At 61.8% G+C, this 54,315-nt stretch carries 55 protein-coding genes and 9 pseudogenes (2 of these 64 only partly in view); 27 read left to right on the top strand and 37 right to left on the bottom strand.

The window, feature by feature from the left end:
- From OKW38_RS02610 to OKW38_RS02595, 4 genes are all read left to right on the top strand, one after another.
- A protein-coding gene (locus OKW38_RS02610) for a polyhydroxyalkanoate depolymerase (RefSeq protein ID WP_429360671.1) crosses the window boundary here: on the top strand, nt 1-1,079 show its 3' portion. It extends 196 nt beyond the left edge of the window; the window shows 1,079 of its 1,275 coding nt (coding positions 197-1,275); the start codon falls outside the window, past its left edge; the stop codon is at nt 1,077-1,079.
- Nucleotides 1,080-1,135: 56 nt separating this feature from the next.
- Nucleotides 1,136-1,375 carry a hypothetical protein gene (locus OKW38_RS02605; RefSeq protein WP_090812650.1) on the top strand — a complete coding sequence of 80 codons (240 nt, stop codon included), beginning with the start codon at nt 1,136-1,138 and terminating at the stop codon, nt 1,373-1,375.
- Between the two features lie 920 nt (nt 1,376-2,295).
- Nucleotides 2,296-2,745: a hypothetical protein gene (locus OKW38_RS02600; RefSeq protein WP_429332151.1), complete on the top strand. Its 450-nt coding sequence runs from the start codon at nt 2,296-2,298 to the stop codon at nt 2,743-2,745.
- Between the two features lie 796 nt (nt 2,746-3,541).
- Nucleotides 3,542-4,564: an IS30 family transposase gene (locus tag OKW38_RS02595; protein WP_429359862.1), complete on the top strand. Its 1,023-nt coding sequence runs from the start codon at nt 3,542-3,544 to the stop codon at nt 4,562-4,564.
- Between the two features lie 317 nt (nt 4,565-4,881).
- Here OKW38_RS02595 and OKW38_RS02590 read toward each other — a convergent pair.
- From OKW38_RS02590 to phaP, 6 genes are all read right to left on the bottom strand, one after another.
- Nucleotides 4,882-5,588 (bottom strand): IS6 family transposase gene (locus tag OKW38_RS02590; protein WP_429359861.1). Its coding sequence is split into 2 segments (ribosomal slippage): nt 4,882-5,316 and nt 5,319-5,588, totalling 705 coding nucleotides; the frame shifts between segments, so codons are not numbered across the junction.
- 47 nt (nt 5,589-5,635) lie between these two features.
- Nucleotides 5,636-5,836, bottom strand: a complete 201-nt coding sequence (locus tag OKW38_RS02585) for a hypothetical protein (protein ID WP_090812531.1) — start codon at nt 5,834-5,836, stop codon at nt 5,636-5,638.
- 365 nt (nt 5,837-6,201) lie between these two features.
- Entirely contained in the window at nt 6,202-6,450 is a 249-nt protein-coding gene (locus OKW38_RS02580) for a hypothetical protein (protein WP_429332153.1), read from the bottom strand.
- Nucleotides 6,451-6,621: 171 nt separating this feature from the next.
- Nucleotides 6,622-6,894, bottom strand: a complete 273-nt coding sequence (locus OKW38_RS02575) for a DUF1488 family protein (protein ID WP_429332154.1) — start codon at nt 6,892-6,894, stop codon at nt 6,622-6,624.
- A gap of 334 nt (nt 6,895-7,228) precedes the next feature.
- Entirely contained in the window at nt 7,229-7,498 is a 270-nt protein-coding gene (locus tag OKW38_RS02570) for a hypothetical protein (protein WP_429359859.1), read from the bottom strand.
- Between the two features lie 700 nt (nt 7,499-8,198).
- Nucleotides 8,199-8,774: a TIGR01841 family phasin gene (gene phaP / locus OKW38_RS02565; protein WP_429359857.1), complete on the bottom strand. Its 576-nt coding sequence runs from the start codon at nt 8,772-8,774 to the stop codon at nt 8,199-8,201.
- A 1,813-nt stretch (nt 8,775-10,587) separates the two neighbouring features.
- Here phaP and OKW38_RS02560 point away from each other — a divergent pair.
- Together OKW38_RS02560 and OKW38_RS02555 are read left to right on the top strand one after the other, a co-directional pair.
- Nucleotides 10,588-11,328: a 3-ketoacyl-ACP reductase gene (locus OKW38_RS02560; RefSeq protein ID WP_429359855.1), complete on the top strand. Its 741-nt coding sequence runs from the start codon at nt 10,588-10,590 to the stop codon at nt 11,326-11,328.
- Between the two features lie 250 nt (nt 11,329-11,578).
- Nucleotides 11,579-11,782 carry a cold-shock protein gene (locus OKW38_RS02555; RefSeq protein ID WP_137333051.1) on the top strand — a complete coding sequence of 68 codons (204 nt, stop codon included), beginning with the start codon at nt 11,579-11,581 and terminating at the stop codon, nt 11,780-11,782.
- Between the two features lie 409 nt (nt 11,783-12,191).
- On the opposite strand, the pseudogene OKW38_RS02550 reads toward OKW38_RS02555, so the two are convergent.
- The 3 genes and pseudogenes from OKW38_RS02550 to OKW38_RS02540 all read right to left on the bottom strand — a co-directional run bounded on the left by OKW38_RS02550 (nt 12,192) and on the right by OKW38_RS02540 (nt 14,639).
- A pseudogene (locus OKW38_RS02550) lies at nt 12,192-13,323 on the bottom strand (IS110 family transposase).
- 766 nt (nt 13,324-14,089) lie between these two features.
- The gene (gene hfq, locus OKW38_RS02545) at nt 14,090-14,353 is read right to left on the bottom strand and encodes an RNA chaperone Hfq (RefSeq protein WP_429332158.1); all 264 of its coding nucleotides are present in this window, start codon (nt 14,351-14,353) and stop codon (nt 14,090-14,092) included.
- Nucleotides 14,354-14,429: 76 nt separating this feature from the next.
- Entirely contained in the window at nt 14,430-14,639 is a 210-nt protein-coding gene (locus OKW38_RS02540; protein ID WP_429332159.1) for a hypothetical protein, read from the bottom strand.
- Nucleotides 14,640-15,182: 543 nt separating this feature from the next.
- On the opposite strand from OKW38_RS02540, the gene OKW38_RS02535 reads away from it, so the two are divergent.
- Nucleotides 15,183-15,815 carry a Uma2 family endonuclease gene (locus tag OKW38_RS02535; protein ID WP_429332160.1) on the top strand — a complete coding sequence of 211 codons (633 nt, stop codon included), beginning with the start codon at nt 15,183-15,185 and terminating at the stop codon, nt 15,813-15,815.
- Nucleotides 15,816-15,897: 82 nt separating this feature from the next.
- Here OKW38_RS02535 and OKW38_RS02530 read toward each other — a convergent pair whose 3' ends face one another.
- The 3 genes from OKW38_RS02530 to OKW38_RS02520 all read right to left on the bottom strand — a co-directional run bounded on the left by OKW38_RS02530 (nt 15,898) and on the right by OKW38_RS02520 (nt 19,125).
- On the bottom strand, nt 15,898-16,647 hold the full coding sequence (locus OKW38_RS02530) for an IS6 family transposase (RefSeq protein WP_429359854.1): 750 nt from the start codon (nt 16,645-16,647) through the stop codon (nt 15,898-15,900).
- Nucleotides 16,644-17,882 carry an FAD-dependent oxidoreductase gene (locus tag OKW38_RS02525; RefSeq protein ID WP_429359853.1) on the bottom strand — a complete coding sequence of 413 codons (1,239 nt, stop codon included), beginning with the start codon at nt 17,880-17,882 and terminating at the stop codon, nt 16,644-16,646. Before OKW38_RS02525 ends, OKW38_RS02530 begins: the two co-directional genes overlap by 4 nt.
- Nucleotides 17,883-18,474: 592 nt before the next feature.
- The gene (locus OKW38_RS02520) at nt 18,475-19,125 is read right to left on the bottom strand and encodes a BON domain-containing protein (RefSeq protein WP_429360670.1); all 651 of its coding nucleotides are present in this window, start codon (nt 19,123-19,125) and stop codon (nt 18,475-18,477) included.
- 624 nt (nt 19,126-19,749) lie between these two features.
- Between OKW38_RS02520 and OKW38_RS02515 the strand changes: the two are divergent.
- A pseudogene (locus tag OKW38_RS02515) lies at nt 19,750-19,997 on the top strand (VOC family protein); the annotation flags it as partial.
- Here OKW38_RS02515 and OKW38_RS02510 read toward each other — a convergent pair.
- The 14 genes and pseudogenes from OKW38_RS02510 to OKW38_RS02445 all read right to left on the bottom strand — a co-directional run.
- Nucleotides 19,975-20,303 (bottom strand): annotated as a pseudogene (locus tag OKW38_RS02510) (DDE-type integrase/transposase/recombinase); the annotation flags it as partial. The pseudogenes OKW38_RS02515 and OKW38_RS02510 sit on opposite strands and share 23 nt — an antisense overlap.
- A gap of 72 nt (nt 20,304-20,375) precedes the next feature.
- Nucleotides 20,376-20,729 carry a BON domain-containing protein gene (locus OKW38_RS02505; RefSeq protein WP_429332166.1) on the bottom strand — a complete coding sequence of 118 codons (354 nt, stop codon included), beginning with the start codon at nt 20,727-20,729 and terminating at the stop codon, nt 20,376-20,378.
- A 57-nt stretch (nt 20,730-20,786) separates the two neighbouring features.
- Entirely contained in the window at nt 20,787-21,920 is a 1,134-nt protein-coding gene (locus OKW38_RS02500) for a porin (protein WP_429359851.1), read from the bottom strand.
- 202 nt (nt 21,921-22,122) lie between these two features.
- Nucleotides 22,123-22,617: a YbhB/YbcL family Raf kinase inhibitor-like protein gene (locus OKW38_RS02495; RefSeq protein ID WP_429332168.1), complete on the bottom strand. Its 495-nt coding sequence runs from the start codon at nt 22,615-22,617 to the stop codon at nt 22,123-22,125.
- Between the two features lie 294 nt (nt 22,618-22,911).
- The gene (locus OKW38_RS02490; protein WP_429359850.1) at nt 22,912-24,072 is read right to left on the bottom strand and encodes an acyl-CoA dehydrogenase family protein; all 1,161 of its coding nucleotides are present in this window, start codon (nt 24,070-24,072) and stop codon (nt 22,912-22,914) included.
- Nucleotides 24,069-25,877 carry an acyclic terpene utilization AtuA family protein gene (locus tag OKW38_RS02485; RefSeq protein ID WP_429359849.1) on the bottom strand — a complete coding sequence of 603 codons (1,809 nt, stop codon included), beginning with the start codon at nt 25,875-25,877 and terminating at the stop codon, nt 24,069-24,071. The genes OKW38_RS02490 and OKW38_RS02485 overlap by 4 nt, the downstream gene beginning before the upstream one ends.
- On the bottom strand, nt 25,862-26,626 hold the full coding sequence (locus OKW38_RS02480) for an enoyl-CoA hydratase-related protein (RefSeq protein WP_429359847.1): 765 nt from the start codon (nt 26,624-26,626) through the stop codon (nt 25,862-25,864). The genes OKW38_RS02485 and OKW38_RS02480 overlap by 16 nt, the downstream gene beginning before the upstream one ends.
- Nucleotides 26,623-27,870, bottom strand: coding sequence for a CaiB/BaiF CoA transferase family protein (locus OKW38_RS02475; protein WP_429332172.1), 1,248 nt, complete (start codon nt 27,868-27,870; stop codon nt 26,623-26,625). Before OKW38_RS02475 ends, OKW38_RS02480 begins: the two co-directional genes overlap by 4 nt.
- Nucleotides 27,871-27,893: 23 nt before the next feature.
- Entirely contained in the window at nt 27,894-28,442 is a 549-nt protein-coding gene (locus OKW38_RS02470) for a 2,4'-dihydroxyacetophenone dioxygenase family protein (RefSeq protein WP_429359845.1), read from the bottom strand.
- Nucleotides 28,439-29,209 (bottom strand): cupin domain-containing protein, encoded by a 771-nt coding sequence (locus OKW38_RS02465; RefSeq protein ID WP_429359843.1) that lies wholly within the window; start codon nt 29,207-29,209, stop codon nt 28,439-28,441. The genes OKW38_RS02470 and OKW38_RS02465 overlap by 4 nt, the downstream gene beginning before the upstream one ends.
- Nucleotides 29,206-29,472, bottom strand: a complete 267-nt coding sequence (locus tag OKW38_RS02460; protein WP_429359841.1) for a hypothetical protein — start codon at nt 29,470-29,472, stop codon at nt 29,206-29,208. The genes OKW38_RS02465 and OKW38_RS02460 overlap by 4 nt, the downstream gene beginning before the upstream one ends.
- 96 nt (nt 29,473-29,568) lie before the next feature.
- Complete coding sequence (locus OKW38_RS02455) at nt 29,569-30,360, bottom strand: GntR family transcriptional regulator (protein ID WP_429359840.1); 792 nt, start codon at nt 30,358-30,360, stop codon at nt 29,569-29,571.
- 312 nt (nt 30,361-30,672) lie between these two features.
- A complete protein-coding gene (locus tag OKW38_RS02450) occupies nt 30,673-30,969 on the bottom strand; it encodes a hypothetical protein (protein WP_429359839.1) in 297 nt (98 codons plus the stop codon).
- A gap of 13 nt (nt 30,970-30,982) precedes the next feature.
- On the bottom strand, nt 30,983-32,359 hold the full coding sequence (locus OKW38_RS02445) for an FAD-binding oxidoreductase (protein ID WP_429359837.1): 1,377 nt from the start codon (nt 32,357-32,359) through the stop codon (nt 30,983-30,985).
- A gap of 104 nt (nt 32,360-32,463) precedes the next feature.
- On the opposite strand from OKW38_RS02445, the gene OKW38_RS02440 reads away from it, so the two are divergent.
- Nucleotides 32,464-33,372 carry a LysR substrate-binding domain-containing protein gene (locus OKW38_RS02440; RefSeq protein ID WP_429359835.1) on the top strand — a complete coding sequence of 303 codons (909 nt, stop codon included), beginning with the start codon at nt 32,464-32,466 and terminating at the stop codon, nt 33,370-33,372.
- A gap of 298 nt (nt 33,373-33,670) precedes the next feature.
- On the opposite strand, the gene OKW38_RS02435 is transcribed toward OKW38_RS02440, so the two are convergent.
- A complete protein-coding gene (locus OKW38_RS02435) occupies nt 33,671-33,937 on the bottom strand; it encodes a hypothetical protein (RefSeq protein WP_429332180.1) in 267 nt (88 codons plus the stop codon).
- Nucleotides 33,938-34,239: 302 nt separating this feature from the next.
- On the opposite strand from OKW38_RS02435, the pseudogene OKW38_RS02430 reads away from it, so the two are divergent.
- A pseudogene (locus tag OKW38_RS02430) lies at nt 34,240-34,385 on the top strand (XdhC family protein); the annotation flags it as partial.
- 35 nt (nt 34,386-34,420) lie between these two features.
- On the opposite strand, the gene OKW38_RS02425 reads toward OKW38_RS02430, so the two are convergent.
- Nucleotides 34,421-34,774, bottom strand: a complete 354-nt coding sequence (locus OKW38_RS02425) for a BON domain-containing protein (protein WP_184070392.1) — start codon at nt 34,772-34,774, stop codon at nt 34,421-34,423.
- Between the two features lie 125 nt (nt 34,775-34,899).
- On the bottom strand, nt 34,900-35,250 hold the full coding sequence (locus OKW38_RS02420; RefSeq protein ID WP_429332181.1) for a hypothetical protein: 351 nt from the start codon (nt 35,248-35,250) through the stop codon (nt 34,900-34,902).
- Between the two features lie 114 nt (nt 35,251-35,364).
- Here OKW38_RS02420 and OKW38_RS02415 point away from each other — a divergent pair, with 114 nt between their 5' ends.
- Nucleotides 35,365-35,802, top strand: coding sequence for a GH25 family lysozyme (locus OKW38_RS02415; protein ID WP_429332182.1), 438 nt, complete (start codon nt 35,365-35,367; stop codon nt 35,800-35,802).
- A 79-nt stretch (nt 35,803-35,881) separates the two neighbouring features.
- Here OKW38_RS02415 and OKW38_RS02410 read toward each other — a convergent pair whose 3' ends face one another.
- From OKW38_RS02410 to OKW38_RS02395, 4 genes are all read right to left on the bottom strand, one after another.
- A complete protein-coding gene (locus OKW38_RS02410; protein ID WP_429332183.1) occupies nt 35,882-36,958 on the bottom strand; it encodes an AI-2E family transporter in 1,077 nt (358 codons plus the stop codon).
- A 168-nt stretch (nt 36,959-37,126) separates the two neighbouring features.
- Nucleotides 37,127-37,996, bottom strand: coding sequence for a protease HtpX (gene htpX / locus OKW38_RS02405; protein WP_429359833.1), 870 nt, complete (start codon nt 37,994-37,996; stop codon nt 37,127-37,129).
- A 157-nt stretch (nt 37,997-38,153) separates the two neighbouring features.
- A complete protein-coding gene (locus OKW38_RS02400; protein WP_429332185.1) occupies nt 38,154-38,495 on the bottom strand; it encodes an HPF/RaiA family ribosome-associated protein in 342 nt (113 codons plus the stop codon).
- 122 nt (nt 38,496-38,617) lie between these two features.
- On the bottom strand, nt 38,618-39,502 hold the full coding sequence (locus OKW38_RS02395) for a LysR family transcriptional regulator (protein ID WP_429332186.1): 885 nt from the start codon (nt 39,500-39,502) through the stop codon (nt 38,618-38,620).
- A gap of 143 nt (nt 39,503-39,645) precedes the next feature.
- Between OKW38_RS02395 and OKW38_RS02390 the strand changes: the two genes are divergently transcribed.
- From OKW38_RS02390 to OKW38_RS02380, 3 genes and pseudogenes are all read left to right on the top strand, one after another.
- On the top strand, nt 39,646-40,476 hold the full coding sequence (locus tag OKW38_RS02390) for a TerC family protein (protein ID WP_429359831.1): 831 nt from the start codon (nt 39,646-39,648) through the stop codon (nt 40,474-40,476).
- Nucleotides 40,477-40,574: 98 nt separating this feature from the next.
- Nucleotides 40,575-40,892: a zf-TFIIB domain-containing protein gene (locus OKW38_RS02385; protein ID WP_429332188.1), complete on the top strand. Its 318-nt coding sequence runs from the start codon at nt 40,575-40,577 to the stop codon at nt 40,890-40,892.
- A gap of 17 nt (nt 40,893-40,909) precedes the next feature.
- Nucleotides 40,910-41,254: pseudogene (locus OKW38_RS02380) on the top strand (transposase); the annotation flags it as partial.
- 674 nt (nt 41,255-41,928) lie between these two features.
- Here OKW38_RS02380 and nhaR read toward each other — a convergent pair.
- Entirely contained in the window at nt 41,929-42,825 is an 897-nt protein-coding gene (nhaR, locus tag OKW38_RS02375; protein ID WP_429332189.1) for a transcriptional activator NhaR, read from the bottom strand.
- Between the two features lie 147 nt (nt 42,826-42,972).
- On the opposite strand from nhaR, the gene OKW38_RS02370 reads away from it, so the two are divergent.
- The 7 genes from OKW38_RS02370 to OKW38_RS02340 all read left to right on the top strand — a co-directional run bounded on the left by OKW38_RS02370 (nt 42,973) and on the right by OKW38_RS02340 (nt 48,629).
- Complete coding sequence (locus tag OKW38_RS02370; protein WP_429332190.1) at nt 42,973-43,464, top strand: CBS domain-containing protein; 492 nt, start codon at nt 42,973-42,975, stop codon at nt 43,462-43,464.
- An 82-nt stretch (nt 43,465-43,546) separates the two neighbouring features.
- On the top strand, nt 43,547-44,512 hold the full coding sequence (locus OKW38_RS02365) for a Tim44 domain-containing protein (RefSeq protein ID WP_429359829.1): 966 nt from the start codon (nt 43,547-43,549) through the stop codon (nt 44,510-44,512).
- Nucleotides 44,513-44,813: 301 nt separating this feature from the next.
- Nucleotides 44,814-45,245, top strand: coding sequence for a hypothetical protein (locus OKW38_RS02360; protein ID WP_429359827.1), 432 nt, complete (start codon nt 44,814-44,816; stop codon nt 45,243-45,245).
- A gap of 318 nt (nt 45,246-45,563) precedes the next feature.
- Nucleotides 45,564-46,010 carry a GreA/GreB family elongation factor gene (locus tag OKW38_RS02355; protein ID WP_262414930.1) on the top strand — a complete coding sequence of 149 codons (447 nt, stop codon included), beginning with the start codon at nt 45,564-45,566 and terminating at the stop codon, nt 46,008-46,010.
- 635 nt (nt 46,011-46,645) lie between these two features.
- Entirely contained in the window at nt 46,646-46,927 is a 282-nt protein-coding gene (locus OKW38_RS02350; RefSeq protein WP_429359825.1) for a nucleotidyltransferase family protein, read from the top strand.
- Nucleotides 46,928-46,930: 3 nt separating this feature from the next.
- A complete protein-coding gene (locus OKW38_RS02345; RefSeq protein ID WP_429359823.1) occupies nt 46,931-47,428 on the top strand; it encodes a hypothetical protein in 498 nt (165 codons plus the stop codon).
- A gap of 331 nt (nt 47,429-47,759) precedes the next feature.
- Complete coding sequence (locus tag OKW38_RS02340; protein WP_429359821.1) at nt 47,760-48,629, top strand: tyrosine-type recombinase/integrase; 870 nt, start codon at nt 47,760-47,762, stop codon at nt 48,627-48,629.
- Between the two features lie 39 nt (nt 48,630-48,668).
- Here OKW38_RS02340 and OKW38_RS02335 read toward each other — a convergent pair.
- Nucleotides 48,669-49,118 (bottom strand): annotated as a pseudogene (locus tag OKW38_RS02335) (tyrosine-type recombinase/integrase); the annotation flags it as partial.
- A 169-nt stretch (nt 49,119-49,287) separates the two neighbouring features.
- Between OKW38_RS02335 and OKW38_RS02330 the strand changes: the two are divergent.
- From OKW38_RS02330 to OKW38_RS02310, 5 genes are all read left to right on the top strand, one after another.
- Entirely contained in the window at nt 49,288-50,349 is a 1,062-nt protein-coding gene (locus tag OKW38_RS02330) for a DNA-binding protein (RefSeq protein WP_429359819.1), read from the top strand.
- 5 nt (nt 50,350-50,354) lie between these two features.
- Nucleotides 50,355-50,567: a hypothetical protein gene (locus OKW38_RS02325; RefSeq protein ID WP_429359817.1), complete on the top strand. Its 213-nt coding sequence runs from the start codon at nt 50,355-50,357 to the stop codon at nt 50,565-50,567.
- Between the two features lie 17 nt (nt 50,568-50,584).
- Nucleotides 50,585-51,487: a hypothetical protein gene (locus tag OKW38_RS02320; protein ID WP_429359815.1), complete on the top strand. Its 903-nt coding sequence runs from the start codon at nt 50,585-50,587 to the stop codon at nt 51,485-51,487.
- Nucleotides 51,488-51,563: 76 nt separating this feature from the next.
- Complete coding sequence (locus OKW38_RS02315; protein ID WP_429359813.1) at nt 51,564-51,953, top strand: hypothetical protein; 390 nt, start codon at nt 51,564-51,566, stop codon at nt 51,951-51,953.
- A 282-nt stretch (nt 51,954-52,235) separates the two neighbouring features.
- Nucleotides 52,236-52,430, top strand: coding sequence for a hypothetical protein (locus OKW38_RS02310; protein WP_187639048.1), 195 nt, complete (start codon nt 52,236-52,238; stop codon nt 52,428-52,430).
- A 367-nt stretch (nt 52,431-52,797) separates the two neighbouring features.
- On the opposite strand, the pseudogene OKW38_RS02305 reads toward OKW38_RS02310, so the two are convergent.
- Both OKW38_RS02305 and OKW38_RS02300 read right to left on the bottom strand, forming a co-directional pair.
- Nucleotides 52,798-53,397, bottom strand: a pseudogene (locus OKW38_RS02305) (DUF2242 domain-containing protein); the annotation flags it as partial.
- A gap of 282 nt (nt 53,398-53,679) precedes the next feature.
- Nucleotides 53,680-53,838 (bottom strand): annotated as a pseudogene (locus OKW38_RS02300) (IS6 family transposase); the annotation flags it as partial.
- Nucleotides 53,839-54,252: 414 nt separating this feature from the next.
- Between OKW38_RS02300 and OKW38_RS02295 the strand changes: the two are divergent.
- Nucleotides 54,253-54,315 (top strand): annotated as a pseudogene (locus OKW38_RS02295) (SET domain-containing protein) (its annotated part continues 325 nt past the right edge of the window); the annotation flags it as partial.

Here is a 54,315-nt window from a genome sequence, read left to right as displayed (position 1 = left end):
CCGTCGTCGAGGGTCAGCAGGTCGCGGTGACTGAAACTGTCGTGCTGGACCAGCCGTTCTGCCGGCTGCTGCATTTCGAGCGCGCCACGCCCCACAGGCATCCCGTCGCGCTGGTCGTCGCGCCCCTGTCGGGCCATCACGCGACGCTGCTGCGTGACACCGTGGCGGCGATGCTGCAGGATTTCGACGTCTACATCACCGACTGGTGCGATGCCCGCACGGTTCCGCTCGCCGAGGGCGCCTTTCACCTGGACGACTACGTCGCGTATCTGCGCGAATTTCTGCGTTTCCTGGGACCGGACGTTCATGTTGTATCGGTCTGCCAGTCGACCGTGCCGGTGCTCGCCGCTATTTCGCTGATGGCGGCCCATGGCGAGACGACGCCCAGAAGCATGACGCTGATCGGCGGCCCGATCGACGCGCGTCGCGGCCCGACGACCGTCAACGAATTCGCCGTCAGCAAACCGCTCGACTGGTTCGCACACGAACTGATCGAGACCGTGCCGGGTAACTATCCCGGTGCCGGCCGCCAGGTGTATCCCGGCTTCCTGCAGCACGCGGCCTTCGTGGCGATGAATCCCGAGCGCCACCTGGATTCGCACGTGCGCTACTACTGCGACGTGGCAGCCGGCAACAGCGAAGCCGCCGACGCGCATCGCCGCTTCTACGACGAGTACAACGCCGTGCTCGACATGGCGGCCGAATACTATCTGGAAACGGTTCGGGTGGTCTTTCAGGAGTTCTGCCTGGCGCGCGGCACCTGGCAGGTGCGCGGCGAACACGTCCGCCCGGGCGCCATCAAGGCCACTGCACTGATCACCGTCGAAGGTGAGCGGGACGACATCTGCGGGCGGGGCCAGACCCACGCGGCTCACGATCTGTGCACGGGACTCGACGCGTTGCTCAAACACCGGGTGACGGCCCGCGGCTGCGGCCACTACGGGATTTTCTCGGGCCATGCCTGGCGCACCGCGATCTATCCGCAACTTCGTGACCTGATCTATCAGCACGAATCGCACGTCAGCAACGAATCAGCGGCCGACTTGCACACCGGTTTCCTCGAGGACGTGGCGGCCTGACGGCGCACGGCAAGGGGCGCGCCCGATCAACGGCCATGGGGTTGAAGGAGCAGCAGATGAACACCGATCAGAAGTCCTTGCGATGGTTGATCGACAAATGGCTGGCGCCCACGCCGGCCATGCCGGTCCGCCTGACCCGATACGGTCGTGCAAACTCGAGCCACAGACGCTGCGTGCGCGTGGAGTCGTTGCGAACGACCGGCTCGCTGGCCATTTTCTTCTTCCGGCACGATGACGGATCGTGGCGCGTGTTCCCGCCCGCGTCCAGGCGGCCAGTGATGCATGCCTACCCATGAACTGGATAGACAGACCTGGCACGTCAGCACGGGAAGTCTGGCCGGCCTGGTCGGCCGTGTGATAACGCGGCGGGCTCGCATTTTTAGTACAAGCCGCGGTTTCGCGTTACGGACGTCTGGAATCGCCCGGTCTTAAATGCTGCCTGGTGCTCGCCATATTTGCGGATGGCGAGCGCCAAGGAGATACCTGCCTCGGAGGGGACTGCGATGAAACGGCGTGCGGGAGGTGTTGGAGTAGTGGGGGGCGGTGGCCGTTGTGAGGGTCCTGGCAGTACGACGAACCTGGGACCTGTCCAATGAGCAGGTATTCGAAGCGCACTGCGCTTATCACGCGTGGAACTGCATGTCTATCGTCCCGTTCCCGGCTGGGCACTTTCCTATGTTCCCAGGAGTTCATCGAGACTAGTAGAGATCGTGGGCCGGATCCTGCTGGCAAGGCAATGCCGGCATCAGGTCGGACCGATTTCTGTTTGAGGAACCCGGTCTTGCTGGATGCTGGGAGGTCCGCGATGCGTGCTTACCGGCTTGCGGCGTGAGCGACGGGTCGATAGTCGAGCGATCTGAGGAGAACGGAATGAACATCCTGGAACTGGCGGGGAATGCCGGAATGCTAGTCGTACTTGATGGCAGGATCGGTTGCACCGACTACCGAAGCGTCCATGGAACCCTGGATGCGTTTCAGCGTTTTGTTCATGCGTTGGAGTCCGCATTGATGAATGGTGAGGAATCCGATTGGTCTCGGTGTCGGGGAGGCCTGTGCGCGGAATCTTCGTCATCCTGAAAACATGATGCCGGAGCGCCACCAGGGAGGCCCTCACGCTGACCTGGAATGCGCATATGAGCGCTGGCCATGAAACCGGAGCGGGTGCAGGACATGCTAATTCCGGATCGTGAGCAAGCTCGATTGAGTGGAGCGACTGATGAAGGTTTCCGCAATCTACGCATGGGTAACGGTGCTTACTGCTATCGCCGCGGGGCTCGCTTCGGGCTCGTCCTACGCCTACGCGCTCGATCCGCAACTCGACTGTAGATCGAACGCACACGCGTTCATCGCCCCGCTGCTAAAGAGCCAGTATATCGATCCGAATCCGATGCGCGTCGAAGCAAACTCGGTCAACGCATTTCGACCGGCGCACGGCAGCAAGTTGACGGCATTTGGCTTTCCCGTCTACGCCGTCCTAGGGTATGAACACGACGATGCACTGTTCAAACGCGGAGATGGCCGGCCCGTCCCGGACTCAGCCTATGGGGTGGTAGTAATCGGCCCCACCGAGTCAGTAGAAGCGCACGCGCGCAAGACCGGCAGCGGCGCTGTCATTCATCAGGTTGTCCCCCTCTTGCTAACGGCCATTTTCTGCAGCGGACCGTGACGCGCCCAGCGATGCCGTCATGCATGCAGTGGGATGGCGTTGTTACATGAGTGTTTGCGTCGCCGTAGTGCAATCAATGGGCCTTCCGGCGTGGTCGACTTGACGTGGGCCGCATGAGTTCTGCAGATAACGTATGGCATCCTAATTAATGTTCACGGTTGGCGGCTTCGACAATTGTCCGCCGCTGCCAGGCGGTGAGTCGCGCCTCAAGTTCGTTTCGATGGCACGATGCGTTCATCCGGTGTCTGGGTAATGCGAAGTGCTGACGGAACGGTCCGACCGCAACGCCTGCGTGCGCTGCGATGCGGAATCCTTTCATGCGTGTGATACAGGGATTCTGCTTTCTTCATCCAGACATCTTACCCGAGCGCCTTCTCAACCTGACAGCGCCGTCTCGGCCGCGCGCAACCGGGCCGCTGACGCAGAAGCCGGTGACTGCTTCGCTTGTCGAAAATTCGAGGAATGCCGCGAAAGTGGCAGGGACGTACGGCCTGTCATCGAGCTAAAGCCAACACTCGCGTAATCGCAACGTGCAAGTAATATGGATTACCAATTACATGGCAGTCAAATGCCGCAGCCCCGCGCAGGAATGACTCAACACTGCCGACGAGGCCGCGGCCACGCTAACCGGCAAGAATTGCATCGGCTAAGTTTTGCAACGAGATACGGCTAAATAGCCTGGTTTCGCGATGCTTTTTTTCACTCGTCCCCATCGTTCACGCAACTAATCTTGTAGCTAAATTTCAAGGCGCGATCAAATTTGAAGTGCAACACCTTGCTCGTGTAAGGTGTGCCAATGCAAAAAAGAAGTTACCAACAACTGCAGCCTGAAGAACGCATGGCGATTGCAAGCATGAAGCAGCAGGGTTCGAGTGTTCGGGCCATGGCCCGAACACTCGGCCGCGCAGCATCAACCGTGAGCCGCGAGCTGACCAGAAACGCGTGTTCTGCCGTGGGCTATGCGTCTGCACCGGCGCAGGCGCTCAGCACGAGCCGACGTGAGGCTGCGCGCCCGTGTCCCAAGCTGCGCCCTCAAAGCGTGTCGTGGCGCGTGGTACTCACCCTGCTGGAATGGAAGTGGTCGCCCCAGCAGATCTCAGGTACCCTCAAGCGCATGTGGCCCAACGATCCGACCCAGCACGTCTCCCACGAGACCATCTACACAGCCATCTATGCCCAGCCACGCGGTGAGCTGCGCCGCCAGCTTATCGCCTGTCTGCGCCACGGCCACAGCACGCGTATGTCACGCAAGCGGGGCACTGACCGGCGCGGCCAGATCCCCGACATGGTGAGCATCCATGTGCGCCCGCCTGAGGTCGACGACCGGGTGATGCCAGGCCATTGGGAAGGCGACTTCATCAAGGGCGCTGGCAACCAGTCTTCCGTCGGCGTGCTGGTTGAGCGCACCAGTCGCCTGGTGCTGTTGGCGAAGATGGAAGACGCCACCGCCGCCTCGGCACTGGCGGGCTTCACTGCCAAGCTGAATTCGATCGCCGCCCCTCTGCGCCAGAGCTTCACTTACGACCAGGGCAAGGAAATGACCCGCCATCAGGAACTCAGCGCCGCCACCGGCGTGCGCGTGTACTTCTGCGATCCGCACAGCCCCTGGCAACGCGGCACCTGTGAGAACACCAACGGGCTGCTGCGTCAGTACTTGCCAAAAGGCACCGACCTCTCGATCTACAGCCAGGACGACCTCGATGCCGTCGCCGACAGCCTCAACAGCCGACCGCGTGCTACGCATGCATTTCATTCGCCATTCGAGGTGTTCGAACGTATGCTCGCAACCGCTTCGATAACTTCAGCTTCCGTTCATTAACCCGCTGTTGCGCTTCACCTTTGAAACCGCCCAACTAAAGTTGTAACGCCCCGCGTGTCTTGCTACCACGTGTGCGCTTTTTCCTGCGTATGCGCCTGAGCAGGTCACTCGGCTTCCGTGCCATGACCGCTTTGGGCGCCCGGGCCGGCCATTGCGTTGCAACTTTGGTTGGAATCGCACATGGCATTACAACTTTAGTTGACGGCGTCGTCCCGGGACCGGGAACGGAGAGCACCGATGCCACAGGGGACCGGGGATAAAGGGCTTTGTCGCGGTAAGGTTCAAAGAGCGAGCGGAATCGATATGCGAAGTACTGCTTATGTTGCGATCTCGTAGAATTGGTCAGCGGCGGACGGATGGGCTCCGCGAGCACATTTCATCTGTCCTTTGGCGATCATGTGCATAATCTCAATGCCGGCCAGAAGGATCCGGGCACAGCGAAAGGTCTTGAACCCCAGCATGGGCCGCGTTCGTCGCTTGATCGCCCGATGATCCTGCTCGACCAGGTTATTGAGATATTTGGACTGGCGGATCCTGATGGGCGCTTCACGACCAGCATTGATCGCTTCGAGCGCGGCGAGATTGGCGCCGCTTTTGTCGATGGTTACCGTCTCGGGTATATCGTTCTGGGCGATCGATTTCTCAAAGTAACGCCGGGCCGCAGTCTTGTCCCGATGCGTGCGTAGCAGAAAGTCAATGGTGTTGCCGTCCTTGTCGACGGCCCGGTAAAGGGCGGATTCAACCGGTCCCCCTTGACGCGGATGTACGTTTCGTCCATCCGCCAGCTCTTACCCACGGGGCGCTTGCGGCGGCGAAACGCTTTCTCCAGCACCGGCAACACCTTGATGGCCCAGCGGTGCACAGTCGAATGATCGACCGAAACGCCGCGCTCAGCCGTCATGTCTTCAAGGTGCCGTAGGCTCAGCGGATAAGCCACGTACCAGCGCACGCAAGTCAGCATCACGTCGAGCGGATAGTGCAGGCGTTTGAGCACTCGGGCCATCGCCGGATTCATCGTCTTCATCGAGCTTTCAGTCGTCCGTGTCGTTCCGCCCATCATAGCGGACCGCCTTACTGCAACAGAACCGCCTTGGCGTACGCGATGGCGAATTTGAGCGCGGCCTTCTCCGAGGCAAAATAGGCGAGTATGCCGAATGCGCTGCGCTTTCCGGTCGGGCTGGTGACAAACGCGCTTGCCGCATACCCTGGCACCGACATCGAGGGGAGAGGCACGATGACGTGTTCTTTGTGATGGATTGGCTTGGACTCCATGCCGTGCCTCGGGTATATGCGATGTGTCAGTCTGAAACGTCGCAGCGCTTCGTTATGTTCGGAATGTTACGTTCGCGGGCAATCCCGACCGTCAATGAATTGGATTTCTGTTGCTCGGAAACGCCCAGGCCGGACCACAATAATTTCCGCGCCCTCTCGACAGCGGCATCGTGTCCGAATGGGCACAGGCGAGCCATCTTGTCTCTGGACAACATCTGAAGAAACCCGTCTTGCACAGAGGGTGGAAGGGCCATCAGGAACTCCAGCTTAATGGGTGTGAACAGTCGATGGTAATGCGGCTGCGGCATTCCATCAGGGCGAGTGCGGGAAAAAGCTAATGTCTAGCGACTGCCGCCTCACAAAGCTCACTCGTGAGATTGCCGTCTGGGTGAGGTCAGGTCTGTTTTCTCGAGCAGCGCATCGAAGGCTTCCCGCGCGTCCTTCAGTTCCTGCATGGCCGCCGCGAATCTGGCCAATGCCAAGGTCGTTGGTTGCTTACGTGGGTCTCCTGCGTAGTGCGCTTCCAGCCGTAGTGACGCGGCTTGTACTTCTCGCGCGGCGGTCACCACGCGCTCGAGGGCGCGTGCCTCCGCCGAGACCTTTTTCGCTTTCATCGTCGTTGTTTCCTGGGGACCGGGCGCGACCACCGTCCGGACGCTTCGGTTGGCGTTTGGCGTTGCTTCCCTGAGGCTGCCTGCATTGGAAGCACGCAATGCGCCGACTCTAAAAGATGCGTCGGATTTAATCGGTGCGAGACGTCACAGACGGTCGCCGCTGGAGCCGCGTCATCGGTCCGCAAAGTCTGCTGCCGACAATACTATCGGGGCGCCGGTCTTCTTGAGCAGTCTTCTTTCAACGGCTGCCGTTATGCGCTGGTGTCCGTCGGCAAATGCTTTCAATGTGCGCGCCTCGTTAGCACCGGCCGGCAACCAGAAATGCCGTTCGAGCGCGTCGCACGTGATTGAGCAGTGCACCGACTGGTTGCGAAAAGATGCAGCGAAAGCAACCACTTTTCCGTCTGAAGAAACGCAGGGTTCCGCGGTGAGGGTGTCGTCCATAGATGTATAGATTCCTTATTGACTCGAACGCGGGGTAGCCGCCGAGAGCACCCGCTGGCATACCCGGTCAATAATAAATCAGACGGCCCCCGGGGTTGACCGCTGTCGAGTCCTTTCGTTATGCGGAAGCGTCACCGCAGCCCATAGGGTAGCGGGCGCAGTGCAGTCAGGATGGTTCGCAGCGGCGCCTGTCCCGAACGATAGCCCGAGACTTTTTTCCCTTGTAGTTGCATCTGCAACCAACTCGCGACTTCGATGGCGTGCAATAGAAACTCCGAAGTGGCTATCGATGAGGCGAGTTCCGCCTGGATGTGCGAGCCCTCCGCGGGTTTGCCTAACTCATCGCCTGTTCCGGACTGGAGACGGATATTTCAGGCGGGAATGCATCGATGCTTTCCAGCAGTCTCTGCAGTCGTTGTTGCTGGTCCGGTGAAAGTCCCTGCGTCGCAAGTGCCTGAAGCACGCGCCCGCGCCAGTAAGTTCTGGTGAATAGAGACTCCGCTCCTTCCGCGCCCAGCACCTGCTCGAGATGGGCAATCGCGGGGTCGATATTACGGAATGTGTAGGGACTCACGCCCGTCGGGTTTCTGTCAGTGAAGGTCATTGCGTGCGCTCTGATTTACCTGCTTCTGCTTTGCGCCATATGTCCGGAAAAACGGTCGCGCCCAACTTTACTGATATGAAAAATATGAAAAATAGGTCGGGATTTTGAAATCAAGCAATGCGACAAACAGACTGCTGCGATGACCCAATCACACGGCGCTAGCGCCAGCACATACTCCTGGCCCGTGGGTCCCGGGCGGGAACACCTGCCATGTGCCGTCATCGTGCCGGAAGAAAAAAAGCCCAACCGAACCTTCCGGTCGCTGTGCCTCAACGCGCACGTAACGCCTGCGGCTAGAGCCTGTGCGACTGAATCGGGTTACCCGAATCGGCGTCGCCGCAGCTGGTGTCAGCCATTTTTCAACCAGCGAACGCAGGGACCTTTCTGCCGTGTTCATCCGCTCCTCCTTCAGTCTCGTTACCGTCGGCTCGGCGTTGCCCGGTTGCACAAGCCTCGATGTACCTGCGGCCTCGAAGAATGTGGTTGCTTCGCGTGATGGATGCCGGACGAAATCAAACGAAGCTACGGCAGGCGACCTGCGCAACGGCGCTTGAAAATTTCTGGCGCAGGAGACGAGTTCCGCGACCGCGTGCGAGGCGCACCGGGCGCCTCGCACCGCCACAGGCGGCCACCCCGCAAGCAACGCGGGCGGGGTGCTCGCCTGAACGATTTGATAGTAGTGAGCTACGACAAAACGTGACTACTTCTCACTGGTTTCGACCGGTGCTGCAAGCTGTCGAGTCCGCTTGGCCGAGGTCAACGCCGCCGCGCTGATATTGCTCTCCGCAGTCTCTACCGCCTGCTTTGCGGCCTTGCTCGCAGCTTCATACGTCGTGTTCGCCGTCTCGCTTGCCGTGGTGATGAAGGTCTTCCACGCAGCCACGGCGTTTTCGCTTCCCGCCGGCGCGTTCTTCGCGACGCTGTCGACAAATGCCCGTGCATCGTGCTGGAACTGCTTGATTTTTGCTTCGGCGACGGCGGCGAATTCGGCTTGAGTGCTGGAGATAATTTCGTAAACGTGGCGCCAGTATGACTGTGCTTTTTCTATGGCGGGTTGAGCCCGGCCTGCCTGTTGTGCGAAAAACTCCTGCGGCGCTCCGGCCGAAAACGCCTTGACCAGGATTCCCTGATTTTCGGCGAGGCTTGATTTGACTGCTAGCATGTTCAACCCGACCAGCTTTTCGATGGCGTCAAATGATTTGGTCAGGATGCCAAATGTTGTGTCAACACCAGCTTTCTGCGCAGCGACGATTTGTTCCGGGGGAATACTGCTCATCTTTAACTCCATAGAGGATGCGGGACCAGCGTCCCAAGGTTCCGATGCACGGAATCGCGAGCTATCAGCCACCAAAAGCCACAACGTCGAGCAATTGATGCGATGCAGCAAAATCATTCTAGAGCGGCTGGGGCGAATGTCAATGACCTTTCGGCACGCATCAGGCGCGACCTAGGAGGTCGACGCCGAAAGCCTTACTGGCATTGGCGAAGATGAATTTTAAGTAGAAACCCCAGCAGTCAACCGGTACAGGCTTCCCACATATTGGTGTTTACGATGACTTGTGCAGCGCCGCAGAAAATTTGTACAGTCATGCTCGTTCCGACGTTGTGCGGAGTTGTTTCCGCTCGCGCGTTCAGTTGCTGGTCGCGACGCGGTACCTACCCGGTTCGCCAGAAGGCTGGTGCACGGCGTCGTGCTTCAATGGTGGAGGCATCGAGGAAGCTAGAGGGCGAGACCGCAGCGTCCGCACCCGGCGTGAAAGCGTCATCGGCCCCATCGCCTTAACGGCGCCCTGTTTGGGCAAGGGGGACAGTGCTGGCATCGAGCTTCAACGGACGGGTGATTGCCATCGTGAGGGCGGTTCGCCACGTTTCGTAAGCGGAAAAGTCCGGCTCACCGCTTGATGTTGTGTTCGGATTTTCCAGGAACTGCTTTTCGCTTGACGCCGATGTTTGTTGCGGTAAATCGTTGTGCTACCAGACGGGACAGAATTTCGGAGTACTGACAAGGCGATGTAGGGGCGCCACATTGAGTCACGAGGTTGTCATGACGAACCAGTAACGTCACTCGACGCCGCGGACAAACCGGCGCTGAAATCTATAAAGAATAAAGCTGAGAGACCTGAGCGATGAATCGGCATCTACAAAATATTGGCCACCTCGAGCGTAGCGTCGAGGACGACCGCCTCAGGCGCGCGTTGGCCGCACAGCTTGACAGGGCATTCAAACGGGCCCGAATCAGCTCAGCCCACGCAGCGAAGAGGTTAGGCGTGAGTGAAGACGACGTGCAGTATTGGCGCAGCGGTATCACAGTGCCTCCGCTGAACGCCTGTACGCGTCTCGCCGCTGCTCTTGATCTGGATATTCACTGGCTCTGCACCGGGCAGACTCACCTCGTCTAGCGAGCATACTCGCGCGCAGCAAGTCAGGCAGTCCTCCCGTCGGTCGGGATGCCTCTTGCTGCTCCCTTCCTGCTCGGCGTCCCGTCTGCACGAACGCCGCCTGCGGGTAGTCCAGTCCACCAGGATTTACCGTTGAGTCGGGTTGCGCTTTGAAAGCTGGCAAACACAACCTCGCATCCGCTAAGGCGCGGTGCCTCGGGCATTACCAGAGGGAGCTGGCGCGAACTGCCTCGCTAATTTCGAGCACGCTGTGCGCGGAAAGCATGGCGGCAGCGATAAGGGAAACCGTTCTCCTGTTTGAGGCATCTCGCGGACGCGACGACCTGGAGCCGTTCGCGCGCGCACTTCTTGATAGGTTGGGAAAGCGTGGGAAGCCTGAAGCAGTGAAGGTGCTTCTCGACTTCATCGAGCGTGGCCGCTTGCCAGAGGCGCCACCCACTGCGCCCTCCCGCCCCATCTCTGCTCGCAGGCCCCGAAAACGTCCAGAGCTTGCACTCGCGGAACGCCAGGACGCAGAGGGCGGACTGAGCAGAAGAGTGAAAATCTCTGGCCGCGATGCCGCTGGACACGGGAGCGTCGCTCTTCGCACGGGAAAAGCAGTCATACCGAAGCCGCCACGTCGGTGTCCCGAGTGACTTAACGAGGAAAACTATTCTATTCCCTAACCGTAACAGCAACTGAGGGCAGAGCATGTCAAAGCGAATCGCTTACGTAACCGGGGGTATGGGTGGAATTGGTACTGCGATATGTCAGCGGCTTCACAAGGACGGGCTAACTGTCGTGGCCGGATGTGGACCGAACTCGCCGCGACGGGAACGGTGGTTGGCCGAGCAGGCTGAGCTTGGGTTCTCCTTCACGGCTTCAGAGGGCAATGTCAGCGACTGGGAGTCGACAGAGGCCGCTTTCGCGAAAGTGAAGAAAGCGGTCGGTGAGATTGACGTGCTGGTGAATAACGCCGGCATTACGCGGGACGGGACGTTTCGCAAGATGTCCAGGGAGAACTGGAACGATGTCATTGACACGAACCTGACGAGCCTCTTCAACGTGACCAAGCAGGTCATCGAGGGGATGGTCAGCAGGGAGTGGGGGCGAATCATCAATATCTCATCCGTGAATGGTCAGAAAGGACAGTTCGGCCAAACCAACTACGCCACAGCGAAGGCTGGCATTCACGGCTTTACGATGTCGCTCGCGCAGGAGGTAGCGACAAAGGGCATCACGGTGAATACGATCTCACCAGGCTATATCGGAACCGACATGGTTCGGGCGGTGCGCCCCGAAGTGCTGGACGCAATCATTCAGGGCATTCCGGTGCGCCGTCTTGGGGAGGCGTCGGAAATTGCGTCAATTGTCTCGTGGCTTGCCGGCGATGAATCCGGCTTTGCGACCGGTGCTGATTTTTCGCTCAACGGTGGGCTTCATATGGGTTGAGGCCTCTTTGGACGCGTGGTCCGCGCAGGTCGCTAGAGGTCCCGGCCTGCGTTTTTGACAAGGTGACGACGAGATTCAAGCCGCTTTGCGGCACGCACATTGATGGCTCAATACAGGACCAGTCGCGTCACATTAACGACCGATGTGACGCGCAGAAACGGTGTCAGCGTGGTAAGACTCTTCCTCCTGATTCGCTGCGCTGTGAAATACAGCAAACGAAAATGCGGCATTAAACTTTCGTGGAATGAATATGGCAACCGGAACAGTAAAATGGTTTAACGACGCCAAGGGCTTCGGCTTTATCACGCCGGACGACGGCGGAGAAGACCTGTTCGCCCACTTCTCTGAGGTTCAGGGCAGCGGCTTCAAATCATTGCAGGAGAATCAGAAGGTCAGCTTCGAAGTGAAGCAGGGGCCGAAGGGCAAGCAGGCTGCCAACATCAAGCCGCTGTAACAAGCCCGACACTCGTCGCGATGAATGGGCCGTAATGCGGCCGATTTCGCAAAACGTACGGACAACCAACCGGAGACCGGCATGTGCGATGTGCCGCATATCGAACCCTCGTCCTACCAGGGTGATATGACTTCTCGTGTCAATATGATCGGTTCTGTGTTTTCGATGTTTGAATTTCCTGAGGGCGACGTAGCAGTAAATCTCGACGGTGGATCAAGCTGATATCCGCGGATTGGCTACCGCATTACAGATGTCCGCCCAATGAGCCTTCCGCTACCTACCACCGCAATTCGGATGAGATCCGTTGCCTACCCTGGTCGCGGGTTACTCGTGTGCCGGGCTACGCCGCCTTCAGGAAACTCCTGCACGTGTCGTTACGGTGGATGCAGACGCAGGGCATTGCTGTACATCATGGCATCTGTGTCTCGCGCGGTATGGCCAGCGACAAGGAGAGCCGGCAGATGTCCCAGATGAATCCGCTGAGTTCACGGGCAACTGCGACTACGGCCGATATTCTTCTGCTTGCCGCGCGCGACGAGTTTGCGATAGCGTCGGCACAAGCGCACCTGTGCGTCCCAGGCTCGATCTACAATCGGTTTAGGCAGACCTTCGTGACGACGCTGAATATCGGGGCTCACACGCGCAGGGTGGCGATAGCTCCATGCAGCTTCAACTAGCAGCTTTCTTGCATAACTGTTGCCGCTTTTAGTGATGCTGCCCTGACGACGCTTGCCGCCCGATGAGTGCTCGGACGGCGTCACCCCGAGCCACGCCATCAACTGGCGTGGGTGCACGAAGCGTGAGAGATCGCCCAGCTCGGCGAGCATGCCCACTGCCGTGGTGAACTGGACACCGCGCATTGCCTGCAGGCCCAGGACGGCGGGATAGAAGCGCCAGTTGACGACTGCCTCACGCAGCGCGGACTCCAGCCGGTCACATTGGGCGAGCCGGTCTTCGATCGCGCGACGTAGCTCTTCAAACGCAAACTGCTGCCACGCACTGTCGAAGCTGTATGCGCTCAGCCAGCGTCGGTGCGCCGGCCCCCAGTCGGCAGAGCCGGTGTAGCGCACGCCGTGCGACAGCAGAAAGGCTTTTACCCGTTGCCGTGCACGCTTGAGGTCGTCCTTGGCAATCACCCATGCGCGGGCCAGATCCCGGAATGCTTCATCGTCGATGCTGGGGACGTATACGGCCGACAGGTCGCCGGCACGCAGCGATCGGACGAGCTTGACGGCATCACGTCTGTCAGTCTTGATGTGCTCACCTGGCTTGCGGGGAATCAGCGAGGGCGCGCAGACCATGCACTGGAATTCTTTCTGGACAAGCTGCCGGTAAAGCCCATATCCGCACGGACCGGCTTCGTAGACGATGCTGACGCATCGCGCTTTAGATTGCAGTCTCTTGCACAACCGTTCCACGTCGGCCTGTGTAGTACCGATCTTGCCGAGCAGTTCAACCTCGCCCGAACCAATGGCATAGGCGACCGTGATCGAATCCTTATGAACATCAAGACCCACGTAAAGAGTGCTATCGTGCTCCATGCTGGCCTCCGCGTCGGAAATCGCCGGGTGCGGCACGTCCGCACCGTGCGGCTCTGACAGCAATGCTAACCCGCGTTTGATTCCGTTGCGGCAGGCCAGCCTCTGTCCCGCAGGAAGTCATACTGCCTACCCGCAAGACGTTGCGCTTTCTTGCACGCGACGCCCGAAATCCTGGCGCAGCCCTGGTTTACTGGCTGGGGGTGACGGAGCCCTCTGCGGAACCCAGCTTTTTCAACGCCATGCAAACATACGGACCGTTGATGCAGCTGGTTCTACCCGACGAACGTCCAGGCGTCTTCGTGAAACGGGACGCCGTTCAAAAAGTCCAGGATTGTGGAGTTGTAAAGCGACTCGTTTTCATGGACGAGTCATCGCTCGACGTTCGATATGGCGCCCCGTGCCGCGACCTCTTCAACGAGTGAGTGACGCTGGCGTGCCTCTGTTGTCGCGGGAGACGGATAGCGTCCGTGAATAACGGCAACGGAACGCTGATGCGACTTCGCAGCTAGCGGCGCCATTGTTCCAGGCGAGCCTTCGCTGCACGGCTGGACATGACCATCAAGCGCGCAAAGGTTACTTCCAGTCGGGTGGCCAGTTCGCTTGGCGTACTGGAACGCGACGTGACCCTTTGGTGCGCCGGAGTTATCGTTCCGAAGAGTACGGATTGTGCGCGCCTGTCTGACCTTCCCGACGTGGACGTCGCCTGACTATGCGCAGGTCAAGCGTAGACCACAGCATGTCATGACAGTTCTCATCGGACCCGAACTCACAAGTTGTCCGGCTTGTCCCGATTCACCGCCGCGCCGGAACCGCGTGCCGGGCCCCTGCCATTGACCGGCATCACGGTCGAAATGGCATGTTTGTAAACAAGTTGCACGCCTGGGCCAGACTCCAACAGCACTGCAAACTGGTCAAATCCGGCCAGTTGGCCAATCAGTCTGATACCGCTCACGAGGAACACGTTTACGGTGGTCTTGTCCTTTGCGAGCGTCTGCAGAAAATCGTCCTGTACGCATGGAGGTGCGGTCATGTTCTGGGTCAAAGCGATAGGTTCTTTGATTGTACCGGCGATACCTGAAGCCGCGAGCCAGTCCAGAGGAAGTGTGTTACCGCGACTCGAGAGCGTCGATGCATGCCTGCTCAGTATCGTTCGGATGCAGGTGGCGGTATGCGTCAAACAATTGTGAGCACAGGGTTGCCAATGCAGTGAGATTCACAGCCTGGTCTGCATACTCGACCTCGCCTGCGTTAAGGATGTCGTCGAGGACGGGAGCCAGGCGACGCAGTTGCCGGAAAGTGGCGGCGTCAAGTTTCATATTGGAACTCCTCAGCGGGCAGAACTCACCCTAAGCTGACTGCCTCAAGGCGCTGTCCGGCCCCGCAAACTTGCGGGCGTCCCCACCAGTTCAGTTAAGCACCCGCTTCGGCCTGCGACGGACACGAATCTCCGTTGACGGCTCATGTGACTCGCGGTGCTGGACGTCGTGTGGCAAGGCGGCCTCGGTGGTGCCTTCCGTTGCTGCCAATCGCATTGTATTCCGGGTCGCGACCGCCCTCAGCACTGCGCAGGTGCGGGCGCGGTTGACGCCACCCAATGTCCTATCAGCACGTCGTGTCCTGGCTCTCATCGGTTTCCTCCTGCCGCACTGCACACCGAACCTGAGAAACCACTTGAATACTAGACTGCAGGACCTCCAGTAGCAAGGAAACTGACAGCCCGCAGTGTGCGGCTGCGGACACCCGATAACGCTGCTGGCCGAGGCTCTAATTGTGCACTGCACAGTACGAATGAAGTGTTACACGTTGTTAAACCACAGGGAGAGGGTATACGCTTAGGACAATTTCCCTGCGAGACAACCATGGACACGCCCATCCTGCTGGACCGCAACGGATTGCTTGCCGCATGGCATCGTCTTGTCACGACGGCACAACATGCCGCGCGCGACCGGTACGAGTTAACCGGGTTCGGCGAGGTGGTGGCGAATGGTTGCCCGTCGGGGACGCGCCAGCTGACCTTCACAGACATTTACTGTCAGCTGGCCGAACAGATGGGGCACCTTGCCGCCATGGCAGTGCCCGTGGTGACGCCATCGTTTGGTATCAGGGTCCCGGACGTGGTATGGATGGCGCCCGAAAAATGGGAAGGTCTTGACGGTGATACCCCCGTGCCGTTTGTACCCGACCTTTGCGTAGAAGTGCTGCTCGATAGCGACCGGCAGCGCGAGATGAACCGTAGGGTCGCGTCGTACCTGGAAGGCGGCGCGAAGGAGGTGATTGTGGTCAGACAGGATGGGGGACTTGAATTTTGGGGAGCTGAGGGCCGACGCCACGCTTCCGTGTTCGCGATAGCACTCTCGCTCGAGCCCCTCTATTGCCAGGTCAGGGCCGTCGGCAGCCCGGTTTACGATGATTTACACCATCGAATTGCGGAAATGAACTCGACTCGGGATGTCAGACATGACTTGCAGCAGTGGGAGGCAGGCCAACGCTAATGCGCCGCTGCTGAATCGCGCGGGTATTGTCAACTTGTTGAAGGGCGCGCAGGCGAAATCACTCAACGTAAGGATCACCAATTTATGCGGCAATGCGATCCAGCAGCGGATTGCCCGTTACGGTTTCCCACGCCATGAACGCATGCTTGCGGGCCTGCCGTTTCTGTTGCGCGTTCGCGTTGTAGCGGCAGTGCATGAACAGGTTGCATACCTGAGCATGGACCGACGTGAATCGTTGTAGATGGCGCACCGACTTGAAGCGGCGCATCACCTTCTCGCGCACGCGTGTGGGCTGGTGGGAATTCTCCGCCCGGTTGTTCAGTCCTTTGTGTTGCCGATGCTCGACGTTCAGGCCCAGTTCGTTGTTCGCCGCCGCGTAGCTGCGCAGCTTGTCCGTGACGATCACGCGTGGGCAGCCGTGGCGCCTGAGCAGCTTGCGCATCAGCCGTTCGGCCGCCGCCTTGTCGCGGCGGCTCTGCACCAGCACATCGAGCACTGCGCCGTGCTGATCGACAGCCCGCCACAGCCAATGCTTCCTGCCGTGGATCGTCACGACCACCTCATCCAGGTGCCACTTGTCGCCGCGACCCGGCGCTGTCGAACGGATACGCTTCGCGACCGCCAGACCGAACTTCGTCGCCCAGCACCGCACCGTTTCGTACGTAAGCTCGATTCCCCGTGCCGCCAGCATCTCCTCAACCATGCGCAGGCTGAGCGGGAACCGGTAGTACAGCCACACCGCGTAGCTGATGATGTCCGGCGGAAATTGATAGCCCTTGAACGAAATCGGCGCCTCGGCCGACAGCAAAACGGAAACGGAAGCTTTCTTCATGCCCCATTATATTCGTCGACCCCCGCGCCAACTTGACAATACCTGTTGTACACGGTCGTGTGCCCGTCGGCGGCGGAGACGACCCAGTCGGCGTCGATGCGCTCGCCGTCGTCCAGTTGCACACCCACTGCAGTGTCGTCTTCCACGAGAATCTGCTCGACGCTCGAGCCCGTGCGCAACACACCACCGAGCTGCTGCAGGTTCTGCGCGATCGGACCGATCACCGCGTGCGAGCCGCCTATTGGATAGCCGGCGTTGCGGTTGCTGACCCATGCGAGCGCGAAAACTAGCGCAACGACCGCGAGCTGCGCGTTTTCTCCTTCGCCGAAGAAGCCTCGCAGCAACGAGTCGTTGAACCGCTTGCCATAGTCTTCGGAAGTAATGTGCGAGAGGTTTTGAAGAAGAGGCATGTGGCGAAGCAATTGCAGCCCCGTCGTGAGGCGGTCCTGCCAGGCGCTGCTCAACGACGGCAGCGGGCAGTGGCTCAGGCTGCGGACGGCATGCATGAACTGGCGGATCTGTGCTTCGTCCTGCGGTGCGTGCTGCAGCAGCTCCGCTTCGAGGCGCTCGAGATTCGAGTAGATGGACAGACTATTTCCGTCTTCGCTTTCTACACGCATCCATTCTTCCGGGTAGACGAAATGCAGGCGGTCGATATCGAACACTTCGCGCCATAACGCGTGCGTGGGGTCGTGCAAATTCGACCCGAGCAGCCAGTGCAGACAAGCTTCGAACGTATAGGTGCCACGCTGCCAACTGGTGGCGAGTCCGCCGGGACGTTCGTGCTGCTCGAGCACGGTGACGGCGTATCCGCACTTGCGCGCATGAACCGCGGCGCACAGGCCAGCAATGCCGGCGCCGATGATGACGACCTTTCGGGGAATGGGGTTCATGGCTGCGACTCCAGCGGGATGAGGGGATCGTATGGCGCGTATTACGACGCGTACGGCCCGTATGGGAGCGTGTGGGACGTTGGATGGACGCGCGCCACACACATCAACTAATGTGCTGCGCGGTGCGGTACTACTGTTGATCTGTATCAAGCGCGGAGCGAACGACACCACGATCTGGCCGGCCGATGCAGTGCTTGTGTTGCGCACGCTGATTGCGCGCTCTTCATCGTCGGTGGGCTCGTCGCGATCTGGGTGCGCGTGGCGCTGGGCTGGCAGTGGGTGCATGAGCCGCTCCTCCGGCTCATGCATCTGGTCGCCATCGGCATGGTGGCGGCGGCTCATCACCTGCTGTCCTGATGGTGGCGCTCATCGGCGCGACCCCGGTTGAATCCGCCCCCGCAAGCGGCCGTTGATGGCGCGCCGACCCGACCGTCAGTTGCGGGTCGCGTGGCTGCGGATCGCCGACAGGCAGCGGGCGGTCAGAAGGCGACCTCCGTTCGTTGCGTCGCCATGACATTCAGGCGGCAGTTCTGCTTCGATACTGTTGAAAAAGTCGCTACATGGCTTTTGCAATTGGCAAGCTAAAAAATCGACCTCTCAGATCGGCCCACGAACCGCTCGCGAGCGTCGGTCAAGGGTAAGAAGACCCATGAAAACCTCCCGAGAGAGACGGTCAGCCACTTTTTCAACAGTATCGCTTGAGAGCCGCCATATATGTCTCGGTGGGGCCGACGGTCAGCAACGGGTCGGCAAGGAGCATTCGAATTTCTCGAAAGCCCCGTTCGCTGTCGACAACTTCCAGCGGAAGTCGAATGGCTGCTGTGGCACCGAAGTGAAGACCTTCCGCAGCGTAGGAGGCCGTCCTTGGAACGTCGAGTGCCTGTCGAACACCTGAGTCGAAGCGGGGTGCACGATTGCGCCCTAGGTCCGCGCTTCACACCACGCTCAACTTATCCACGACGCGCTGTACTCCTTTCGCTGACCACGCAGCCCCGCACGCAGCGCGCTTTTCTGCCAGCGAACTGACAGTACCGGTCAGCGTGACGACCCCGTCGTGCACGTCGATTGCGATGCCGGCGAACTCTCGCTTTGCACGTCGCGCAAGTGCTGCAGAAATCTGGGCACCAACGTCGGCGGCGACTTCATCGGCCCGGACGGTGATCTGGTTCGACACACCCATTACTCCACGCATGCGGCTCACCAGCATTTCAGCGGCATGACGCTGATAGCCCCAGTCGACTTCGCCGGCAAGGGTCACGCAACCGCGTTCGACTTCGACCTGAATGGCGTCCTTGGGGAAGTCCTCCTGCCACTTGAGCGCCGATAAGATCGCGGTGGCGAGATCCTCGTCGCTGTGCGACGCAGGCGACGATTCCGGGACATTCAATTCCATCACGAGCGCGCGGCAGCCGGTCACACGTTGCGCCGCCTTCTGTGCCGCGAGTTTCTGCGCGTAACTCGACACTGCCCCCACGAGTGTAACGATGCGATCATGAACCGCTACCCTGATCTGCCTGGCGTCGATTGCCGGGTCCCAGAGCAATTCCTGCTCGACGTCTTGTTTTAGCGCTTGGTCTGACTTCATCCCGGTCTCCTGCACAATCGTCGACGGCGCCGAAGGACGCCGGCACGGCGACGCATCCCGCACGTGGCGTGACGCGCAACTTCTAGCATCGTCCGAAGCGTTCTGACTATGTTGATATCGATCAACTCAGAGCTTCAGTGTGCGCGGGCGTGGCCCGGCCCCGGCGCGCGCCCGCTATGACGGTGATCGGCCATCTACGGCCGTTGGCTCGCGCTGTCACGCGGACATTCGAACGTCGGCTGCGCGAGCTACAACGGTCGCTCAAAGTGACTGCCCGCCGACTGGAACTGCACCGGACGCAACGTCGCTCAAACGCGACGCGATTTTCGTGCGCACTTTCTATTGGGCAGCAGCCGTCTGTTGGACAGCGCGGAGATCTGGCCCGCGCGCGATGATGCCGCTGGAAATCCTGATCGCCCCGTGCGCGTACACCGGGGCATTCAAAAACATCACCGACGGTCAGGTCGTCTCTGCAAATACCGACAACGTGCGATCCGCATGGCGATGAGCAAGCGGATTCACCTTCGGCGAAGCGACTAGGCTAACGCCCGGCTCGTCCTTCTCCTACACTCGGAAAGTTCCCGCGAGCGGCACGAAGAACCGGACGAAGGAGGAGGCTTTTCCATGGAGTTTCAAATCCGTGAGATCGACCACGTCGTGATCAGGGCCGCCGATCTCGATTCGAGACCCGGTTTTACTGCGATGTGCTTGGTTGCAGTGTGGAAAAGGAACAGGCGGATCTCGGGCTCATCCAGTTACACGCCGGGCACTCGCTGATCGATCTGCTGAAGGTCGGCGGAAAGATCGATCGCCCAGAGAGCGGTGCGCCAGGTGCGGGGCGCAATATGGATCATCTGTGCCTGCGCATCGAGCAACGGCCCGGTAAAGATACCGCCATTCCCCCTTGACGCGGATGTACGTCTAGTCCATCCGCCAGCTCTTACCCACCGGACGCTTGCGGCGGCGAAACGCTTTCTCCAGCACCGGCAACAGCGCTCGATGGCCCAGCGGTGCTCAGTCGAATGATCGATCCAAACGCCGCGCTCAGCCATCATGTCTTCAAGGTGCCGTAGGCTCAGCGGATAGGCCACTTACCAGCGCACGCAAGTCAGAATCACGTCCAGCGGATAATGCAGGCGTTTGAGCACTCGGGCCACCACCGGATTCATCGTCTTCATCGAGCTTTCAGTCGTTCATGTCGTTCCGCACATCATAGCGGACCGGCCTTACTGCAACAGAACCGCCATAGCTTACTGGCCGCCGAACGGTTTCTCGACCGTCAGCTTGGTGGTCACGGAGATGACGCCCGGGACGCCCTTGGTGATTTCGGCCACCTTGTCGATCTGCGATGGGTCGACGACCGTCCCGTAGAGCGTGACTGCACCGCCCTTCGCGACGACACTGATGTTCCCGGCGTTGATCTCCTTGTGCTTCACGATGGCCGAATAGACCTTGCGGCGCAGTGCGCGATTGGCCGCCCGGTCCGATTTGGCCGCCGGTGCGGCCGACGCCGCCGTCGCGGCGCCATTCGACGCCGCGCTCGCTGCGCCTGACTGCGCCGAGACGTGAACCGATGCCAGCGCGAGCAATATGCCGCCGGCCATCCTGAGTGCCATGTTGCTTGTGCTCATTCGATGCTCCGCTTGTCGTGGTTCACGGGGTCAGAAAGCATGACGGATGCCGATCATCGCTGCGGTGCTCGACGTTCCTTCCGGAACCGGCGCGGCGTATATGATCGTCTGGCTCATGTTGCCCCGGTTGTTGACGTACCCGACCTGTGCGTAGGCGAGGGTGGCCCTGGACAGGTTATATTCGGCGCCCACCGCGAACAGATTCGACTGGTTGGACGAAAAATTTCGGTCCCTCAGGTAATAGAAGCCCGACGTGACCTTGAAGAATCGGGTGAACTGGTAGCCGAGGCCGGCGGAGATCATCTCGAAGCTGTCCTGACTGCTTTTCGCCGGATTCTTGCCCATGGCGTACGACGTCGACACGGAAACATTGTAAAACGTGTATTGCGCGCCAACGTACCAGAACCGGTTGTTGTTCAGGCCTGTCGCCGGGGTCACGGCACCGTTGGGCGCAAACGGGTTGGCGTCGTGTCCGTTGTAGTACACCCCCGCCACGTTGAGGCCGTAGTTCGAATACTTGAGCACGGCCGACTCGCGCGTGCCGCCTTGAAACTTCCCGGCGACGCCGCCCGGCGCGTACTCGAGCGCAAGCGATGCGCCGTAGAATTTCGGCGACTGGTAGACGATCGCATTGTCGTCATACAGCGCGCCGATCGAGCCGTTCGTGCTGGTGCCCGGCCAGCCCGCGGCCTGGTTCAGGCCGAGCCACGCGGTCAGGATGCTGCCGAAGTATTGGGCGTTCCGTACGTCGGTGTCCGCCATCGCATAGATCATCGGCAGGATCTGCCGGCCCAGATCGAGCGTGCCGTACGGACTCGACACGCCCACCGTAGTCTGCTCGTTGAACATCGCGGTGGCGGTCGGCGTGCCGGCCAGTCCGGCCCTCCCGGTGGGCGTGTTGAACGACCCCTGCAGCTTGAAGTTGACCTTGTAGCCGCCCCCGATGTCCTCGGTGCCCTTCAAGCCCCAGAGGCTCGCATAGATGCCGCCGTCCTTGAGCTCGTAGACATGCCCGAGATTCACCTTCGACTGAAAGTTGCTCGCGTTCGCCCTCTGATACAGGAACCCGGTATCGAGTAGGCCGTACAGCGTCACCGACGATTGCGCATGTGCTGCGCTCGCGAACACGACAAGCGCTGCAGCGCCACTCCACTTCGATTTCATTTCGGTCTCCTAGTTGTGTCGCGATCGCGGGACACTTCCGGCAGGCGTACGGCTAGTGGTGGAATGAAACTGGGCCGGGCGTTTCTATCGGCATCGGGTGGACAGGAAGCAGTCCCCATGCTTAGATCGTGGCTCCTCCATTCGGGCTGATCGCCCTGGGACTGCCGGCGAGCGGTTCAAACAGTGACAGCAAGGCGCACCCTCAGCGGTTGTAGAGGCCGGTCAGGGTGGCCATGGCGAGCGTGTTCTGGTAGATAACGAAGCGCGCCACCGCGTTGGGCGCGTTGGCCGGCAGCTCCAGCTTGGGCACACCCAGCGCGTGCACGGTGAAAATATAGCGGTGCGCCGGCAAGCCCTTGGGCGGGCAGGGACCGCCGTAGCCGGTGGCGCCGTAATCGTTGGTGGCCTGAGTGCCGCTGGCGCCCAGGTCAGTGGCGTCGGATGAGCCTATGCCTGCGGCGAGCTGGGTGACGGACGAATCGATATCGAACAGGATCCAGTGCCAGAAGCCGCTGCCGGTGGGTGCGTCCGGGTCGTACAGCGTCAGGGCGAAGCTCCTGGTGCCTGCCGGCGCGCCGTGCCATTGCAGCGCGGGCGAACGGTTCTGGCCGGTCCCGTCGAAGCCATCGAATTCATGCACCAGTTGCAGCCGTTCCTGATCCCTGAATTCAGGCGATATCACTGTCAAGATGCTCACGCCATTTCCTTTGATTTACTTGATTTGAGAACCAGGGAAGCCGCATCGCCTGGATGCGCCCCAGAACCGATGCACTTATTTGTCATGGCGCCGCTTCCTCCAGCTGCGCCACGGCCTCCCCTCGCACGACACGTTCGGCGGCGGACGATTATTCAATCGTGTCCTCCCGCAATGTTCATTCTCATTTCGCAGTCTCCAGGCTCGGGTTTATGGACCGTTGCTGATTGATCCGGTCGGTGTCGTCGGACGTGCCGTTGCCACGCCCTGGATGCGGTTTGTCTCGCGCTGCGCGGGTCAGTACGACTTCGGCAACCCGAGCGCCTGCTCGGCGACGTAGCACAACGCGAGCTCCTGTGTCACCGGTGCGAGCAGCGACAGCACGCTTTCGCGCAGGCCGCGCTCGACGTGGTACTCCGTCGCGTAGCCGTAGCCGCCGTGCGTGCGCACCGCACGCAACGACGCCTCGAAACTGGCCTCTGCCGCCAGGTACTTGGCCGCCGTAGCCTCGACACCGCAGGGCTTGCCGGCGTCGTAGAGCGCCGCCGCCTTCCACATCAGCAGTTCGGCCGACTGCAGGTGCATCCAGCATTCCGCCAGCGGATGCTGGATCGCCTGGTTCTTGCCGATCGGCCGGCCGAACACGACGCGTTCCCTGGCGTAGTCGGTTGCCCGCGCCAGCGCTGTCTCAGCGGCGCCTAGCGCGGCAGCCGCGACGAGGATGCGCTCCGGGTTCAGGCCGTGCAGCAGGTACCTGAAACCCTGGCCTTCGTCGCCGATGCGATCCTCGACGGGGATCTCCAGTCCGTCGATGAACAGTTCATTCGAGTCCACTGCCTTGCGCGCCATCTTGTCGATCTCGCTGATGCGCACGCGCGATCGATCGAGGTCGGTGTAGAACAGCGTGACGCCGTCCATCGGCCGCGCGCATGCCTCGATCGCCGTCGTGCGGGCCACCAGCAGGATCTTGTTGGCGTGCTGCGCGGTCGAGGTCCAAACCTTCTGGCCGCGGACGATGTAGCGGTCGCCTGCGCGACGGGCGAAGGTTCTGACGCGTGTGGTGTCGGAACCGACGCTGGGCTCGGTCACGCCGAAGCAGGCGCGATCCGAACCGTCGATCAACGGCGGCAGCATGCGCCGCTTTTGCGCCTCGCTGCCGAACACGACCACCGGCTGCGGGCCGAACAGGTTCAGGTGTACCGACGACACCGCCGCCGAGCCGAGCTTGCCGATCGTGCGCATCACCATCGCGGCCGCCGAGATGCCGAGGCCGGCGCCGCCATATTCCTTGGGCATGGTCACGCCGAACCACCCGCCGCGAGCGACGGCGTCACAGAACTCGCTGGGCCAGCGTCCATCGCGGTCCCGCTCAAGCCAGTAATCGGCGCCGAAGTCGGCGCAGCGGGCCTCGACGGCGTCGCGGATTGCAAGCTGGTCGTCGGAGAAGTCGAAATTCATGCGGGGCGCTCCTGCAGCAGGCCTGCGGGGACGTCGACCGGCATGTCGAGCAGCATCTGCGCCATGCCCTTGCCGAGCGGGTCGTTGCGCAGCGACGCCATGCCGCCGCCGCCCAGCGCGCACTCGCAGACGAGGTTGATGGCATGAATGCCGGGCAGCTCGTAACGGTGGACCGGCCCCTGCACCAGATGGCGGAGGTACTCCGCGACGCGTTCTGGCGTCACCTGGTCTTTCAGCACCGGCAGCAGGGCCGGATGCCGCGCGATGAGGCCGATGTTGGAGGTGTCGCCCTTGTCGCCGCTGCGTCCGAGCGCGATTCTCACGAGCGGCACGGTCTGGCGTGGGCCGGCGGGCAACGCACCCTCGATGGGCGCCAGCGGTTCCCGCGCGACCTGCGGTTGCGGTGGCGGCAACGTCACGGTGAACGTCGTCTCGCCGAGCGTGACCGTCGGCGTCACCTGCGCCTTCGGAATGAGCCAGGCGAACTGCCGCAGCACCGGCGACACCGAGGGACGGCCACCGGCACCGGTCGTGCCGGGTGACCAGGATGTGCCTGGTGCGGCTAACTCACGGCTGAACATCGCCAGTGCGCGCCGGTCGGCATGCGTCACCGTCAGGCGCAACACGACTTCGCGCGTCGGCAAGGGGCGCGCATGCGGCCCGTAAGCCGATTCCGTGCCGAGCAGCTCGATATGGGTGGCCAGGAAGTCCGCGAACCCGCTCTCGTGCAGCAGCCGGCGGCCGCGCTCGAGCAGCGCCTCGCCCGTGCGCCTGGCCTTTGCTGCGGCGTCGATCCCGACGATGGTGAGCTGCCCGGACACCTTGAAGCCCGCCGGCGCGGTGGCGCTGACCTTGTAGGTGCCGGTCGGCGGGCGGCCGCGCGCGCCGGTCACGAGCACGCGATGCGGCCCGGCCTGCTCCATGCGCACCTGGCGGAAGTCGCAGGTCACGTCCGGCAGCAGATAGTTGGCCGGATCGCCTATCTCGTACAACAGTTGCTCAGCGACAGTTGCGTGCGTGACAAGGCCGCCGGTGTCCGCAGGCTTGGTGACCACAAAGCTGCCGTCTTCGCGGCACTCGACGACCGGATAGCCGATGTTCGCCCAGTCCGGCACGCTGGCCCAGTCGGTGTGCAGGCCGCCTGTCGCCTGGCAGCCGCATTCGATGATGTGGCCGGCCAGGCTGCCGGCGGCGAGCCGGTCGAAGTCGTCGGCCGCCCAGCCGAACTCGTGCATCAGCACGCCGAGGGTGACGGCACTGTCGACGCAGCGGCCGGTGATGACGATGTCGGCACCCGCGGCCAGGGCCCGTGCGATGGGCAGTGCGCCGAGATAGGCATTGGCCGTCACCAGCCGCTCCGGCATCGGTTCGCCGCTGGACATTTCGCCCGTGCCGGCCGCTCGCATCGCGGCGGCAAGCGGGAGGACGTCGTCGCCTTCGACGATCGCGACCCGCACCGGTACGCCGAGTTCGTCGGCCAGAGCCCGCACCGCTGCGGCGCAGCCCTTCGGGTTTACGCCGCCGGCGTTGCTGACGATGCGGATGCCCTGCCCGACGGCCTGCTTCAGCACCGAGCGCAGCGCCACCGTGACGAAGTCGATGGCGTAGCCTTCCTCCGGCCGCTTCGTGCGCGCGCCCGCGAGGATCGACATGGTGAGCTCGGCGAGATAGTCGAACACGAGGTAATCGATGGCTCCGCAGCGCACCAGCTGCAGCGGCCCGACGCTGCTGTCGCCCCAGAAGCCCGAGGCGCCGCCGATGCGCACAATCTTGCCCGGCGTCGCGGATGTCAGTTGCCCGTCCATTGCGGTTTCCTTTTTTCCTTGAATGCGGCCAGGCCCTCGCGCGCGTCCTGGGTCAGGGCCAGCAGGCCGATCTGCCCTTCGCCGAAGGCGATCGCCTCTTCGAAGGACATCGAGCGCATCGCCTTCATCGCATACATGCCGCGCCGCAGCGCGGTAGGTGAGTTGGCGAGCAGCCGTGACAGCAGGCGCTCGAGCGCAACGTCGAGGTCGTCCGCCACCTCGTTCACCAGACCGATCTCGCGTGCCCGCGCCGCGTCGATGGGCTCGCCCGTCAGGCACAGCTGCGCCAGGCAGCGCAGCGGCAACTGGGCCTGCAGCACGGCGAGCACCTGCATCGGGAACACGCCCACCTTCACCTCGGGCAGGCCGAAGCTCGCGTGCCGGGCCGTGATGGCGAGATCGCACATCGCGAGCAGGCCCATGCCGCCGGCCATGCAGGCGCCGTTAACCCGCGCGACGAGCGGCACGTTCAGCGTGCGGGCCGTGCGCAGCAGGTCGGCATAGGCGCTGGTCGGCGTGGCGTAGTCGAACGCGAAGGCATCCCCGCCCAGGTCGGCGCCGGCGCAGAACGCCTCGTCGCCGGCACCGGTGAGCACCACCGCGCGAATCGTCTCGTCAGACCTGGCGCGGTCCAGCGCTTCCTGCAACGTGCCGATCACTTCCGCGTTGAGCGCATTCCGGCGCTCCGGGCGGTCGATGGTGAGAATCAGCCGCCCGTCCTGCCGGCTGGCGTGCACGACCTCGCTCATGCTTCGACTCCCGTTGACTCGCTGCACGCCGCCACTTGCGTCACGCCCGCCTGCTCCATCTCGCGGATCTGCTGCGGCGAGTAGCCCGCCTCGGCCAGCACTTGTGCGCTGTGCTCACCCAGCAGCGGCGGCGGGCGCAGCGGCGGCAGCGGCGTTTGCGGCCATTCGCTCGGCACCGCCATGGTTCGCAGCACGCCCTCGGTGGGATGCTCGAATTGCCGGAAGAACCCGATGTCCTGCAGGTGCGGATCGTCCATCAGCGACTCGAAGGTGTGCACCGGCAACACCGGGATGCCGAGCGGCTCCAGCAGCTCGCGCCATTGCTGGGTGGTCTGCGCTTTCAGCTTGTCGGCGAGGATCTCGTACAGTGCCTCGACATGCTGCGTGCGCGATTCGCCGTCGGCAAACCGCGGGTCGCTGTTGAACCGCTCGGCCTCGCCGACCACGCGCATGAAGGCCTGCCACTGTGCGTCGGTGTAGACGACGAGGCACACCAGGCCGTCCTGCGTGGCGTACGGCCGCCGCTGCGGGTTGAGCAGCCGCGGATAGCCGAAGCCGCCGCGCGGCGGGATGAACGTGTGGCCGTACAGATGATCGCCCAGCATCATCTGCGCGGTGGTCTCGAACATCGGCACGTCCACCGCCTGCCCGCAGCCCGTGCGCTCGCGCGCGAGCAGGGCCGCGCAGATCACGCCGAACGCGTACAGGCCCGTGGCCCGGTCCGAGAGGTTGAGCGGGGCATAGCGCGGCACGTCGGAACCGGCCCGCACGCTGGCCTCGGGGATCGCGACGGCCGCCTGGATCAGGTCGTCGAAAGCGCGCGAGTCCGCATAGCGGCCGCGCTGGCTGAAGCCGAAGGTGCCGACGTAGACGATGCGCGGGTTCACCAGCCGCAGCGCCTCGTAATCCAGCCCAAGGCGCTGCATCGCCTGCGGCCGCACGTTGTAGACCAGCGCGTCAGCCGTCTGCGCGAGCTTCAGCAGCGCTTCCTTGCCGGCAGGGCGCTTCAGGTCCAGCATGACGCTGCGCTTGTTGCGGTTCAGGTTGAGGAACAGCGGGCCGGCGCCCGAGCGCCCGCCGGGTCCGACGGCGCGCAGCATGTCGCCGCCGGGCGGCTCCACCTTGATCACGTCGGCCCCCAGGTCGGCCAGCATCTGCGTGGCCGAAGGTCCCATGACGACTTCGGTGATGTCGATGATGCGCAGGCCGGCCAGCGGCCCACACTGGTTCGAGTCGTTGCTCATTCTGTCCGTGCTCCTCTTTCCGGTCAGGAACCGGCTACGTCGGCGCCGTTGCCGCGGATGTAGGGCACCGGTCCGATGTCGCGCGCTGCCGCGAGGGCCTCGATCGCGTACCGGATCGAAACCGCGTCATTGAGCGAGTGGAACGTCCCGTCCTCGTTGAAGCTGACCTGCGCGCCTTCGATCCAGGCGATGGTGATGGTGTCCTCGGTGTTGTCCTCGGGGGTGTAGAAGGTGTGCACCGAGCCGCCGGGCTCGTACAGGTAGGAGCCTGCCGTCTGCCGCTGCTCGGGGTACTCGCGATACGCCCAGCATCCCTGGATCGTCCACACCTGCGCCGTACCGGTGTGGTAGTGAATCGGCAGCGAGCAACCGGGTTCCAGGATGGCCATGAAGACCCACTCGCCGCGCTCCAGGTCCAGGCGCAGCGGCTTGATGTGGATGCCCGGAAAGACATCCCTGATCAGCGGGATCTGCTCGATGTTGATGGTCAGGAGCTTGTCCTGTGGCAGAGCGGGCAGCGGCAGCGGGGCGCCGGTGGACGTGGTGGGCTGCGCGAGCATTCTTGCGTTCATGAATTGTCTCCCGTTGTTACTGGATTTAAAGCAGTCGATGGAAGCCGCCCCTTGATAAGGAAGCCGGACGCAGGCTGCTCCGGCAAACAGCGCAGGGAGGCGGCAGCCCCGCGCGGAAGAAACAGGAAGTCGCCCGGGGCGAGACCGAAGTGCTGCCCATCGACACGTGCGTCGATCCGTCCGTCTTCGACGTAGAGAACCTGCTCGGCGTCAGGCTCCGCGGTGCAGACCGATGCGCTGCCGGCAGGCATGCGCAGCGCCGCAATGTCGACCCAGCGCGCGCCAGCGGTCTCGCGGTCGATGAGGGGAACCGTGCCGGTGGCGGCGTCGCCGGCGGCAAGCACGCGCACTTTGGCGTGAGCAGGCGCGGCGGCAGCGCCGTCGGGTTCCGTGATCGTGTGCGCCGGGTTCTCGCCATAAGGCGGTGTATAGACGACCAGCACACGCCCGGGCTGGTCGCTGGTCACGCGAAACGAATGGAACACGCCTGCCGGCACGTAGGCCCAGGTCCCGGGCTCCATCGCTTCCACGCGGCCTTCCGCCCCTGACTCGCCGGTTCCCTCGATCATGTAGGCGCATTGCTCCAGGTGCGGATGCGCGTGCGGCCGCGCGCCGTGCGATTTCACGATCGTGCCGACCAGCACTTCGAGCGCCGTCGCGCCGACAGTCTCGGGGCCGATCACGCGCACGTTGGAGGTGCCGGTGTGGTTGGCCGGCGCGTAGGCGGCAAGATCGGCCGCCCTGACCACGGTAGGTACGGGCTTCATTCGGGCTGGCTCCATGCGGTCTTGATCGCCGGGGTGGCGGCCTGCGCTGCCATGAAGCCGGAGGCATTGGAATGGTTTTCCACGATGACGGGCTGGCCCTTGCCGGCGGCCAGCGATTGGTCGAGCACGCGCGCCTCGGCGTCCGTTCCGCTTCCGACCGAAAAGGGAATGATGGACTTGATGGGCCTGGCCGGATAAGGGGCCGCCGCTATCGCTCGCGGCTCAAAGACAGGGGTAGCCAGGAGGAAGAGAAGGTTCCGCATGCGCATCGCTCCAATGAGGACTCAACTTCAGGGAGTTAAACCTAAATGACTAATGTTAGTAGTTTAGGCATGCGAAAAGTGGCGTCAAGTACGGGCTTACCCGACAGCCCGCCGCTGGGGCTCGGTGATCCCGGGCACGGTTTTCACGGCGGACGCGGGGAGGTCGATCTCGGAAACGTAGCGGTCGCCCCGATACCAGGTCGCACCGGCGTAGAGCACGTTGCCTTTGCCGTCAACCAGGCGTCGCGACATCTTCGCGACGGGCGAGGCAAACGGGATCTTCAGCATATCGCACAGAGGAAAATCGGCGGGTATCACGGTCACGCGTTGTCGCAAGCGTTTGCAGCGCGCGCCAAGTTTGTCGAGCACCGCGGCGAGCAGTTTCCGCTGCATGGCGATGTCCTTGGGCAGCGATTCGAAAACCGGCGTCGGCACATAGATTTCGGCGTAGCAGAACGGCTCGCCGGAATAGGAGTGCAGCTTGCGGACACAGACGTATTCGTCGGCCGACCGGCCATCCGGTCCGAGCAGTTCTTGTGGCACAAGGGTGCGGCGCCGGACTTCGAGTATCTCGAAGGCAAGCGCCTGCGGTGCGGCGAAGGGGTTGTTGATCACCTGTTCGAGGTCGCCCGTGACGGCGGGCAGCGCTGCAACGTGGGTCCCGACGCCCCGCTGGCTGCGGATAAGCCCTTCCTTGGAAAGCAGCTCGTATGCTTGCCGAACGGTGATGACGGCGACGCTCAGGTCGTCCGCGAGTTGCGTGATCGGCGGCAGCTGCGTGCCGAGCGGGTACTCGCCCTTCGCAATTCGGTGCCGCAGCAGGGACGCCAGCCGGTGATATTGCGCAACGCCGCGCTCGGCTGGCAGCTCCGGCCACGCGGTCTCCATGTGTCGCTCATCCGCCATCATATAAATCCTAATTAACCAACTTTCGAATTATATGTCAGCGATGCGCGAGCAGTCGCTCGCGTTTCTGGCACACCCAAACAACTTTCCTTGCTGCTCATGCACCAGTCGTGCTTTTGGGCGACTTTCGGCCACTTTCAGCCGTTCGCCTTCATGTTCCAACGGTCATTCAAGCGTCGGCTACGCTCAGTAGAACGGTCATTGATCGGCCATAGCCGAACGATGTCGAGGTTCCGGAGGGCGATATTGCTTCAGCCTTCAACGCCGAAGCAGGTCGAGAGTCGAACGAAGAAGTCAGGCACTGCGGCGCGCATTCAAAATCTGGTGTCCAAGTCGAACGATTTCATTGACCCGCAGATCCAGGTCATCGCGACGGGTTCGGTCGTTGCGTATCGCGACCCGCAGACAATGCGCTCCGTGCACCGTTGTGTCGGACAAGGCCGCGATGCCAGCTTCCTGAAATCGCAACATTATCTCGGCGTTGAGCGCCTTCAATGCTTCCTCTTTGCTCAGCGGATCGGGCAACAAGTTTTCGGCAAGCCGACGGCGCGCTGCAGATCCGGCGCGCGCGCCGGTCAAGATGATCGGCATTGGGACGTGCCCGTCAGGCCAGCGGCCGGATGTTCTGGTTCATGCGGAAGAAGTTCGTCGGATCGTACTGGGCCTTGATCTGCTGAAGCCGTCGGTAATTGGGACCGTATGCAGCCGCAATGGGTTCGCCCGTCTCATCGTCGTCCAAGTAGTTGACATAGCGACCGGCAGCAAAGAAAGGTCGCATTGCTTCGTAGGTTTCGCGAGCCCAGGCGACGCAGGCGCCGGTCTCCGCCGGCTGCATCCATTGAGCGAGCACGAGGAAGTTGTAGCCTTCACGCCGGTGCGGGAAGGCCGTGTCGGTAGCATTGACCCGGGTGACCGCGCCGTGGAAATGTTCGAGGAGCAGTTGGCCCATTGTCGTCGGGCACCGCGCGAAGCTGCTAATCATGGTGTCGATCGCAGCGTCGCTCAGCTCTGTGAGGAAGTTGGACTTCCAGTAGTTAAGAGCGCCTTTCGGGTAGTTGGCATCGAGCATGCTGTTGAGCTGGGAGTAGGGCATCGGCCCAACGGCATCCAGGATGGGAAGCGCGAACTGTTTCAGCGGCCGCATGGCCCTTTCGGCGTCTTCCAACGGCCCGCAGTGGCAGGTGACCAGGGCGGCCACCTTCGTGCCGGACCCGTCCGGCGCATGCGTCAGCGTTGCGAACAGTGCGTGCTCATCAGGCAGCGATCGTGTGCTGTCTCGGAAAAATTCGAGCAGGGCCCGGGAGCGTTCGATCGGGTGGACGATCGGGCCGCCCATAATGGTCGGCCCGACCGGGTGGAGTTCATACTCGAAGCTCGTGGCGACCCCGAAGTTTCCGCCGCCGCCGCGAAGCGCCCAGAAAAGCTCGGGCTCCCGGTGCTTGCTGGCCCGCAAGAGCTTGCCGCCAACCGTGACGAGCTCCACCGCCCGCAGATTATCGAGCGCCAGGCCGTATTTGCCCATCAGCCAGCCCACCCCGCCCCCGAGGGTAAGCCCGGCAATGCCCGTGCTGGAGACCACGCCCCCGGTGACGGCCAGGCCGTGCAACTGCGTCTCGCGATTGAGCTCGCCCCAGGTGACGCCGCCTTGCGCCCAGACTGTTCTGCCCTCCGGATCGACATGGATGCCCTTCATCGGCGAAAGATCGACCATCACCCCACCATCAATCGTCGCCCGTCCCGCCACGTTGTGGCCGCCACCGCGAATTGCACCCTCGAGGCCGAGCCTGCGGGTGAGATCGAGGGCTCCGACAACGTCGGCTACGCCGTGGCACCTGGCGATCAAGGCGGGCCGCTTATCGACCAGGCCGTTGTGGACCTTCCTCGCGTCCTCATAGCCGGTGTCCATGGGTTGCAGGAGTTGCCCGCGGAAGGTGGCGGCAAGCTCGGCCGCAGCGTCGGCCAAAGATCCAATCGGCAGCATGGTGTCGTCTCCTCGAATTCGGCTCCAAGTCTTCACTGAAATCGGCCCGGGAGCAAACTCGAAGAATTCAGCTAAGGGTGAACTGATTTCATCTACACTGCTACATGCATAAGCTGCCGCCCCTCGTAGAGTTCCGCGCGTTTGACGCAGTCGCTCGCCATATGAGCTTCAAGAAGGCCGCGCTCGAGCTATGTGTCACCCCTACCGCGATCAGTCACCAGATCCGATTGCTCGAGCGCTATTGTGGTTGCGCCCTGTTCCGTCGCAGGCCGCGGCCCTTGACGCTGACCGATGCCGGAGCGCGGCTGTTCCCCGCCATTCATGGCGGGCTCGAGGTGTTTGCCACCGCAATCGCGGCCGTCAAGCGGGATAGCGACCAACAGCCCCTTCGCGTAACGACAACGAACGCGTTTGCCAGCCGTTGGCTCGTGCCCCGCCTGTCCGCGTGGCGGAAATTGCATCCCGACGTGCCGCTGGAGGTGATCGGCACGGATACCGTGCTCGATCTGCAGGCCGGCGAGGGCGACGTCGCGATTCGTTACGCGACCAGCCGAGCAGTGCCGACGGGCGGGATCGTCGATGATCTCTTGAGAGATACATTCTGGCCCGTCTACAATCCGCGCTTGCTTTCAACGGGACAACTGAAGAGACCCGTCGATCTCGCAGAGCATGTTCTGATCCACTCCTATTGGTCGCCAGTCGACCATGAGCCGCCCACATGGCAGAGATGGCTTGCCGCGGCTCAGCGCAGGTGGCGCGAAGTGCCCGAATTCAAGGACATGCAGCACCTGAGCTTCCGGGAGGAGCTGCATGCCATCGAGGCGGTGATCGCCGGCCAGGGAATCGGGATTTTTAGTGACGCGCTCGTGGCACCCGAACTCGCCGCCGGTACGCTCGTAAAAGCATTCAAGCTAAGCTTGCCCGGGTATGGCTTCTATGTGATTCGCAGGCTAGGCCATCCGCGCGAAAGGACCATCCGAGCCTTCTCGGAGTGGTTGCGGTCAGCTACTTAATCCGCTCCTCTTGTTCGTTCAAAATCGCCTTATCAAACCCCCTTCTAATGGCGGAACCATTCCACCGTCACGTGTAAGGTGGCTTCAGGTGAGAGCAGGGCAGCTTCGTGGCCAAGAGATGGCCGTTGTGCACCGAAAAGCGACCATAGCAACGATACGAGTGTGAACGACCGCATGGGGTCGCGTGCCGCCGATCGCGTCAGGCAGAGGTCGGCCAGGTCCGGTCAGTCCGACTTCATGCGCGAATGACGGGTGCTTAGACCGAACCGGCCGGTCGTGTGCACTGCTGCAGCGCGGCTTAAAGATCCTGGCCAGTAATCTCGATGCGCTCTCCACTCGATGGAGGTGTTTTGCGTTCCGCAACTCCCACTAACTTTTGCTTTCCCAACTGAAACGCGAGCAGCAACTGCTTCTGGCTGTCGTCTGCCGCTCCGAGGTATTCGCAAACAACCTCCGGTCTGAGTTCGAAGGCGCAGTATCCCCAGCCGAAGTCATACGCGGAGAACCACAGCGCTGACCGGCTGTCGACAATTGGGGTTGTCAGTTTGATGTATGACGAATCCATGACGTTCGCCCTCCAGACTGGTGGTTGCCGCACTGGATTGTCCCACAACGTGTCCTCATGGCCGGATGCTAGGCGACATCACGCCGCACTGATGACAGGCGGCTTCGGCTGGTTGTCGAAGGCTGCCCGGCGGGGTGGCGTCTTCTGACTGCGTACCAGTCACCTAAAGTGGGGCTTCGAATGTCGCATCAGGGTGGGGTACCGCCAATCGCGACCAGCGGTGCTGAGCCCCTCACAGAAGCGCCGGAGCCGTGTCTGGAACATGAATCTGTGCTCTGGCGCGACTTGAGTGTAGATCGGCCCCGCCTGAAATGCTCGTGTCGATTCTTGCCGAGTGACAGCGGCGAAGAACGGCGTAACGTTGCCAACGCTATTGCAAATCGAAGGCGCTAAGGGAGCGCGTGAAATTTCACGAAGCGTCGGCTCCTCCTGCAATATTCACGGCTGAAAACGGCCAGTACTTCCCGGCGCCGCCTCGAAGGGTCAATACCCTTTCGTATAGAGCGTCAGATGGTTACTCACCGACGTTACACCCGGCACGCCCTTCGCCACTTCCGCGGCCTGCTGGATCTGAGGACCGTCCGACACGCTGCCGGATAATGTCACGACACCGCCGCGCGCCTTGACGAATACGTTCGACACGTTGAAGTTGGGCGCTTTCGACAACGCCTTGCGTACATCCCGAGCCAGCTTCTTGTCCGCTGGCGTCGCCTTGCCTGAACTTGCAGCCGGACTCGAGCCCATCGGCATAGCGTTGCTGGCTTGCGCGTAGACGTTCGACGTCAACGTCACGCATCCCACGACGACGAGCAGATTCACGACGTTCCATGCTTTCATGATTGCCTCTCTCGTTCGGCCTGGCAAATGGTGAGTCAAAGATAGCCAACATTCCGCTTCTAACAAAGCTGCTTGCACGATTCAGGGAAAGTCCGTATCCAGACGCGCGGCCGCTGGCAGGCCGATCATCGGGCGAGTTCGCGAATGAGCAGCCGCAGTATCGCTGGCGAGGCTTCACCGCAGAGCCGAAGGAACCGAAAGTCTGTGCTCGAGTCGCTCGCTATCCGGACCGCACGCGGAGCATTGAAAAACCATTCCCGCAGGCGAACGCGACCTTGTTCGAACGTAAGGGGCGCTCCCTCAAGCAATGGCAGAACTTCCCTTTTGACGAAGTCTGAGCAATCTTCGATTTGCCACGTGTCCGAGAACTCAATATAAAACTCGCGGCTAGCGTCTTCGGCAACAATCCCCAGGCTGATCAGCCGGGGAGTCCGTTGCCCGAAGCCGGTGTACTCGGTATCGAGAAACAGCAGCACGATGAACTGCTAAAGTCGTAGTTTAACGATCAACTGCGACGCCGTTCCAAACCGATTGTGAATGTAAGGGAAAGCTGAGTGTTCTCGAAAATATAGCGGAAACCGATCTCCGATGTGACCCGAGCTGACCTGGGGGATCTGCCGCCAATGGTCGACGTTGAGCTCTTGCCAAATAACGTGAGCGTGGACCAGGCGGTCGCGTCGCTGCAGTTCTTCCTGTCGATCGTGGAGGAAGGTAGCGGGAAGGCGCCGATCATTTACACGTACCCGTCATTCTGGACGCACGGCATGGCGAACGCGAGCCTGTTCACGAAGCAGCACCTGTGGATCGCCAATTATGGGACAAAGCGCGTGGACGGAGGGTTCGAGCCGCGTGGGATCGCACCCATCATCCCGGGCGGCTGGCCGACGTTCTCAATCTGGCAGAACGCGGTCCAGCCGGGAGTGCCGGGCATCCAGACGCTCGTCGATAGGGACGTGGTCCTGCTTCCCAGCGGAGTGGATCTCGCCACCTTCCTCACGCGTCCGCGGGATGATCCAGCGTCTCCGTGATTTTGATGCCGCTTTAGCCGCGGTGCCCAAGCCGTGAGTGGCTGCAGCAAGCAGTTGATCACTTCAGCAGTGCGTTGGGCTAGCCTTGTGTTCCAGTGCCCACGGTTGCCTGTTCCTCCAGCCACCCACGCCACACTGCCATCAGGACCGCCAGGATGACGGGACCTACAAACAGTCCTACCAGGCCGAAGGCCGCAAGCCCGCCCAGCACACCGAACACGACCAGAAGAAACGGTATCCGGGTAGCGCTGCTGATCACGAGCGGACGAATCAGGTTGTCCACCCAGCTAACGACCAGTGCGCCCCAGAGTAAAAGACCGACCCCGGCTATCGTTTTTCCTGTGACGAGGAGCCATACACCGATCGATCCCCATAGGAACGGCGTGCCAAAGGGTATCAACGCGATCAGCACCGTAAACGCAGCCAGCAACACCGGCGCCTGCATCCCGGCCACCCAGTAACCCAAGCCGGCAAGCGCGCCCTGCGCCAGTGCCGTCAGCACGAGCCCGTAGACGACCGCCTTGGTCGTTCCGCCGATAGAAGCGAGATAGGCGTCCAGGCGATCGCCCAGAAAACGCCGTAGTATGCGGCGCACTTGATCCAACGCGCTTTCGCCGTCCCGGTACATAAAAAACAGCGTCAGCAAGGCAAAGCCCAATTTCGTCGCATTGCGACCCACGCCGCCGACTAACTGGCCGACCTCCCCGGTCCACTGCCGGCCCCACTCAGCGATTTGCGCGCGCAAAGCCATCGGATCGGCCGATACCTGGTTCAGTAGATCCTGCAGCCACAGCCCGAGCCACGGGACGCGCGCAATCAATTCCGGCAGTTTGTGCGGCCCATTGGCGAGGTAGCTGGCGACGGTCTGGTAGGCCGCGGTCAGTTCGTCACGCAGCAGCACGATCAGCCAGATTGACGGCAGAATGAACGCCACCGAGAGAATGACCGTCATCAGCATCGCGCTGCCGGTGGCGTTCCCGCGCATAAGCGAGCGCAAGTGGCGATAAGCGGGCCAGGTCACGTAGGCAAAGATGGTGGCCCAGGCCACTGGCACCAGGAACAGGTGCAGCACTACGTAGCTCAGCACTACGAGCCCGCCAAGAAGAAATGCAAGGATGATGCGCTTGACCGGGGACATCTGATAGCTCTCGTCCATGAACGCCTTCCCTTTAGATACGCTGAGAATTTGCGGGCGCGCCGGTGCTTCCGCGCGCCGTGGCACCTGGTCGTTACAGGAAGCCCCATACCGGCCCGCGCCTGAGCACTCCTTGTCTAAACGTCGACGTCGCATGTTGGAATGCCGCGCGCAGCCCTGCTTTACTGACTACCCGCTGCTTTGCAGCACGGCAATGCGCCTGTCGATCGGTGGGTGCGTGGAGAAGAGCCCGAGCCATCCCGGCTTGTCGGTAATGCCGGATGCCTTGAAGGATTGCGGAAGTTCGCCGGGTGCAAGTCCACCCAGGCGGGCCAGCGCATTGATCATCGGTCGCGGAGAAGCCAGCAGTTGCGCAGAGCCCGCATCAGCGCGGAACTCGCGCCGGCGCGAGAAGTACGCGACGATCACCGAAGCGAGAATGCCGAAAATCATCTCGCAAACAATAACGGTAATGTAGAACCCGGGACCGACACCGCGTTCGGTACGAAACAAGGTCTTGTCCACGAAGTACCCGACCACACGGGCCAAGAAAATCACGAAGGTATTCACCACGCCCTGAATGAGCGTCAAGGTGACCATGTCGCCGTTGCTCACGTGCGAAATCTCATGGGCAAGGACAGCCTCCACTTCCTCCGTGTTCAACGATTGCAGCAATCCCGTGCAGACAGCCACTAGGGCTGAATGCTTGAAAGCCCCTGTGGCGAACGCGTTCGGCGCGCCTTCAAAAATTGCGACTTCCGGCATACGAATGCGAGCACGCTGCGCGAGCTCCCGTACAGTGTCGATCAGCCATTGCTCAGTCGAATCGCGCGGCGAATCGATCACACGCGCCCCGGTTGCCCATTTCGCCATCGGTTTGGAGATAAGCAGCGAAATGATGGAACCGGCGAAGCCGATCACCAGCGAGAACACGAACAGCGCATTGAAGTCGAGCCCGCTCCCGGTCAGGGAGCGGCCGACGCCCAATACATTCGTTACTAACGAAAGCACCAGCACTACCGCGAGGTTGGTGGCGAGGAACAGCAAAATTCTTTTCATTCACAAGTCTCCTGTGGAAACTGGCTGAATGACTGCGGTGACATAGAACCCTCAACTCTCCTTTGTGACACCGGATAACCGAAAGGTTTATGTAATGTTTCTATTTCAGCACAAGACGTTTGCTATCTGTCTTCATAGGAATTCGCGCGTACCTTGTTCATCGCCCGTAAGCGGCATCAAAATCACGGGGACCCCGAGTCGCAATGCGCGCCTGCTGCCTGCGGATGATCGAGTGCGCCGCGCGGGCCAGCGCGAGATCGAGTGCGCCGCGCCAGTCTCTTGCGATCGACGTCACGACGACAGGCGTCGCATCGGGCGTCTGCACCTGCACCTGGCAGCGTTTGTCGAGTCCGCCGCGCGGGCCGTTGATGTCCGACATGCTGACGGTCGCCTTCGAAATCAGCCAGTCCATGCGGCGAAACACGAACCGGATGCGTTGGCGCGCGAAGCTGCACAGACGGACGGCTTCACGGTCGCGGGACTTGAACAGGACTTGCATGAGACACCTCCTTCGTGGGTACGGCTCAAGAGTACGGTGAGGAGGCGTCGAGGAAAAAGCAGAAATAACGGAAATGCAGCTTCGGAAAAACCGAACCTTCTTTTTCGTGATCACGAACGCGCTCACGCATGCGCCGCACTCAGCACCTTTTGCGTCAAAGGATGATGCCGCCCGCGCCGCGACACGATTGCGTGTATTTCCTCCTTCACTTCCGGCGAGCGGCCGAGCCAGCGCAAGCCGCGATGCATGGGATCGTTGCGCTCGGCGCCGAACGCCGCGAGCGGAAACACGCCCATGCCGCGCGACGCGAACAGCGCCATCAACGCGCTGTCCTCGAACTCGCCCGCGACGCGTGGCCGGATGCCTTCCGCTTCGAACCAGCGGTCGAGGCGCGAACGCAGCGACGAGTGCCCCGTCGGCAGCAGCACCGGCAGCGACGCGAGGCATTGCGGAAAATGATCGACATGCGTTTTTCGCACCACGGCGGCCGGCCCGTACCAGTCGATCGGCGAAGCGATCAGGCGCTCGCTGGATAGACGCAGATTCGAGTTGTGCGGCGCGGGCTGGCTGGACAGCACGAGATCCAGATGGTGATGCGCCAGTTCCGCCAGCAGGTCTTCCGCTTCGCCTTCGTGGCAGAGCAGCCGTAGCGAAGGCGTGTCCAGCACGCCCGCAAGAATGGCATGGACGGCCAGCTTCGAAATGCCATCCGTCAAGCCGACCGCGAAGCGCGCGACGGTCCCGCTGGCCGCTTCGCGCACTTCGTCGTGCAACGCGCGCCCGATCTGGAAGATTTCCTCCGCTCGCGCATACGCCGCCTGTCCCGCTTCCGTCATCGCGACGCCGCGTCCGGCGGGCTTCAGCAGTTGATGTCCGAGGGATTTTTCCAGTTCGCGCACCTGCGCGCTGATGGTTTGCACCGCCATGTCGAGCCGTTCGGCGGCGCGCGCAAACCCGCCTTCCTTCACGACGACCCAGAAATAGTGCAAGTGCCGGTAGTTGAGCATGTGTGGCCTCACTTCGAAAAAACCGAACCAACTGTCAGATTATCACTGGTTTTTTCGAATACGGCGCCAGGCGATCATGCTTTCCACAGGCTGTGACCCAGTAATCAGCCGTTTTCTTCTCAACCGGAGAACGACGCACGCAAATGGAATCCTTACTGACCCTGGCCGCCGATCCCGCTGCATGGGCTGCACTCGTGACGCTCGTCGTGATGGAGATCGTGCTTGGCATCGACAACCTGATCTTCATTTCGATTCTGAGCAACAAGCTCCCCGAAGCGCAACGCGCGCGCACGCAGCGTATCGGCATCATGCTGGCGCTGCTGATGCGGCTCGGCCTGCTGGGCACCGTCGCATGGATCGCGCGTCTCACCGTCCCTGTGTTTTCCGTGTTCGATCACGCGTTTTCGTGGCGCGACCTGATCCTGCTCGCGGGCGGTCTGTTCCTTGTGTGGAAGGCCACGCGTGAAATGCACCATCACGTGAGCCGTGACGCCGAGGCGCACACGACTCCTGCGATGGGCGTCGGCGGCCTGACGGTGACGGCTGCCATCGGCCAGATCCTGCTGCTCGACGTCGTGTTTTCCGTCGACAGCATCCTCACCGCGGTCGGCATGACGGATCACCTGCCCATCATGTTCATTGCAGTGATCGCTGCTGTCACGGCGATGTTGTTCGCGGCTCGCCCGCTGTCGAAGTTCATCGAGCGCAATCCGACCGTCGTCACGCTTGCGCTGAGCTTCCTGCTGGTGATCGCGATGACGCTGATTGCCGAAGGTTTTGGTTCGCACGTGCCGAAGGGCTACATCTACACGGCCATGGCGTTCGCAGGCTTCGTCGAAGGCATGAACATGATGGCGCGGCGCAGAAAGGACAAGCGCGAGCACGAGGCGGCAGTTTTGGAAGCGAAGCGTGAAGCTGGCTCCGAAGCAAGGTCTGAAGAGACGCAGACCAGCGGTTCGGCTTTCTCGAACTGAACGAAGCGGACTGAAGCGGACTGACAGAAGTATCGGGGCGGTTGAACGCCGCCCCGACCGGCAGCACAAAGGTTGAACGTTAAGAAAGGAGCAACGCAATGAAGTGCCCCGTTTGCAAGACCCCCGATCTGCTGATGACCGAGCGTCAGAACATCGAGATCGACTATTGCCCGACATGCCGTGGCGTATGGCTCGATCGCGGCGAGCTGGACAAGCTGCTGACCCAGATGCAGGGCACGCCCGAACCGGACAACAGAAGCAATCAGGTCGAGCGCGACGCGCGCTACGGCGACCGCGACGGCCACCATGACCAGCAGTGGGGACGGCGCAACGATTCTTACCACGGCGATCAGCGCAAGCACTACGATCCGCGCCGCAAGAAGAAGTCACTGTTCGATATGTTCGACTTTGACTGACCTGGATGCATCCTGCGCTCGAACTGTTCTGGCGGGCATTCCACAACCGGCGTGAAGTCGGTACGTGCGTTGGCCTCGTACCACAGCCATACGACAGTGGCGGGAGCCGCACAGATCAGGGCATCAGCAAGCAGGGCAATCGACGGGTGCGTGCCCTGCTCCTCGAGATGGTGTGGTCCTGGCTGCGGTACCAGCCCGACAGTGTGCTGACACGGTGGTTCTTCCAGCGAACGCAGGGCGTCCCACTGAATCGCCGCGCCCGACGTATCGCCATCGTCGCGGTGGCGCGGCGTCTCGCAATTGCGTTGTGGCGCTATCTGAAGGACGGGGTGATACCCGAGGGGGCGCAGCTGAAGTCAGCGATCCGCAAAGGCGTTCCGACAACATCACCATGGAAAGCGCGGGACCCGATGTCTGGGCGGTTTGAAGTGAACATGCCCGTGGGGTGCCCGGGTTACTCACGTAACCGATTCTTGAGATGGGGCGTGCTCCCGAAAAGAAATTCCGGCGCAACGCGCAACAGATGAGGCTGGCTAGCCGCCAGCGGATGGAAGGTGGTGACTGCGACACGAAGTTGCTTGCAGGAGCTGTTCCCGCTTCAACATGAGGGAACCGCCCGTGTCACCGGGCGCGTCTAGGAGTCTCAATAAAGAGCGACTCTGACAACGTAACGAAGCATCGCAAGATGCAGGGTATCAATCGCGAGAGGCGTACCCTTCACATCGGAACGGCCATAGCCTTCATCTGCCCGGCCGTTTGATCAGGCGAGCCGTCGGCCGCAAACTTTAGATAGATCGCGTATGGACGTCGACTCGATATAAAACGCATGCGTGCTTCTCGCGGACATTAGCAATCTGTTCATCGCTCTAATCGAATAGCGATAGTAGCTATTGTCATCATCGAATTGAACACGCGTGCGTTCGCATCGAGACCTTCGAGGTGATCGCCGCGTTCCTGCTACGTAAGGGGCCGCAAGCGCGCTCAAACCAGGGTGTTGCCGGCATCGCGAGGTCATCCTACTCAGAAACGACCCCGCCTAAACGTTGAACAGTTCGCTACGCGCCGCGTCCATGATCATCGCGACAGCCGGGTGGCTGATGTGGCGCTCGATAGAGATTGCAAAAAATTCCTCGACGATCGAATTGATCTGCCCGACTATCGTCAGGTTGTGCTCTGTCTGCAACTGGCTTTCGAGCACGGTTGGCGCGAACAGCAGGCCGCGGCCTTCGCGGCCGAATGCCATGGTCATCGCTCCGTCGTCGAACTCGCCGACGATGCGCGGCGAAATGGCGTGCGAGGCGAGCCAGTGATCCAGCTTGCGCCGCACGGCGGATTCCGTGCCGGGCAGTAGCACAGGCAGCTTGTCGAGCGACATCGGGAAGCGTTTTTTGCTGCTTTGAATCAACGCCTGGGTTCCGAAGCAGCTTAGCGTCGAACGTCCGAGGCGGTGATTGAACGCCTTGATGTTGACGTCGACGGGAATGGGGGCGTCCGCGATGATCAGATCGAGGCGGTGCACGGCCAGTTGCGCGAGCAGCGCGTGCAGTTTGCCTTCGTGACAGATCATGCGCAGCGACGCCGACGCGCTCAGCGCGGGTTCCAGCAGCCGGTACGCAATCGCCTTGGGGACCGAATCCGCGATCCCGACGCGAAACCGCGTTTGCGCACCGGCTTCGCTTTCGCGCCGCACAGCGCTTTCGAGTTCCGAACCTAACGAAAATATTTCGTCGGCGTAATCGAGCGCGAGGCGCCCCGCATCGGTCAGTTCGAGCGTGCGGCCGGTTTTCCTGAACAGCTTCTTATCCAGCGCCTCTTCGAGAAGCTTGATCTGGCCACTGAGCGTTTGCGGCGTGATGTGCAACTGCTCGCCCGCGCGCACGATGCCGCCCGCGCGAGCCGCGACCCAGAAGTAATAGAGATGCTTGAAATTCACGAACCCTCCACCGATTACGGAAAGATACGTTTTTCTCGAAGTATCAACAATAAAAATACGAATTTTATGTTGGCATGAGCTCAGTTAGATTGAAACCTCGCTCCGAAGCGTCGGCGGGCGTTTCATGACAGTTGACAGAGGTGACATATGGCATCGGTTGCAGAATTGCTGCGTGCGAAAGCTTCCCGGACAGTGTGGTCGATCGAGGCATCCGCTTCGGTTTACGACGCGATATCGATCATGGCTCACAGGGAGGTTGGAGCGCTCATCGCCGCGCACGACGGGCGCATAGCCGGCATCGTGACGGAGCGCGATTACGCCCGGAAGATCGTTCTGATGGAACGCTCGTCAACGAATACGCCTGTGCGCGACATCATGTCGACGGCGGTGCGTTATGTCAGTCCGGAGCAGACGACGGATGAGTGCATGGCGATCATGACAGAACATCAGATTCGCCATCTGCCTGTGATCAGCGCAGGGCAGGTGACAGGAATGGTGTCGATCGGCGACCTGATCAAGAACCTGATTTCCGAGCAGGAACACACCATCCGGCAACTGGAGCACTACATCCACGGCAACGGTTTTCACGCCGCTTTTGATGGATCGAAGGCACAACCAGCGGCGAGCTTGCGTAGCTAAAAATATTACTGTTCGTAATGTATTTGCGCGCGCAAATGGAGCGCGTTGCGGGCAGTTTCGCGACTCATCGAAAGAGGTTTTTATGTACACGCAAATCATCAACAAATTACGACGTGCTGCCGGTGCAGTCACGCGCGGGACGGCCGCGCTCGGTCTGGCGGGACTGCTGGCGCTGGGCGCTGTGGCGTCGAACGACGCCGAGGCGAAGCGCGTAGGCGGGAGTCAAAGCATCGGGCGGCAGTCGCAGACGGCGTCGCCGTCTGGACAAGCGCAGCGAAGCCAACAGGCACAGCCGGCACAACAGGCCGCGCAGGCGCCTGCTGCGGCAGCGGGTAACCGCTGGATGGGCCCGCTGGCGGGTCTCGCTGCGGGCCTTGGGATTGCCGCATTACTGTCGTCGTTTGGCCTGGGCGAAGGGCTGGCGCAGATGCTGTCGAATGCGTTGCTGATCGGGGCGGTGATTTTCGCCGGCGTGATGCTATTCCGCTTTATCGCCAACCGGCGTCGTCCGGATCTTGCCTATGGACACGGTCCCGTGAACCGCCAGCAAACGAACGGCTCACGGTTTCTGAATCAGATCCCGCAAGCGCGGCCTGAAGCGAACTTGCGGGGCAGGCCGAACGCGGCGATGGGTTCGACGGGAGCAGCGGACACGGAGAGGACAACGGGACTACCACTCGAGCAAGATCAGGCGGCGTTTCTTGTATCGGCAAAGACCTTGTTCATGCGCCTTCAAGGCGCATGGGACCGGAACGAGCAGGGTGACCTGTTCGAATTGACGACGCCGGAGATGTTCGCGCAAATCAAGCGGGACCTCGAAGCTCGGGGTCGCCAGGTGAGTCATACGGAAGTCACGCAACTTGACGCGGAAGTGCTTGGCACAGAACGCAATGCGGATGAAACGCTGGTTAGCGTTCGCTTTTACGGTCAAATGCGGGAAGACGATGCGCCGACTGCCCAGCCGTTCCAGGAAGTCTGGAACATGGTCAGCGACGCACGTGGCAACCAGGCGTGGCGACTGGCCGGCATTCAGCAAATTGACGGATGAGAGCGTAGTTGAAACCGGCAGCGGCCTGCTGCCGGTTACTCGTGAGGGTCGTGCGTGCCGCGGAACTACCTGAGACCAACCTTTCGCCAGCGACCGTGCGTGAGAAAGTCGAGCGCCACTTGCGGAGTGGCAAACGCTGGGCGCATGAGGCGATAGTCGGCTACTCCATCACGACTTGCGTGATGGGCGTCCGCCCGCGTGCCGAACAAACTCGAGATCCGTTGCGCTGCCTGTGCGCAGGTCTTTAGCCGCGCGACCGAACAGCGGCGGAATCGGATCGTCTTCGAAGGATCGAGAAGCCATGAGAACGCAAACAAAACGTCTGAATGAGACGCCGACGGTCAGGCAGGAACGCTCCGTCACAATCAGTGGCCAGAATTTGGCCTCGCAGTGGAACGTTTCGCAAAGCAGGCGCATCGGCTCTGTGAGCTATCAGGCTGAACATCAGGGCTACCGTTTGACGGCCCGAGCAGAACCCGTGGAGAGTGCGTTGCACGCGGCCCATCTTGTGATCGAAGGGCCGGGCTGCCCGACACAGTGCTGCTTCCACGCGCTGGATTATTTCTACGACCCAGCGCAGGCCTTGCGGTACGCGATCCGATGGGGACGGATATGGGTCGACCACCGGCTTACGAAAGTCGCCCTACAGCGCGTCGTATCGGCAAGCCCGGCAAGCAGCGCCGAACTGCTTTTGAAAGAGGAACGTACTAACCGGGCAGGGGATCATGAATGAATCGTCAGGCGAAAAAACACTCCGTTTTATTGCTCGGAAGGCAGGAAGTCCAACGGCGGCGCTTGTCTACTGGCTTGACGTGACGGAACCGTCTAGTGAGGCGAGCTTCACCGAGATAACCCGGCGCTTCGCTCCCCTGATGCAGGTCGTCTTTCCTGACGATCGACCCGGTGCGTTCGTCAACCGGAGCGCGTTGCTCGATATACAACATTTGGGAACCATCGATCGGCTCATTTTCTTGGACGGTTCGTGGCTCGACGTATGGAATGACCGCGATTGCGCGGATATCTGTAACCTGTTTTCCAGCCGGAGGCACACATGTTGTCTGCCAAAAACATTTCGATCACGGCCATAACCGGCCGCATGGAAGGCCAGCCGGTCGTGTCCGAATCCGACATGGAACGACTCCGGGAATGTGCGCACCTGCCGAGGGTGTCACCGACGCAGCGCGCCCTCCTGGACGCCATGGAAGCGACAGCCTTGTTTGTCGATTCCGCCGAGATACCACCGGACGTCGTCACGATGAATACAACGGTCGAATGTACGACCACCGACGGCACTGAGACGCATGAATGGACGCTGGTTTACCCGCGCGAGGCCGACTATCAGCGTGGGCGACTGTCCGTTCTCTCGCCGACGGGCATCGCACTGTTGGGTGCGCGTTGCGGACAAGTCATCATGTGCCTTCCGCCGAGCGGCGTGCCGGTTCATTACGTCATCAGGAAGATCCTCCTGCAACCGGAGAGTCGTCGCTTATCAGGCTGATGATATCGGGAGGAGGCACCGAAGAAACTGCATAGCGTCGCTAGCGAGCGCCCCTCAGTCGGCCCCGTCGCCCATTCAATTCCGTTTGATTCGGTTGGTCAAGGGTCAAGGGGGCGCTAGCATGACTGTCCTCAAGCTGCTGTCATTTTTCTCGCTGACGTTAGCGGTGGTGTGCATGCTGGGTGGTGGCATCACCGTCTTTACGGCGGTCAATCACAAGATTGTCCACTCAAAACGCCGAGATGCACCGAAGAATGAGTGTCCGGCATCACTTCTGTTGCCATCACGGCCCAGTGGCCGAAAGGATTCACTTATCCGCAGTTCCGCCTCGCTTTCATACGCCAAGGCGAACCGCCGCAGGAGGCCACGGGGAAGGCCGAGATGCTCGCGTTGAGCATCGGGCGGGTTTCGGCCATGACCGGTCGGTCGACAGTGGCGCACGAAAGCAGTCGGTCGGCTGCGCGTTGGACTCTCGGTTCGGCGCAAGGGGGCGGTATGGGTAATTCCAGGCGTCGGGCGGGCAATGGTTTACAGTGAGAGACGATCAATACGTGCTACGGAGATCCACGATGATCGACGACGGCCTCTTCGACGCCATAAAACGGTTGCGCGGATGGGCGTAAGCGCGCCGGCACGTGCGACGGCTATGGGTTTATGGCAGCCGACTCAAGGGTGTCCAGCGGACCGACAGCGATCTCGATGTCGCCATGGAAATTGACCCTGTCGGCAACGATGAGACGGCACGAGATTCGTGGGGCTGTCACCGCACTGAATGGGAGACTGAGATGACAGCGCTCGTCCCATATAAGGTGCACCTCCAGGACTACGATCTCACAAACCCAACGTCACGCGTCGTCGCATATATCGGCTGCTGTGCCGCATTGGTCTATCAACGTGATGATGTGGCTGAAGGATGAATCGTGATAAACGGCGATGGCGGCGAAGCCCGCATTATTTGTGACGCACGACACCAGGTCATGTCCGTTATCTCGAAGATCATGCAACGAACGAGGATGCGCGCGTTGGTCGCGCGTATCACAATTCCGCTGCTTCTCGCGATAACGGGAGCGTCGCCGCAGCACTCACTGGCCCAGCCAGGTCAGAACAGCTTGATCGGTGTGGTCACCGACGCACCAAGTTCTTCCAAATGGGTGGGTGGTCAAGTCACCTTCACCGGGATCACGACAGCAGAGCCCACGGTTGTTTGGCCAGATGGCTTCGACGAAAAGTTGTCCAAGCTCTTCGAGAACGAAAACTTGATCGTTCTCCAATTCGTTAGCACCGCCGGAGGCACCGATACCTTCTACATCGAAAGGAAGAGTAAGCGTTTCCTCGTTGTATCGGTTGGAACCTTGTTTGCCGCCTACCTAAATAACAAGTCGGTCAGCGTCTCTCAGTATCGGGGCTACATCAGATAGGTCGCCAGTGCAGTCGTGCTGGCTGAGCGTGACAGCGGCTCCGCGAACGGCCGCTTTCCACCGCGTTCACCGTCCGTTGTGGGTCGCAAGTACTCGTTCGCTTTCCGCGGGACGAGTCATTCGCGACCACCGACCTGTGGCTGACAGGAAAGCGCCCCATACCCGTCTGACCGGCACCGATGCTCGAATGACGGCTCAGGCCGAATGGACTAAACCGCTCGCGCGGTAGGGGGCTGCGGCCCGTCTCTGGCGGCGAATGGGAGGCCAGTGGCGCCGGCGCTTATGTTGGTGGTTGAGGCAATCCGCCTCGTCCTCCAGCAGGAGCCCCATCATGACCTCCTCCGATCCGGGCATCAGCCCGCTGCGCCGCCGTATGCTTGAGGACTTGCGCATGCGCAAGTTCGCACCCAAGACCCAGGCCGCCTACCTACGTGCCGTACGTCAGTTCGCCCGATACCTCGGGCGTTTACCCGATACCGCCACGGTCGAGGACCTCCGGGACTATCAGCTGCATCTGGTCGATCACGGCGCGTCGCCGGTGTCGCTGAACGCCGCGATCAGCGGTCTGAAGTTCTTCTTCGAAGTCACGCCCGGCCGGCCTGAGCTGATGGCGCGGATGCAGCCGGTACGCGTGCCTCGCACGCTCCCGGTTGTGCTCAGCCCCGAGGAGGTGCGCCGGCTCATCGCGGCAGCCGGAAACCTCAAGCATCAGACCGCGCTGTCGGTCGCCTATGGCGCCGGGCTGCGTGCGAGCGAAGTGGTCGCCCTCAGGGTCAGCGACATCCACAGCCAGCGCATGACCCTGCGCATCGAGCAGGGCCGCCGTGACCGCTACGCGATGCTCTCGCCGGTCCTGCTCGAACGTCTGCGCGTCTGGTGGCGCGTTGCCCGTGCCCAGGGCTGCATGCTCGATGGCGGGTGGCTCTTTCCGGGCCTCGATCCGATTGACCCGCTCAGCACGCGGCAACTGACCCGCGCCATCCATGCGGCCGCCGAGACCGCAAACATCGACAAGCGCGTATCCATGCACACGCTGAGGCATTCCTTTGCCACGCACCTGCTGGAACAGAAGGAGGATATCCGCGTGATCCAGGTGCTCCTTGGACACAGGCAGATCGAGACCACCACGCTCTATACCCAGGTTGCCACTGACCTCCTGCGCAAGGTGGTCAGTCCGCTGGACCGCCTGCCCGCCGGCTAGCCCGGCCGCACGCGGAGCACCCCGTGCTGGAGGTCGCGGATACCCCGCCTGCACCAGCCACGCAAACATGACGTTGAGGATCACCATCGCCTGCCGCTGGCTCGATGCCGACAGGGGGCCGTAGAACGGTCGCCAGCGCGGATCGTTGCGGGGATGCTTGCGTCCGCCATCAGCGGTCCACCGTGCCGCGGGTTGCGGATCGACGAGAAAGTGCTGGTAGACCAGCAGGTCTTCGTGCGTGAGCGAGGAGAGCGGTTTGCCCATCTGCAGGACGGACCACAGCAGCAGCCGTTCGGCTTCCTTGCGGTAGCTGTCGAACGTCGTTTTCGTATCGACGAAGCGGGCGAGCCACGCGCGGATCGCATCGGGATCGGTCACCGCGGCGACCTGCATGTGGCCGGTTGCGCGGTTCGTGCCGTGGTGGCCATCGAGACCGGCGGGCAGTTCGAGCGCGTCGATCGGGCGCGGGGCGGAGACGGCGGTTTTCATGGTCGCAGACGCGGCGGAGGCGGAGGTCGGGGTGTGACGTGATGATGGACTGATCCGCCCCCAAGATATCAACATTATCGCCGTATTGTCAAAATGTGGCCTCTGATGCGTTAGATATGGGACGGTTTACGTTGTATTATTTATCCGACACCCACACCAGCATGCTTCCATGGCCGACGCCCTCCCTGACGAAACCCGTCTCGCCGCTGAAATCGACCGCCTGAAAGGCGAATTCCCGAAGACCCGCGAGCTGTACCGCGAAGTCTGCGCGCTCCTGTTCTTCCGCTTCGGGATCACGCCGACCGCGAACCGGCTTTACCAGTTGGTCAAGCGCGGCAGCATGAGCACGCCGACCCAGGTGCTCGGTGAATTCTGGGCCGAACTGCGCGAAAAGAGCCGGGTGCGCATCGACCACCCCGACCTGCCCGCCGATCTGGGGCCGGCTGCCGGCGAACTGGTCGCGGCGCTCTGGACCCGCGCAACCGCCTCTGCCGAAGCCGCGCTCGACGCGCTGCGCGACGAGGTCGAGGCGCAACGCGTTGAGGCGCAACGGTCGGTCGTTGCTGCCCGCGACGAACTGGGTCGCGTCGGGACCGCGCTCGAACAGCGCACGGCGGCGCTCCTTGCCGCGCAGGTCGAGGTGCGCGAACTGGAAAAGGCGCAGGCCGAGGGCCACGCGGCGCGGCAGGCGTGCGAGGCCGAGGTGGTCCGGCTCAAGGCCGAGGCGCTCGTGCGCGACCGTGAACTGGACAAGGTGCGCGAAGGTTTCTCGCGGGATCTCGGGAAGCTGCGCGAGAGCGCGGAACGCGCCGACGAGCGCCTGCGAGCGTCGGAAAAGCGGGCGCTGCTCGAGATTGATCGCGAGCGTGGCGCCGCCGCGAAACTGCGGAAGGAACTCGATGATGCGGTGAAGCGGGCCGACCAACGCGAGGCGGACCATCGCCGCGTGGTCGAGATCCTGCAGGCGCAGCTGGGTGACGCGCGCCATCAGGGGGGCGTCCTGCAGGGGCGGCTCGATGCCGTCGAGGCCGCGAACGTGACGCTGCACCAACAGCTCGCAGCAGCGCGTCAGGCCGATGCCCGCCCGGCCCGCGCGAAGGCCGCGCCTGCTCGCCCGACTGCGGGCCGCGCGGCGGCGACACGCACATCGCGTCAGGCAACGGCAGCACCGGCGGAACCGGCGGAACCGGCGACCGCCAGCAAGACCACGGTGCGCCGCAGGCGGGGGTAGGCGAGGTGGAGAAAAACAGCCGCCAGGGAAAAAGGCGTAAGGCCCCGGCTTGCCCGCCGATCAGCGCACTGATGCGCTACGGCGAGCGGATCGTGCGGGTGGTCGCCGAAGCCAGCGGTCAGCGCGTGATCATCGAATCGGTGGACGAGGACGGCCGCACCTTCCGCAGCACGGTGAAATGGGCTAGTCTGACCGCTCTTCACGATCAGCTCTTCTGAACGGGATGACCCGGACCATGCAGCAGCTCGACATCTTCGCCGACAGCCGTGACGTGATGTTGCGCAACGACGTGCTGGCGCCGCTGCAGCGGCGCGATGCGGTGGCGGCGCGAACGGCACTGGCGCAGCTCGCCGGCGAATACCCGGACGACGGTGCGCTGCCCGCGATGACCGTGCTGGTCCGCGAACTCGGGAATGGATCGACCGGGCCCTTTGCTGACCATGCGGCGCTGGACATCGCCCACCGTCACCTGGAGGACGGGGTGGTGCCCGCCGCCCGGCGCGTGCTGCCCGCGCAGAGCGTCCACCCGTGGCTCGCACCATGCTGGCGAGCGCTCGCCAAGCGGGCCGCGTCCCTGGCCTTTCGCGGCGCCGGTGCCGGGAACCATGCCGAGAGCCACGCCGCACCGCTCTGGCTGCTGGCGGGCGACGGGGCGGCTGCGATTGAAGCAGTCGAAGCCATTGAGTCCTGGTGGCGCATCCCCGCACCCTTCGCGTGGATGACGGAGGCGCGCTACCGGGCTGATGGTCTGGATGCCGCGTGGCCACTGCTCGCTGGACTGGCGTGGCTCGCGCCCGCACGGTTCGCGGCGTTGCTGCCCGGACTGGGCGACGCGTCGCTCGACGCGCTACGCCAGCGCTTCGATGCGGAGTTCCCCGGCACCGGCGAGATCGACGATTACGCGTGGTTGCCGGCCTGGCTGCTGGTGGTCAAGCCGGCGCTCGCAGGCCGGCTGGGTGACGCCGGGACGCAACGTGAGGTTGCGGCATCGCGGGCCACGGTCCTGCTGGGCGAGATCCTGCGCCGGGAGCATGACGGCGACCAGCACGAACTCGTCAGTCTGCGTCAGGCGCTCAGTCGCCTGCATGCGGGCCTGTTCGACGTGTACATGGCCACACGGAAAGTGCAGCACCGGTGAGTATGACGATCGGCGGCCACGATTACCGCTGATGCCATAGTCGCATCGGCCAGTCGCGCGGAGGCACGGAGGCGACATGACATTGAAAGCGCAATGGTACCGGGACAGGCTCGCGAAAAAAAGCCGCAAGGGCTTCTGCGGCTACCCGGTCGCAACGGTGGCCTGCTATGGGCCCGATGACAGGCGGGCGACGAAGGTTGCCGTCGGCATCGTCGCGTACGAAGGCGCGGATGCTGATCCTGTTGAGCGGTGGTTCTGTGAAACGTCCGATGCGAGAGCCGATCCGGAAATCACCGAAGCAGTCGTCCGGTTCATTGAACAGCATGGTGCGCGTTCGGTCGTCGCCGTCGATCGCATCATCGGGTGCCCGCATGAGGAAGGCATCGACTATCCGGACGGCGAGACCTGTCCGCGGTGTCCGTTCTGGAGCGGCCGTGACCGGTGGAGCGGCGGGTTGATCAGGTGAGGCCAGTTGGGTGCCCTCGCGACTGTGCACGGGGCAGCCGGCGTTGAAGCTGGGTGATGCTATTTCACGCGCGGAAGACCTTCAACATGTCCAATATGCGGGACGACCCGGATTGTTCCGCTCCCGAGCTTGCTCCTACCATCAACTCCCCGTTGCCAATTGCAGCCAAACGCGCCATCGGTAATGCGTCGCCGGAAGCGACCTTGGCCGGGCAGGCATGGCCAAAGGCCAGTAGCCGGTGCAATCCCCTACGGCACCTACTCGAACGACCAGGAGACAGGAATGCTCAGCGCCCATGAATTTGCGACATTAATGCTCGTCAGGGACTCGGCCGACCATATTGCTGAGCGGCAGGAACTTGGCACGTTGCTCGAACGCCAGCTCGTCGCCATGGAGCAGCTTGCCGGCGGTGCCGTGCGGCTTCGCATTACGCAGGACGGAGATTCCGTGCTTCGGGCCTTCGCACGTTTTCACTGACATGTCGCACCCTATGAGCCCGCAAGCCAATATGATGCGGGCCTGACCGTTGTTCCCGACACTTGCCGCGGCCCAACTTCGAGGCCCGCCCAATCTGCACTGGGACAGCGCGAGCATGACGCCGTTTATGCGCTGAAGTTTACGACCGGGCTGACGACCGCGGCGGCTCGCGTCTGCTGCCAGGCGGGTCCGTACACGGCAACATGGCACGTCAGGCTGTTCGCCTCTTCGTCGCTGCATGCTAGCCGGGAAAGTGGGCGGACCAAACGCGGCTCGAGCACACGTCCGGGCGCGCCATACCGTCGACGCCTTACCTGGCGCTCGTCGCTTTCTCCGAACCATTACCTGTCTGGGCTGTCCCGATCGGCGGCACGGCGTCGTTCATTGACGGCAGCGTCTCCTTCGGCGCTGCCGCGGCGGCGTCCGGCTGGGCGGAGTCGGCCTTCAGGTAGTGGTCGACTAGCGCAAAGAAACGCTGATAGAAAACGCCGGCAGGAATCGTCTCGCTCGCAACTTTCACCATCGAGTCATCGCTTGAGCCGATCGGCAGCGACAGCGATCCGAACACGCTCAGTCCGACGCTCGCCGACGTGTTGCTCTTCTTCAGCGCATAGCGATCCTGCACTGCGTTCACGTACGCGATACTGCTGTTGCTTTTGGGGTCGTCGGTTGTACAGACCACATGGATTTCAATCACCGCGTGCGTATCGCCGGTGGGCTGGAAATTTTTCGAGCCGTCGACCGAATCGGGCCTCGTCGAACTGGCGATATATCCCTGGCTGAGCAACGCACGGCGGGCGGCTTCGCAGGCGAGCTCTGCCTTCCCGGCGAAATTGTGCATATAAGGGCTATCGCCTGCGTCGAACTGTTCTTGCTGGTAAAGCGGCTTCGGTGTCGAGCACGCAGACAGTGCGCTCGCAAGCGCAAGCACGAAAGCCGCGGAGGAAAAGCGGAACGGGGTATGCATGGCTGAATAGGTTGGACCGGCTCGAGCGGAGAAGGGGGCCGGCGCCAGATGGCCATGACACCCAATGCTTTTGCGCTGCATGAGAGGGACACATCATGCGGCCGATCCGGAAGTGAATGGGCCGGGCCATTATAGTTTTCTTTCCCTACAATAACCTTCGACGTTCTCGTGAGCGCAGATCCGTTACGTGGTACGGCGGATGTGGCAAGCTGATATGAGAGGACGGCCTTCTCAAGTTGGTCGAGGAAAGGTGAAATTTTTGACAAAGAGTAGGATTGCAAATCAAAAAATGCGGACGCCAGATTCTGCCATTGTCCATTGACGCCGGGCCGCCAGGCGATCCTTCAATTCTGCGCGGTGTCGACCTGCATTCATCAGATGTCGAGGCAGCGCGAAGTGCTGCCGGATCAGGCCGAAGCATGAGAGGAAACCCCGTGTGCGATGTTGCGCAGCGTAGTCAAATCGGGCAGCCTTTCGGAACTTGCGGACGGGATGTTTCAGGAGGCTGGGTGAACGTGGGGGCCTGCTGCTATTTCAACGCACGGCATGGCAGATGACATCCGCCGTCACGCCCCAAGCCTACATTGCGTTCGCCCGAGAGCTGTGCGATGCGGTAGGGGCGGGATAAATAGTCAAGCTGGCTCTGCGACCGCGGCTGACCTCAGTGGCTAATCCGCTGAGAATGCGGCAACCACACGGGAAGCAGGAGAATGGAGCGAGGAAAAATAAAGAAGAATGAGGCTCTGGATAAACCGGGCCCCGAAGAAAATGAACCAAGAAAAGTTGGTTCCACGCAGTGAGTTTCACACTGTCAGTTTTTGACGACTTTCAGATCGCCGATGACAGCGATCGCCGGTGCATGGGAAAGGAGTGTTCGCGCTGCGGACGCTGAAAGCGGGGGAGCGCGTGTTGGAATAC

Source organism: Paraburkholderia sp. MM5496-R1 (genome assembly GCF_050436205.1).
Taxonomy (GTDB): Bacteria; Pseudomonadota; Gammaproteobacteria; order Burkholderiales; family Burkholderiaceae; genus Paraburkholderia; species Paraburkholderia tuberum.
Note: the sequence above shows the minus strand (reverse complement) of the source record. Positions and strands in the feature narration are given on the sequence as shown.

What these genes read in the sequence shown, in the direction of transcription:
- OKW38_RS02530 (WP_429359854.1), bottom strand. Translation starts at nt 16,647, where the DNA reads ATGAAGAAAGCTTCCGTTTCCGTTTTGCTGTCGGCCGAGGCGCCGATT.
- htpX (WP_429359833.1), bottom strand. Translation starts at nt 37,996, where the DNA reads ATGAAAAGAATTTTGCTGTTCCTCGCCACCAACCTCGCGGTAGTGCTG.
- OKW38_RS02500 (WP_429359851.1), bottom strand. Translation starts at nt 21,920, where the DNA reads ATGAAATCGAAGTGGAGTGGCGCTGCAGCGCTTGTCGTGTTCGCGAGC.
- OKW38_RS02450 (WP_429359839.1), bottom strand. Translation starts at nt 30,969, where the DNA reads ATGCCGATCATCTTGACCGGCGCGCGCGCCGGATCTGCAGCGCGCCGT.
- OKW38_RS02490 (WP_429359850.1), bottom strand. Translation starts at nt 24,072, where the DNA reads ATGAATTTCGACTTCTCCGACGACCAGCTTGCAATCCGCGACGCCGTC.
- OKW38_RS02390 (WP_429359831.1), top strand. Translation starts at nt 39,646, where the DNA reads ATGGAATCCTTACTGACCCTGGCCGCCGATCCCGCTGCATGGGCTGCA.
- OKW38_RS02465 (WP_429359843.1), bottom strand. Translation starts at nt 29,209, where the DNA reads ATGAAGCCCGTACCTACCGTGGTCAGGGCGGCCGATCTTGCCGCCTAC.
- OKW38_RS02315 (WP_429359813.1), top strand. Translation starts at nt 51,564, where the DNA reads ATGACATTGAAAGCGCAATGGTACCGGGACAGGCTCGCGAAAAAAAGC.
- OKW38_RS02440 (WP_429359835.1), top strand. Translation starts at nt 32,464, where the DNA reads ATGCATAAGCTGCCGCCCCTCGTAGAGTTCCGCGCGTTTGACGCAGTC.
- OKW38_RS02505 (WP_429332166.1), bottom strand. Translation starts at nt 20,729, where the DNA reads ATGGCCGGCGGCATATTGCTCGCGCTGGCATCGGTTCACGTCTCGGCG.
- OKW38_RS02470 (WP_429359845.1), bottom strand. Translation starts at nt 28,442, where the DNA reads ATGAACGCAAGAATGCTCGCGCAGCCCACCACGTCCACCGGCGCCCCG.
- OKW38_RS02360 (WP_429359827.1), top strand. Translation starts at nt 44,814, where the DNA reads ATGAGAACGCAAACAAAACGTCTGAATGAGACGCCGACGGTCAGGCAG.
- OKW38_RS02385 (WP_429332188.1), top strand. Translation starts at nt 40,575, where the DNA reads ATGAAGTGCCCCGTTTGCAAGACCCCCGATCTGCTGATGACCGAGCGT.
- hfq (WP_429332158.1), bottom strand. Translation starts at nt 14,353, where the DNA reads ATGACCGCACCTCCATGCGTACAGGACGATTTTCTGCAGACGCTCGCA.
- OKW38_RS02560 (WP_429359855.1), top strand. Translation starts at nt 10,588, where the DNA reads ATGTCAAAGCGAATCGCTTACGTAACCGGGGGTATGGGTGGAATTGGT.
- OKW38_RS02485 (WP_429359849.1), bottom strand. Translation starts at nt 25,877, where the DNA reads ATGGACGGGCAACTGACATCCGCGACGCCGGGCAAGATTGTGCGCATC.
- OKW38_RS02540 (WP_429332159.1), bottom strand. Translation starts at nt 14,639, where the DNA reads ATGAAACTTGACGCCGCCACTTTCCGGCAACTGCGTCGCCTGGCTCCC.
- OKW38_RS02410 (WP_429332183.1), bottom strand. Translation starts at nt 36,958, where the DNA reads ATGGACGAGAGCTATCAGATGTCCCCGGTCAAGCGCATCATCCTTGCA.
- OKW38_RS02475 (WP_429332172.1), bottom strand. Translation starts at nt 27,870, where the DNA reads ATGAGCAACGACTCGAACCAGTGTGGGCCGCTGGCCGGCCTGCGCATC.
- phaP (WP_429359857.1), bottom strand. Translation starts at nt 8,774, where the DNA reads ATGAGCAGTATTCCCCCGGAACAAATCGTCGCTGCGCAGAAAGCTGGT.
- OKW38_RS02460 (WP_429359841.1), bottom strand. Translation starts at nt 29,472, where the DNA reads ATGCGGAACCTTCTCTTCCTCCTGGCTACCCCTGTCTTTGAGCCGCGA.
- OKW38_RS02595 (WP_429359862.1), top strand. Translation starts at nt 3,542, where the DNA reads ATGCAAAAAAGAAGTTACCAACAACTGCAGCCTGAAGAACGCATGGCG.
- OKW38_RS02455 (WP_429359840.1), bottom strand. Translation starts at nt 30,360, where the DNA reads ATGGAGACCGCGTGGCCGGAGCTGCCAGCCGAGCGCGGCGTTGCGCAA.
- OKW38_RS02370 (WP_429332190.1), top strand. Translation starts at nt 42,973, where the DNA reads ATGGCATCGGTTGCAGAATTGCTGCGTGCGAAAGCTTCCCGGACAGTG.
- OKW38_RS02600 (WP_429332151.1), top strand. Translation starts at nt 2,296, where the DNA reads ATGAAGGTTTCCGCAATCTACGCATGGGTAACGGTGCTTACTGCTATC.
- OKW38_RS02605 (WP_090812650.1), top strand. Translation starts at nt 1,136, where the DNA reads ATGAACACCGATCAGAAGTCCTTGCGATGGTTGATCGACAAATGGCTG.
- OKW38_RS02340 (WP_429359821.1), top strand. Translation starts at nt 47,760, where the DNA reads ATGACCTCCTCCGATCCGGGCATCAGCCCGCTGCGCCGCCGTATGCTT.
- OKW38_RS02400 (WP_429332185.1), bottom strand. Translation starts at nt 38,495, where the DNA reads ATGCAAGTCCTGTTCAAGTCCCGCGACCGTGAAGCCGTCCGTCTGTGC.
- OKW38_RS02435 (WP_429332180.1), bottom strand. Translation starts at nt 33,937, where the DNA reads ATGGATTCGTCATACATCAAACTGACAACCCCAATTGTCGACAGCCGG.
- OKW38_RS02395 (WP_429332186.1), bottom strand. Translation starts at nt 39,502, where the DNA reads ATGCTCAACTACCGGCACTTGCACTATTTCTGGGTCGTCGTGAAGGAA.
- OKW38_RS02330 (WP_429359819.1), top strand. Translation starts at nt 49,288, where the DNA reads ATGGCCGACGCCCTCCCTGACGAAACCCGTCTCGCCGCTGAAATCGAC.
- OKW38_RS02525 (WP_429359853.1), bottom strand. Translation starts at nt 17,882, where the DNA reads ATGAGCCGCCGCCACCATGCCGATGGCGACCAGATGCATGAGCCGGAG.
- OKW38_RS02570 (WP_429359859.1), bottom strand. Translation starts at nt 7,498, where the DNA reads ATGACCTTCACTGACAGAAACCCGACGGGCGTGAGTCCCTACACATTC.
- OKW38_RS02425 (WP_184070392.1), bottom strand. Translation starts at nt 34,774, where the DNA reads ATGAAAGCATGGAACGTCGTGAATCTGCTCGTCGTCGTGGGATGCGTG.
- OKW38_RS02535 (WP_429332160.1), top strand. Translation starts at nt 15,183, where the DNA reads ATGGACACGCCCATCCTGCTGGACCGCAACGGATTGCTTGCCGCATGG.
- OKW38_RS02580 (WP_429332153.1), bottom strand. Translation starts at nt 6,450, where the DNA reads ATGAAAGCGAAAAAGGTCTCGGCGGAGGCACGCGCCCTCGAGCGCGTG.
- OKW38_RS02310 (WP_187639048.1), top strand. Translation starts at nt 52,236, where the DNA reads ATGCTCAGCGCCCATGAATTTGCGACATTAATGCTCGTCAGGGACTCG.
- OKW38_RS02445 (WP_429359837.1), bottom strand. Translation starts at nt 32,359, where the DNA reads ATGCTGCCGATTGGATCTTTGGCCGACGCTGCGGCCGAGCTTGCCGCC.
- OKW38_RS02320 (WP_429359815.1), top strand. Translation starts at nt 50,585, where the DNA reads ATGCAGCAGCTCGACATCTTCGCCGACAGCCGTGACGTGATGTTGCGC.
- OKW38_RS02555 (WP_137333051.1), top strand. Translation starts at nt 11,579, where the DNA reads ATGGCAACCGGAACAGTAAAATGGTTTAACGACGCCAAGGGCTTCGGC.
- OKW38_RS02480 (WP_429359847.1), bottom strand. Translation starts at nt 26,626, where the DNA reads ATGAGCGAGGTCGTGCACGCCAGCCGGCAGGACGGGCGGCTGATTCTC.
- OKW38_RS02355 (WP_262414930.1), top strand. Translation starts at nt 45,564, where the DNA reads ATGTTGTCTGCCAAAAACATTTCGATCACGGCCATAACCGGCCGCATG.
- OKW38_RS02585 (WP_090812531.1), bottom strand. Translation starts at nt 5,836, where the DNA reads ATGGAGTCCAAGCCAATCCATCACAAAGAACACGTCATCGTGCCTCTC.
- OKW38_RS02520 (WP_429360670.1), bottom strand. Translation starts at nt 19,125, where the DNA reads ATGAAGTCAGACCAAGCGCTAAAACAAGACGTCGAGCAGGAATTGCTC.
- OKW38_RS02575 (WP_429332154.1), bottom strand. Translation starts at nt 6,894, where the DNA reads ATGGACGACACCCTCACCGCGGAACCCTGCGTTTCTTCAGACGGAAAA.
- OKW38_RS02365 (WP_429359829.1), top strand. Translation starts at nt 43,547, where the DNA reads ATGTACACGCAAATCATCAACAAATTACGACGTGCTGCCGGTGCAGTC.